Raw genomic sequence first — 57,346 nt, 5'->3', positions numbered from 1 at the left:
GCGCTGCTTTGCGGCCAAGATGGGCAACATGCGCAGCCGCGATGAAGGCGCCGCCTCCTGCCGCAATGTCCATTCCGCCTGCAAAAAGCTCGCGCCCCAGCACCGGCATCTCGTCAAGTCCGGTGAAGATGAGGTCGCAGTAAACCCGTCCGATGCTGAGCACCGCGGAAGCTGTGCACGTCGATGCCGTCATGACCGACCCAGGAACGTCTCTGTCCGGGCATCGAAGAGGTAAAGGCTACCGGGCGGCGCCGTGCAGGTGAGCAAGGTTCCGACTTCCGGTATCCGTTTATCACGCACGGTGGCGATGACAGGCGTCTCGGCAACGTCAAGATGGACCAGCGTTTCCGGTCCGAGCGGCTCGACGGCCGTGACCGTGCCGCTCAGGCTGATCCGGGCACCCGGATTGCCTTGATCGGCCGTCAGGTCGTGCGGTCTAATTCCGATCAGGATGTCGCCACCGCTTCCCGCTTCGATGGTATCGCCGCTGCGTCGTCCACCGATGAGGTTCATGGATGGGCTACCAATGAATTTCGCAGTGAACACATCGACCGGTTTCTCGTAGAGTTCGGAAGGCGTGCCGACCTGCAGGATGCGACCGTCCTTCATCACGACAATCCGATCGGCCATCGTCATGGCCTCGATCTGGTCGTGGGTCACGTAGACGGTCGTTGTCTTCAGCCGCTGGTGCAGCCGCTTGATCTCGATACGCATCTGGGCGCGAAGCTGAGCATCGAGGTTCGAAAGCGGCTCGTCAAACAGGAAGGCGGACGGATCCCGGACCATAGCCCGCCCGATGGCCACACGCTGACGCTGGCCACCCGAAAGGGCTGCCGGCCTGCGATCGAGAAAGGCCTCAAGACCCAGGATACGGCCAGCCTCCTCAATCCGCGCATCTTTTTCGGCTTTGCTCATCTTCGATGTGTAAAGGCCAAAGCCGATATTCTTGCGGACGCTCAGGTGCGGATAGATCGCGTAGTTCTGGAACACCATGGCGATATTGCGCTGCTTCGGCTCGCGTTCATTGACGACCTCGTTGCCGATCTTCAGCGTGCCGGCGGAAATCTCTTCAAGGCCGGCGATCATGCGCAAGGTTGTCGATTTTCCGCAGCCAGAGGGGCCGACGAAGACGACGAATTCCCCGTCGGCGATCGACAGGTCGATCCCTTTGACCGCCTCCACTTTGCCGTAGCGCTTTACCAGCTTTTCAAGCTCGATCTTTGCCATCAGCGGGCTCCTGTCAGTGCCGTGAATTTCTGTTGCAGTTCAGCGGCGGCGGCGGATTGCCGTGCCGTGAACGCGTCAGCCTGCGCCTCCAAGGCCGCAAGCTGCTCGCGGTAGCTCGAAAGTGCAGACTGCATCGGTTCCGGTGCCGGCCCGCCAAAGCGGCTGCGCACAGCAACAAAATGCTCAGGCGATACGATTTCCTGGAACGCCTGGAGATCGATCGACGGTGTCCGCCCGACGGCCTGGGCGAAAGCCGCACGGAATGGTTCGAAGCCATGGTTGGGAAGGTCGCCTCCGGCTGCAACGACACTCCTGGCCGTTGCCGCTGCGATCTCATGGGCTTCGCGGAAGGACAGGCCTTCGATGCGCACCAGCGAATCGGCAAGTTCGGTGATGGTGATGCAGGAGCGACGAATGTTCTGGTCCACCCGTTGCGGGTCGATGCTAATCTGGCCGATCAGTGACGCCATCAAGTCAAGCACCCGTGACGCCGATGCGAAGGCCTCGTAGCCCATGCCCTGCGTTTCACCCTCGCTGTCGTTCATGTCGGTGAACGGCGTGTTGTGAACGACATCCAGCATGGCCCGGGCACGCCCGAAGGTCTGACTGGCCAGATGGCGCAGATGTTCGATCGGCACCGGATTGCGCTTTTGCGGCATGATCGAGGAGATCTGTACCAGCGCGTTCGGCACATAGATCTGGCCGACCTCAAAACTCGTCCAGACCTGGAAATCCTGGATGAGCCGACCCAGATGCAGGAACATCAGCTCGATGGCGGAATACGTCGATGTGATATAATCGGCTGCGGCGATGCAGGAATAGGAATTGCGCTGTGCGGCGGAAAAGCCGAGCAATTGCGCCACCCGGGCACGGTCGATGGGAAAGCCGGATGTCGTAATCGCGGCAGCCCCCATCGACGATAGATCGACGATCTTGCGGGCCTCGCCAAACCGCTCGATGTCGCGGATCAGAATTTCGATTGCCGCGGATAGATAATGACCGAAAGTCGTCGGCTGTGCCGGCTGGCCATGGGTGTAGGCGACAATCAACGTCTCTTTTTGGGCGTCGGCCACATCGATCATGACGGAAAGAAGTGCGCGCGCCTTGACCATCAGCGCATCGATCCGCTCCTTCAAGCCAAGCTTGAACAGGGTATGATCGATATCGTTGCGCGACCGCGCGGTATGCAGCCGTCCGGCAACATCCACCCCGACGCGGGCCTTCAGTTCCTTTTCGATCAAGAAGAAGAAGTCTTCGACCTCGCCGGTGTAAGTGAGGGCAGCGGGGTCGATGTCTCTGTCGATCGCGTCGAGGGCACCGGCGATTTTGCCGGCGATGTCGGTGCCGAGAATGCCGGTCTCGACGAGCATCACGAGATGGGCCCGGTCGATTTTGCGAAAGGCATCGACATGGTGGCTCTTGGCGCCATCGAAAAGCGGACGAAGCACCGTTTCCTTATAGACCGGATCAGGGAACCGGCTGGTGTCGGACAGGCGGGGGTTGATGTCAGTCATGCCATTATCCTTTCAGGCCTGCCAGCATCACACCGCGGACGATGTAGCGCTGCAGAATCAGGAAGACGAGAAGGGTGGGAAGAGTGGCGATCGCAGCCCCAGTCATGATCATTTCCCACTGGATGGATTGCTCCACGGCAAAACTCGAAAGTCCGACCGGCAGCGTATACAGTTCCTTGCTGGTGGTGACGATCAGCGGCCAGAAGAACGCCGTCCAGTTTCCGAGGAACGTGAAGATGGCAAGCGCCGAGAGTGCCGGCGTCACAAGCGGCATCGCAACCTTCCACCAGATCTGGAACTCGTTCAGTCCATCGACCCGTGCAGCCTCAATGAAGTCGTTCGGCACCGTTTCAAAAAACTGCTTCATCAGGAACGTGCCGAAAGCCGTCATCATGCCGGGGAACATGATGCCCCAGTAGCTGTCCAGCCAACCGAGCTGGCTCGACATCAGGTACCAGGGGATGACCAGCATTTCGGTCGGGATCATCAGCGTCGACAGGATTGCGATGAAAACGAACTGACGGCCGCGAAACTGGAATTTTGCAAGCGTGTAGCCCACGAGACTGTCGAAGAAGCAGTTCGACAGTGTGACGACAACCGCGACCACCGTCGAATTGAAGAACCAGCGGATGAACCGACCGTCCGCCAGCACGCTTATGTAGTTGGCAAGCGTCGGAGCCGCCGGAATGAGCCGCAGGTCATAGACCTGATCGGCGGTCTTCAGCGATGTCGAGAACATGAAGGCGATCGGCGAGATCATGATAAGGCCGCCGATAAAAAGGAGGGTCCAGGCAATGATGCGGCCGGGGCGGATATTGGCGCGGTGAAGAACTGGCGTTTCGCTCATTTCTTTTCCCTCAGGATGAACAGCTGCAGGAGGGAGACAATCAAGAGGATTGTGAACAGCACCACCGTCTGTGCCGCCGCATACCCCATGGCATAAGTGTTGAATGCCGTCTGGTAGATCATCAGCACCAGAGGCTTGGTCGATCCGAGCGGGCCGCCGGGATCGTTGGTGGTCATGTTGTAGACCTGATCGAAAATGCGCAGGAAGCCGATGGAGGAAAACACCACGAGGAAGACGGTCGTGGGTTTGAGGAGCGGCAGCGTGATCTTGCGTAGGATCGCAAGCTCCCCAAGGCCGTCGATGCGCGCAGCCTCGTAGAAGGTGGAGGGAATGGCGCGCAGGCCCGCCATGAAGATGATGATCTGGAAACCGAGACCTGCCCAGATGGACGTCACCATCACGGAAAAAAGCGCCTGGTCGGTCGAGCGGATGAAGGGCTGCTGCGGAATGCCGACCATGCCAAGGATATCATTGATCACGCCGATCGGCGGCGGCTGATAGAACCAGCGCCATACCCAAGCCATCGCCGCAGCCGTGGTGAGAAATGGCAGGAAATACAGCGCCCGGATGAAATTGTGCATGAAGCGGACACGGTCGAGGAAATAGGCGATCGCAAAGGCGAGCGTCAGACTGATCGGCGTGCCCACGATCAGATAGGTAAAGGTATTCTTGAACACCTTCCAGAACTGCGGGTCCTTGAATAGCTTGATGTAATTGGCAAAACCCACCAGTTTTGCCGGACGCAGCAGATCCCAGTTCGTGAAGGACAGATAGAAGGCCTGTGCCGTCGGATAAAAACGGATCACGGCATAGAAGAGGATCGGGAGAGCCAGAAAACCCCACACCCACAAAAGACGCTTTGTCTGCATGGAAAAGCGGTCGCCGAAAGCCCCGCCGGGACGGCCCTGCACCGTCCCCTGCTGTTCGTTCATCGCCATGACCCGCTCCCGATCTTACGGCTTGGCCGCGTCGATGATCTCCTGCTCCGCCTCTGCGGCCTGCTTCAGGGATGCTTCAACAGGCTGTTTCTCCAGAAGAATGCGATTGACCATGTCGATCGCATTCTGGCGCTGGGCAGCCTCGTCCTTGAACATCGTGGTATGGGCGTAGTCGAGGCCCTTGAGGAAGGGCCCGTAGATCGGATCCTTGAGATTGGCCTCCGTCAGAGCTGCGGAGCGTCTGGCCGGCAGCTCACCCACAGTCTTCAGCCAGATATCCATGGCCTCCGGCGACGAGATATAGGTCAGGAATTTCTTCGCGGCTTCGAGTTTCGGCCCGGTGGTCTTGGCACTGATGCCGTTGGCAAAATAGCTGGCATAGTTTGACCGGACGCCTTCGGCATTCGCCGGAAGTTCCGTGACGCCCCACTCGAAATCCTTGATGGTCTTGAACGAGCCCAGCCGGAATGTCCCGTCAATGGTCATTCCCGCCTTGCCGCCGCGAAAGGCTGCCTGGCCTTCGTCCATGAAACCGGCCTGACCGATCTTTTTCTCCAGCTGCAAGCTCGTGTAGAAATTCAGTGCCTTCAGGCCCGCGGCACTGTCATAGGCAACCTTCGAATCGCCGTCCGTATAGGGCGCTCCGCCGAACTGCCGGATCAAGACTTCACGCCACCACTGGTGATCCTGCCCCCCCATGTCCAGCGTCGATCCTTCGACCATAATGTTGCCTGACGCATCGTGCTTGGCGATCTTTTGCGCAGCAGCCACGAATTCGTCGAGCGTCTTCGGTGGATTGTTCGGGTCAAGACCGGCTTCCGTGAACAGCTTCTTGTTATAGAAAAGCGCCAGCGAACGCACGGCTGTCGGCAGGCCGTAATAATCATTCCCACGCTTCATCGCCGATACAATGGGGAAGAACTCGCTCTCGATCTTGTCATGCGGGAAAGTGTCCTTCGGAAGCGGCTGCAGAATGCCGCCCGTCGTAAACTTGTCGAGCCAGCCGTAGAACAACTGCATCACGTCAGGCCCCTTCCCCGACATGTTCGCGGCGATCACCCGCGTCTGATAGTCTGCATAGGGGAAAGTAACCTGTTTGACCGTGATGTCGGGGTTGGCTTTCTGGAATTCGGCGATCAGCTGGTCCATCGCCTTGACACGCGTCTCGTAGACGTACTGCCAGTATTCGATTTCGACCGCCTGGGCGGCATTGAATGCGAATGTGCTGAATCCGGCGACGAGACCGGCGAACAAAGTTGCCTTGCGCATGTGAACCTCCAGTTTCCCCGCCGGCTTTGCGGTCTGGGGAGATTGTTCCCTATGTCCTCCACGCGGGGGCGTGGCGCGAACTTATCCACACCAGGTTTCCTCACCCTGGCCACGGCGGCGTGCTTGATCCAAGCCGTCGTTCATGCGCTACGGTCTCCTGACACAGGCGTGATGTCAATAAGATAATTTACTTGAATTATTGTATTGCCGCCCTTGGGTTTCGGCGGCTATGAATTCAGAGCGAGGATATAACGATGACGATGCATCCAACCGGCAGCCACCCCGTGGCCATTGGAAAGAACCCCGAGCGTAGCCGCGAGCATAACCGGCGTGTGGTTCTGGACATCGTTCGTCAGCACGAAAGCCTCGGCCGTGCGCATATTGCCAAGCAAACCCAGCTGACACAGCAGGCCGTCGCGAACATCGTCGATGAACTGGTCGGCGAAGGACTGCTGATCGAAATGGGCCGTTTGCGCAGCGGACGCGGGCAGCCTCCGGTCCAGTTCGCTGTCAATCCGGATGGCGGCGTCACCATTGGCGTCGAGATTGCCGCCGATCACATCGTGACCCTTGCCCTGGATCTGTCCGGCCGGCTGCGTGCGCAACGATTTGTCCCTCTGACCGCCAGAACGCCTGACAACATTCTGAAAACCTTTGCGGACGAGTTTGAAGCGATCAGAACCTCTGTCGGATTAAAGCTTCTTGGGACCGGTGTTGTTCTGCCCGGTCCTTTCGAGATCGACGGCATGACATCCGTCGGCCCGACGACGCTGCCCGAATGGGCAGGCCACTATACCGCCCAGGCCCTCAGCGATGCGTGCGGCCATACGGTCATCGTTGAAAACGACGCCACGGCGGCCGCAGTCGGTGAGCGGCTTTTCGGGAGTGGATTGTCGATTTCCAACTTCTGCATGCTCTACTTCGGCGTTGGCCTCGGCCTTGGCATCATGCAGGAAGGCGCCCCCTATCGCGGCGCCTTCGGCAATGCAGGCGAGATCGGTCATGTGACCGTTGTGCCGAGGGGAAGGCCTTGCCCCTCCTGCGGCCAACTCGGCTGCCTGGAAGGCTATGTCTCGACCTATGCGCTGAAACAAAAACTCATCGCAGCCGGGATTGCTGACACCGGCTTCGAAGACCTCGAACGACTGCATGCGCAAGCCCATCCCACCATCGTTGAATGGGTCGAGGACGCTGCCGCCTATCTTGCGCCGATGGTGGCGATGCTGGAAAATATCCTTGATCCGCAAACGGTCATTCTGGGCGGCGCATTGCCCGATGCACTCATCGATGACGTGATCGCCCGTCTCGCCCCCCTCCCCACATCTGTCGCAAGCCGGAGAGCCCGTGACCTGCCGCGTGTCATGCGCGGCAAGACCGGACAACTGACCGCGGCTCTTGGCGCTGCCGCGCTGCCGCTTTTCGACATGGTAACGCCGAAGCTCGAACTGTCGCTTCGGACCTCAAGTGACGTTCACACATGATATTCTGAGGAGATTTGCATGCTGACCGCCCGCGAACGCATAGAACGTCAGATGAACGATCCGGCGCTGGTGCGCCTTCATCGAAAGCTCAGCCGGCTCTCATCGACTGTCACGATGATGAACACCGGCGCCCATCCGGATGACGAGCAGAGCGGGATGCTTGCCTTCATGCGTCTCGGCCTGGGCATACGGGTGATCATCGCCTGCTCGACACGGGGCGAAGGCGGTCAGAATGCCTTGGGGCCCGAGCGGTTGGGAGCGCTCGGCGTGCTGCGCACACGCGAACTCGAGGAGGCCGCGCGCGTCCTTGATGCGGACGTCCTCTGGCTTGGGCATGGCCCGGACGATCCCGTCCACGATTTCGGCTTTTCCAAGGATGGCAACGCCACCTTCGGCCGATGGGGCGAGCAGCGTATCGTGGAGCGGCTCGTGCGCGCCTATCGCATGGAACGCCCCGATATCGTCGTACCGACCTTCCTCGATGTGCCGGGTCAGCACGGTCATCATCGTGCGATGACGCGCGCAGCCGAAACGGCGATCTCCCTCGCCGCCGACCCATCGGCTTTCCCCGAGCACTTCAGCCAGGGACTAACGCCCTGGACGGTCGCGAAATACTATCTGCCGGCATGGTCGGGCGGTGGCGACACCTACGACGACGAGGTGCCTCCGCCGGATGCCACGGTCACACTGCGCGCCGTTGACCGCGACCCGGCAACCGGCGTGGAATTCGACCGGATTGGAGAATGGTCGAGATATTATCACGCCTCGCAGGGCATGGGACATTGGCCGCAAAACCCCAAGACGAACTGGCCGCTGCATTTGAAACTGGCCGCTGAGCGGGTCGAAACGGAAACGTCCATCTTGGACAACATTCCGGCATCCCTTTCCACACTGGCCGAATGGGACGCGCTGTCCTCGACAATCGCCAATGCGCTGCTGACAGCAGATGCTGCCATCAGAGCAGCAATCGCAGCTTTCCCGGATCGCAAGACGATCGCGCGTCACCTGGTCGAGGCGGCAGAGCAACTGGACCTGGTCTCCACCTCGGCACCGCAGGCTTTCCAGGCACTGCACCGACACAGGATCACGCGCAAGCAGCGGCAGATCGATGCTGCGCTTCTGGAGGTGGCCGAGATTTTCGAGCGAGCCTATGCCAGTCCTTCCAGCATCGCGCCCGGCGGTTCAGCCGTTCTGAGCGTCACGCTCGGGCGGGGCGCTGCAGAGGCTGCGGTCGACGTGGTCCCGATCCTGCCGGAAGGGGTGACCTTTATCACGCAGCACGGGAATCACGATCAGTCCATTGTCCTAGAGGCTGCCTCGGAGATGCCGCTGTCGAACCTCTATTTGCCGTCCTGGTCGTCTATGGGCGGCAACGGCCATGCCCATGTTGGGATTTCTGCGTCAATCGGAGGACGCACGGTTTCCGGCAGCTTCGATCTTGAGGAACCCTTTTCCATCTCACCGGCGCAATCGCTGACGATGTCGCCGGAAACCCTGCTGGTTCCATTTCAGAGTGACCAGACCGAATGGTCAATCAAGGCAAGCATTGACGGTATTCAGGCCCCCCTCTCCTTTCGAGTGCCGCCGGGCCTTAGCCTCAAGGCCGGCGACGACGGTTGGACGGTTTCGGCCACGAAACCGCTGAAGCCGGGCCTCACCGAGATCCTGCCACAGCTTGGCGGCCTAGAGGCCTTCTGGGTCACGCCTATCGCGTTCCGCCATATTGGTCGAACAAGCTTTCGACAATCGGCGGCACTGAGCATCCTGTCCCTTGATCTGAAATTACCGCAGGGAGCACGCGTCGGATATGTGGGCGGCGGTGCGGACCGCATCGGTCTGTGGCTATCGCGTATGGGTCTTCAGGTCACCGAGATGGACGCCGCGGCGTTGGCGGGCGACCTTTCACGCTTCACGACAATCGTCGTCGGCATTTTTGCTTTCGGCATTCGCAAAGATCTTGCGGCGGCAACCGCTCGTCTGCATCGTTTCGTTGAGGAAGGCGGACATCTGGTCACCCTCTATCACCGTCCAAGCGACGGCTGGCATCCGCAGGAGACTCCTCCACGGCACATCGAGATCGGATCGCCGTCGCTGCGTTTCCGTGTCACCGACCCTGTGGCGGAAGTCACAGTGCTTGCACCCGAGCATCCATTGCTCGCCGGCCCAAACAGCATCGGGTCCCAGGATTGGCAGGGCTGGAACAAGGAGCGCGGGCTTTATTTTGCGGCCCGCTGGGACGATGCCTACGAGCCGCTGCTGGCCATGCATGACACTGACGAGCAGCCTTTGAAAGGTGGATTGCTCTCGGCGGTAATCGGTCGCGGACGCCATACTCATACAAGCCTTGTGCTCCATCACCAGATGGACAAACTCGTGCCGGGCGCCTTCCGCCTCATGGCAAACCTCGTGCAGCCCGCATGACCGCCGAGCGGTCGCTCGACGATGCGCGCGAGCAGGCTGCCAATGCCCGTATCGCCGTCGGCTGGCTGCTCATCGACATGACGCTGGTGTCCGGCGGCATGACGGCCTTGGTCAAGGCCCAAGGAGCGACCTATCCCGCTTTTCAACTTGTCTTCATCCGCGCGATGATCGGCCTCCTGTTCATCCTGCCGCTCATCTGGCACCACCGCGCCGAGATGACGCGTATCCGTCACCCGTGGCGCAACATCGTGCGGATTTCCTGCAACGCCGTAGCGCTGACCAGCAATTTTCTGGCGATTACCCTGTTACCGCTCACAACGGTCAACGCCGTCGGCTTTTCACGCCCGCTGGTGACGATGGCGATGGCCGTCATCATGCTGAATGAGAGGGTGAGTCGTATCCGCTGGGTCGGCGCGGGGCTGGCTTTTACCGGAGTGTTGCTTATCGTCGCACCCGGAACATCGGGCTTCGACGTGAACATTCTGGTCGTTCTGGTGACGGTTGTGTTCGGATCGCTGGCGATCATTCAGACGCGAGCCCTGCGCGACGAAAACACCACAGTGATGATGGTCTTCTACACGGTCGGTCTTGCCGTTATCACCGCCGTGCCGGCTATCGTCACATGGCAACCTGTCTTGCCGCTGGACTGGCTGCCGCTCCTCGGGATCGGCCTGCTGGCCCAGCTTGGCCAATATTGCTTTCTGCGCGCCTACCGCATGGCCGATGCCAGCATTCTGGCGCCGGTCGGTTATCTGTCGATTGTTTTCGTCACCGCTGTTGGCTACGTCTTTTTCGATGAGGTGCCACAGTGGCGTGTGGTGATCGGCGTCATCATGATCATCGCCTCTCTGCAGGGTGCAGCCTTGCTGGAGCGAAGGCGTGCCCGCGGACGTTAGTGCTCTGATCCTGCCCCTCCACTCATAGTGCCCGCTTGCCACCGATATAAGCTGGGCCGTTTGTCACAATCGGTCTGGGCCTCCCTTTCCGACCGATAGCTACCACACCATCCCCGCCAGCGCTTCGCTGACGGACGAAGCATCACCGAGTGCAGCCACGATGCCGTGCATTTCGTCGCTTTTGATCCCGCCCCAGCGCAGGCAACCGGTAAACTTGGAACGCTTTTCCTCTTCCGTCAGCGGGCAGGCGATCGATCCCCTCGCGTGAAGCCGCTCGGCGTGCAGCATGCGGCCGTCCTGCAGCGTGATGGAAACCTTGTGTGGCAGACGCTCGACACCGCGCTCTTCCTCGGCACTGTAGGCGTCCATGGCAATCTTTGCCATGTGCGTGCGCACTGCAGATCTCGACACCGCATCCGGGGTGAAGTCGGAAAGCGATAGCCTGCCCTGCAAAAGAGCAACCGCGAGGCAGTACTGCATCGAAAAGCGCGCCTGCATCTCGTCGGCCGGGTCTGGATAGGCGAGATTATCGCGGGCGGACCGGCCCACTTTCGTCTCGATGCGGATGACCTCGTCAAGCGAGAAGCCGTGCTCAGTCTGAAGGTCGAGGGCGGCATCGATCGCCCGATGCGTGGAGGCGCAGCAGGGATGCAGCTTGGTCACCAGCCCCCGGGTTTCGATGACATGCGCTCCATCCAGGGGCAGACCCGCCCAGCCGGCAGCCTGATCGCCACCGAACAGGTCGAGAAAGCCCTGGGGTCGCTCCAGAATATCCAGCCGGCCGGTCAGCCCGGCGCGGCTGAGGAGTGCCGCCTCGATCGCATTGCGGGCAGCCATGCCGGCATGAAAGGGTTTTGCGGCCGTTCCGAACTGCCCTTTGGGGCCGGCGGCCATGCTGGCTGCCAGGCTCATGGCCTGCGCGACGCGATCCGCACCGAGCCCCATCAGGCAGGCAACCCCGGCCGCGGCCCCGATGCAGCCCACCGTCGAGGTGCCGTGCCAGCCCCTGTTGTAGTGGGAGGGATTGACCCCGAAGCCAACCGAGGTCTGCGCCTCGAGGCCGACAAGATAGGCCGCAACGAGCTGATAGCCTGAGATCGACGCATCGCCCGTTGCGACCGCCAGGAGCGCCGGCACGAGCACGGCGGAGGCATGGGCGCGGGCCGGATGGAAGTTGTCATCGAAATCGAGGCAATGCGCCGCCGTGGCATTGACCAGCGCGGCAAGCGGGGGCGATCCGCGGCCGCCGGTCACGAGTGGCGATGCTCCCTCTGCGCCGATGTCCCCGGCAAAGGCTCGTGCCACCGCCTGCGGCGCGGCGTCCACGGCGCCGGCCAGCATGCAGCCCAACGTATCCGTGATCGCATCGCGTGCCCGCGCCAGCGCGACGGGGGAAAACGTGTTGCGCGACGCCACCTGCGCTGCGATCAACTCGAGAACCGTTGCCATTCCATCCAACCCCTGCAAGTCTCTGTTTCGGGCCGCATTGATGGGCAGCGATGCCCGACAGCGCAATCTTATGCAGATTGCGGGTGGTGCTATTCAGTTTGAGGAAGCAGGCATGCGGCAGAACAACGACATAACGATCAGCGTCAAGCACATCCAGACCTATGATGCGATTGCCGCAACCGGCTCCACCATCGCGGCTGCGGCAGACCTCGGCATTTCGCAATCCAATGCCAGCCGTCTTCTGCACCAGCTGGAAGTCTATCTCGGCGTGCGCCTCTTCGAGCGCGATAAGAACCGGCTGTCGATGACCCGCGAGGGCCTGCAGCTCGGCCCGGAAATCCGCGCGATCTCGGACCGGCTGACGGCGCTGAAGGTGACGGCCCGCGAACTGGAACAGGGGCGTTCGCTGGAGATTCCGCTCCGGCTCGCCTTTCCCGCCAGCCTTTCGGTGACGCTGGTGCCGCGCCTGATCAAACGGTTTCTTACGGACAACGGTCCGGTGCGAATCGAGATCGCCTCCGGCAATTATCTGGCGATCGAGCGTATGGTGGCGGATGGCCAGGCGGATCTGGGTTTCACCCGGCTGCCCTCTCCCACGGCCGGCCTGCGCGAGGAACATGTCATGCGGTCGCGCAACATCTGCGTGATGCACCGGGATCATCCGCTTGCCGGACAGCAGGCCCTGACGGTGCCGGAGTTGAAATCGCATGATCTCATCCTGCTGAACCGCGAGCGGCCCGTGCGCCACGAACTGGAAGCGCTGTTCTACCGGCAGGGGCTGCGCCAGCGGCCGGCCATCGAGGCCCATTCGGTCGGCTGCGCCTGCGCGCTTGCGGCGGAGGGACTGGGCATCGCCATCGTCAGCGCGCTGCTGGCGCGGGAATATGCCACGCTGCCGCTTGCCTTCGTGCCGCTGGAGCCGGCGCTTGGCGTCGACTATGCCATCGTCAGTTCGGACCGGCAGCCACTGCCGAAATCGGCGGCACCCCTGTTGCAGTATCTGCGCGAATGGGCATGAGAGGCAGAGGCCGCTTGACGGCATGGCATGAAGGTCCCCACGCTCCATGATCAATTTCCGACAGCTCGAAGTGCTGAAAACCCTGCTGGCCACCGGCTCGACGATTGCCACCGCCAGGAGCATGGGACTGAGCCAGTCCGGCGTCAGCCGTCTTCTCCAGCAGCTGGAAACGGATCTGTCGCTCCGTCTGTTCGAACGCGACAAGGGCCGGCTGATCCCGACGCCGGAAGCGCATATTCTGGCCCGCGATGCCGAGACCATTCTTCTCGGGCTGAACCGTTTTTCCGGATTGGCGGAGGATCTGCGCAGCGGCGCCAAGGGGCCGGAAGTCGTGCGCCTTGGCCTGCCGAGCAGCATGTGGGAAAATTTCGCACCCGCCATGCTGGTCGATTATGCCCGCGACTATCCCACGGTTCGCATCGAAACCTTCTTTGAGACGACCTCGAACATCGCCCGGCTGGTGGAGCAGAAGGTCATCGATTTCGGCTTCCTCCGCCATGAGGACCAGGTGCCGCCCGGCATCGACATGGAGATCGTGGCAACGGGCACCGGCGTCTGCGTGATACCGCAGGATCATCCGCTCGCCAGCCTCCTGGAGATCACGCCAAAGGATCTGCGCGGCGTGCCGCTGATCCTGATCGGACGCCAGAGGCCGACCCGCATGCTGCTCGATCAGACCTTCCAGCGCGCCGGCGTGAAGCAGAACGTCAAGATCGAGACGCATACCAACAGTTCGGCCTGCGCCTATGTGGCGCACGGGCTTGGGGTGGCGATCCTCAGCAGTTTCTTCGCCAACCTCTATCGCCATCTTCCCATCGTGCAACGGCCCTTCGTGCCGGTGACGACCCAGGATTTCGCACTGGCGACGCCTTCCGGCACCTCCTCCTCTCTGGCTGCCAAGGCGCTGATGGAAACGCTGAAGCGCCAGATCGCCATTTCGCAGCAACAGACTCCCGCGACCTGAAGCACCGCGTCCGCAGATTGCCGCGAGGGGCGGTCAGACTGCCCGGAATCCGCATCAACATATGACAAAAGCGCATAATATTGCGCCATTTTTCATCAACCTTCATAGTCTCAGCATAAACAGCCGGTGACTTTGTCAGATCCGGCCCCGCCAATCGCGTTCAGGGGAACCGATGATACGTTTCATACTTCACCGCCTGCTGATGGCGGTCCCTACGCTTGTGATCGTCGCTGTCACGGTCTTCGCACTGATCCGCTTTATTCCGGGCGATCCGGCCGCCCTGATGCTGGGCGACATGGCAACACCGGACCAGATAGCCGCGATGCGCAGCGATCTCGGGCTCGACAAGTCCATGCCGCAGCAGTTCCTCGTCTGGAGCGGCAATGTGCTGAGCGGCGATTTCGGCCATTCGATCGTCAGCAAGGAAGCGGTCCTGCCGCTCGTTCTGTCGCGTTTCATGGTATCGGCCGAAATCGTGGTGGTCGCCGTCATCCTCGCAAGCCTGATCGCGGTTCCCGCCGGCGTGATTGCCGCATGGCGGCAGAACAGCGTCACAGACCTTGCCCTTGTCGGCACGGCAACGGTGCTGTTGTCCATCCCCACCTTCTGGCTCGGCCTGCTGCTGCTCTTGTTCTTCGGCCTGAAACTGGGCTGGCTGCCGGTGCTCGGCTATGTCTCGATCGGCGACAACATCGTGGGCGGACTGCTCTATCTGGTTCTGCCGATCATGACGCTGGTCATCCACGAATCCGGCGTGCTGATCCGCATGGCACGCGCCTCCACGCTGGAGGTGCTGCGCCTGGACTACATTACCCATGCCCGCGCCAAGGGCCTCTCGGAACAGGCAGTGCTGTGGAAGCACGCCTTCAAGAATGCCTTCGGCCCGACCTGGACGATGATCGGCCTGATCCTCGGCAACCTGCTCGGCGGCATCGCCGTCATCGAAACGGTCTTCACCATCCCGGGTCTTGGCCGGCTGATGGTCGACAGCATCTTCCAGCGGGACTACCCGGTCATTCAGGGCTGCCTGCTGCTGGTCGCGCTCTCCTACGTGGTCGTCAACCTGATCGTCGACCTGCTTTATCCCCTCTTCGATCCGCGTGTGGTGGCCGAATGAAGTTCTTGTCTCTCAACGGCCTGATCGGCGGCATCCTGATTGCCGCTCTCCTGATCGTCGCAGCCACCAGCCTGTTCTGGACACCCTTCGATCCGATGAAGCTCAGCTTCACCGCACGCCTCGCAGCCCCCGGGGCCCAGCATCTTCTCGGCACCGACGAGTTCGGGCGTGATGTGCTGAGCCGCCTGATGATCGGCGCCCAGGCCAGCGTGTGGATCGGCGGCCTGACGGTCAGCTTCGCGGTCATCGCCGGCACCCTGATCGGCCTGATCAGCGGCTATGCCCGTGGCGTCATCGATGGCGTCATCATGGCCATCAACAATGCGCTTCTCGCCTTTCCCGGCATCCTGCTGGCGCTGGGCCTGCTCGCCGTGTTCGGCGCCAACCAGTACGGCATCATCTTCGCGCTCGGCATTGCCTACACGCCCTCCATGGCGCGTGTGGTGCGCGGCGCCGTGCTGTCGCTGCGCGAGCGGGAGTTCATCGAGGCCTCACGGGTGATGGGCAACGGCGAGATCTACACCATGCTGCGGCATATCCTGCCCAACTGCCTGGCGCCGATCACCGTTCTCGCCACCTCCATGTTCGGCTGGGCCATCCTGTCGGAAAGCGCACTCAGCTTCCTCGGCCTCGGCGTGCCGCCGCCGGCACCGACCTGGGGCAACATGCTGGCGGCCGGCCGGCCCTTCCTCGAACAGGCGGTCTGGCTCGGGCTGTTTCCCGGCCTGTGCATCGCGCTCACCCTGCTCGGCATCAATCTGCTCGGCGATGCGCTGCGCGACAAGCTCGATCCCCGCATGAGAGGTTTGAAATGACACAGGAAAAGCTTCTCAGCGTCAAAAATCTCTCGCTCGAGATCGCCCGCCGCAACGCCACCGTCGTCAACGATGTCAGCTTCGACGTGGCGCCCGGCGAGATCTTCGGCATCGTCGGCGAAAGCGGCTCGGGCAAATCCCTGGCGACACGGGCACTCGTCTCGCTGCTGCCGCCGGTGATCCACAAGACGGCGGGGGAGATCATCTTCAAGGGCCGTGACGTGACCGCCATGAGCGACAAGGATCTGCGCAGCATGCGCGGCGCCGAAATCGGTCTCGTCTTCCAGGAACCAATGACTTCGCTCAATCCGTCCATGACCATCGGGCGGCAGCTGGAGGAAGGTCTTGCCCTGCATAGCCGGGCGACGCCGGACGAGCGACGCACCAAGATCCTCGCCATGCTGCACCGTGTCGGTATCCGCGATCCGGAAGGGGCGCTGACCGCCTATCCACACGAGTTTTCCGGCGGCATGCGCCAGCGCATCATGCTCGCTTCCGTCATGCTCCTGAAGCCGGCCCTGCTGATCGCCGACGAACCGACCACGGCGCTCGATGCCGTCGTGCAGCGCGACGTCATGGAACTGATGGTGGAACTGACGCAGGCGGAAGGAACCGCGGTGGTTCTGATCAGCCATGACCTGCCGATGGTGGCCCGCTACACAAGCCGCATCGTCGTCATGGAAAAGGGCCGGATCGTCGAAGCCGGCAGCACCGAGGACATCCTCGAACGGCCGCAGCACCCTTATACCCGCAAGCTGCTCTCCTCTCTGCCGATCCGCGGTGCGGCGCGGACGATCGGGACCGCCTCGGCGCCGGTTGTCTCGGCGCGCAACATCGTGGTGGACTATCCTGGCCGCAAGTCGCTTCTCAAGAAGGGGGCGCCCAAGCGGGCCCTGCATGGGGTCTCCATCGACATTCATGCTGGCGAAGTGGTGGCGCTGGTCGGTGGCTCCGGCTCCGGCAAGACCACGCTCGGACGCACCATTGCCGGCCTCGTGCGGGAAAGCGGCGGCGAGATCCTGTTCGAAGGCCGGCGGCGGGATGCCGACTGGCAGGACTATCGCCGCAACTGCCAGATGGTGTTTCAGGATCCCTATTCGTCGCTCGACCCGCGCATGACGATCCTAGCGCTGGTAGAGGAGGCGCTGCGTCTGGTGCCCGGCATCGACAGGGCCGCCAAGAGGAAGCGAGCCTATGAGACGCTGGAGGAGGTCGGGCTCGGCGCCGACTATGCGCTGCGCTATCCGCACGAACTGTCCGGTGGCCAGCGGCAGCGCGTGGCGATTGCACGCGCGATTGCCCGTCGTCCCCGCTTCCTCATCGCCGACGAGCCGGTCTCGGCGCTTGACGTCACCGTTCGCGCCCAGGTGCTGACGCTCTTTTCCGACCTGCAGAAACGCTACGGCTTTTCCTGCCTGTTCATCAGTCATGACCTCGGCGTGGTCGAACAGGTGGCGGACCGGGTGGTGGTGATGCAGGACGGGCGCATCATCGAGGAAGGCGACCGCGACACGATCTTCGACACCCCGAAACAGGCTTACACCCGTCGCCTGCTCTCGGCCATTCCCGCACTCGATCTCAACGAGACCGGCGGCGTCCGCCTGAAGTGGCGCCTGGAGACCTGACCATGACCGATACCACAACCATCGAGAACACCGCCGTGGCCGAACGGCTGAATGTGGTCTGCGACGCGCACCCCTTCGTCACGCGCTTTGCCATCCGCAATCTTGTCACCGGCGAAACCTTCGAGCGTGGCGCGGACGAAGAGACCCCGTCCGCCAGCACCCGCAAGACATCGATCATGATGGCGGCGCTGAAAGCCGTCCGCGATGGCAGGCTCGATCTGGATGAGCGCATTACCTATGAGGCGCGCTTCGCCGAAGAGGTGGCAAGCGGCATGTTCCGCTACCTGACGCCGGGCATCGTGATTTCGCTGCGCGATGCCATCACCGGCATGATGGTGCTCTCCGACAATGTCTGCACCAAGATGGTGTTCGAACGCCTGACGCTGGAGGAAGTGAACGCCTACTGCCAGGCGATCGGAATGAGCGGTACGCATCACCGTTTTCTCATCCCGCCGCTTGCCCTGTCGCCCGATCACGCCCTGAAATCGGTGACCACCACCACTGCGCGCGACCAGATGCTGCTGCTTGAGTGGATCCTCGACGCGCAGACCTCGGCTGCCGCAGCCGAACGGCTCGGCGTGACGCCAGAGCTTGCGGCCTATGCCCTGCAGACGCTGAAAAACCAGATCCTGCGCTACGCCATTCCGTCGCGCCTGCCCTTCGGCACCGTGGTCGCGCACAAGGGCGGCACCGGCAAGCGCGGACGAATGAATGCCGGCATCGTCTACCGCGACGGAAAGCCCTTCTACATCATCGCCGCCTTCACCGACGCGGTGCCCCAGGAAATGGCGGATGGAACACCGGGCTACACGCTGTCGCTCGAAACCATCGGCCGCCTGTCCCGCATCTGCTGGGACGGCTTTCACGCCTGACATTTCCGGAACAACGAACAACAGAGAGGGTAGAACACATGAAAAGCTTACTTCTGGCCGGCACCATTCTGATGGCGCTGACCTCGGCCTCCGTCGCCCGCGACATTGTCATTGCCCAGAGTTCGGACCTGCGCAGCAACAATCCCGGCGTCAACCGTGACGGCAATACCGACGGCGTGATCCTTCACATCGTCGAGGGGCTGGTGGGCTATGCCAACAATGGCGAAGTGAAGCCGCTGCTGGCTGAAAGCATTGCCATGTCCGCCGATGGCCTGACCTACACCTTCAAGCTGCGCCCGGACGTGAAATTCCACAATGGCAAGGCCCTCACCGCCGACGAGGTTGTCTGGAACTGGAACCGCTACATGGATCCGGCCACCAAATGGACCTGCATCAAGGACTTCGATGGCAGCGGCACCGTGAAGGTGACCGGCATCCAGGCAACCGATGCCACGACGGTGGTGATGACGCTGGAAAAGCCTTCTGCCGTCTTCCTCGGCCTGATGTCCCGCCCGGAATGCGGCTATACCGGCATCATTGCGCGGGAATCGCTGGCGGCCGACGGTTCGTTCGACAAGCCGATCGGCACCGGCCCCTTCCAGTGGGACGCATGGAAGAAGGGCGAATACATCCACCTCAGCAAGTTTGCCGGTTATGTCTCGCCGGCCAATGACGGCAAGCCGGATGGCATGGTGGGCTCCAAACGGCCACTGGCGGATGGCATCAAGTTCATGGTCATTCCGGATGCCTCCACGGTGAAGGCCGGCCTGCAATCGGGCGTGCTCGACACGGCGGAAATTTCTCCCGATCTCATCCCGGAATTCGAAAAGAGCGAAAAGACCAAGGTCATCATCTCCCAGAACAACGGCAAGAACCTGTTCTACATCCAGACCCGTGATCCGGTGCTCGGCAAGCCGGGCGTTCGCCGCGCCATGGCCATGGCGCTCGATCTCGACGAACTGGTGGCCGCCGCGTCGAACGGAACCGGCAAGCCGAACGGCTCGATGGTCTCGTCGGACTCGGTCTATTTCAGCGACATCCAGAAGAAACGCCTGCCGCATGATCTGGCCGCCGCGAAGAAGGAACTGGCGGCCTCCGGCTACAAGGGCGAACCGATCAGCATCATCGCCAACAAGCGCGGCAATGTCCCGAGCTTCCCCGCTGCCGTCATCGCCCAGGCGATGCTGCAGCAGATTGGCCTCAACGTGCAGATCGAGGTGCTGGACTATGCCACGCAGGTGGACCGCCGCCGCTCGGGCAACTACCAGATCATCTCGCAATCGGTGGCCCCGCGTCTCGATCCCGCGCTGATGTACAGCTTCTACACCGGCGACAAGGACAAGAACGCCTCCCTGATGTGGGACAATCCGAAGGCGATCGCGCTGATGAAGGCCGCCTACACGGAAATCGACGGCAAGAAGCGGCAGGCGATCTTCGACGAGTTCCATGAACTCATGCTGCAGGATATGCCGGGCATCTTCCTCTACGACATGATCGATGTCTGGGGTGCGGCCAAGTCGCTGAAGGGACAGCCCGTCTGGCAGTCCAATGCGCGGCTCTGGGAAGTCTCCTTCGACAAGTAAGCCTGTCTAAAAATGAGGGTGCCGCAACCGTCAGGCGGCACCCATCCGCCTGTCCGGATGGCCAACAGCCTGCTTTCCCCGCTCCCCGCCATCCCGTCTCCCCAAGGATGCATCATGCCCGACATGCCCGCCCTCCACGCGCTGACCCGATCCATCGACAGCCTTGCACCCGACATCGTGACGCTCAGCGACCGGATCTGGGATTTTGCCGAGCTGAAATTCCAGGAGTTCCGCTCCGTCGACCTGTTGATCGGGGCGCTCAGACAGAACGGCTTTTCGGTGCGCCAGGACATTGCCGGCATGAAGACCGCCTTCATCGGCGAATTCGGCGAGGGCAAGCCGGTCATCGCCTTTCTCGGTGAATATGATGCACTGGCGGGCATGAGCCAGGAGCCGGATGTGGACTATCCGGCGGAGCAGACACCCGGCGCCAGCGGCCATGGCTGCGGCCACAATCTTCTCGGCTGCGGATCGCTTCTTGCCGCCGTCGCGCTGGCGCGGCATCTCGCCGAACACAAGCTGCCGGGAACCGTGCGCTACTACGGCTGCCCCGGCGAGGAAGGGGGCTCGGGCAAGACCTTCATGGCGCGCGCGGGCGCATTTGCCGATGTCGATGCCGCGCTCACCTGGCATCCGGCACCCTTCAACGGGGTGCGCTCGACCAACAATCTCGCCGTTCTCGAATATTACTACCGGTTCAAGGGCACGGCCGCCCACGCCGCCAATGCAGCCCATCTCGGTCGTTCCGCGCTTGATGCCGTCGAACTGATGAATGTCGGCGTCAACTTCCTGCGCGAGCACATGCCGCAGGATTGCCGGGTGCACTATGCCATCACCGATGCCGGCGGACGGGCGGCCAATGTCGTGCAGGCCAGGGCCGAGGTCCTCTATCTGGTGCGTGCTCCCGAAATGTCGCAGGCGCTGGCGCTTGCCGAGCGGGTCAACCAGGTGGCGCAGGGTGCCGCCATGATGACCGGAACGGAAGTCGAGATCGTGTTTGACACGGCCGCCACCAACCTGCTGCCGAATCTGGCGCTGGAAGCGGCGATCCACGCCAATCTGGTATCGCTTGGTCCCGTTCCCTTCGATGAGGCCGATCTCGATTTTGCCCGCAGGATCCAGGCAACCTTCACGCGTGAAGCCATCAGGAGCAGTCTCCGGCTCTACCAGATCGACCGCGACGTCTTCTCCAACGAGAAGATTGACGGATCAACCCCGCTGCATCTCGGCCTGCGCGACTTCGAGGGTCGCTCGCATTTCCGCGCCGGCTCCACCGATGTCGGCGACGTCAGCCGGGTGACCCCGACCGCGCAGTGCTGGGCTCCGACCTGGGCCATCGGCACCAATCCGCATACCTGGCAGGTCGTGGCGCAGGGCCGCAGCCCCGGCGCCCACAAGGCCATGATCCACGCCGCCAAGGCACTGGCGACCACCGGCCTCGATCTGCTGACCTCGCCGGCTCTGCTGGCAAAGGTCCAGGCGGAATGGTCCGAAAAGATCAGCCGGGAACCCTATGTCTGCCCGATCCCAGACCACATCCAGCCGGATGTCGGATGATGATAGGCGATTTTGGCGCGGGATGTTCTGGAGATCTGCATCCCGCGTGCCGCCCTTAAAAACTAGCCTCATTTTCAGGTGCGGCAGTGTTCTGCTGGCCGAAGGCGACCCCGGCAGATAGGTGGTTCGAAGCTCTTGAAGGGGTGCATGGGGTCTGCCCCTGCCACATGGCCTGTCAGATGGATCGAGAAGAACCTGCGGCGCCATCGCTCTGGCCCGATTGCGCGCGAAGGCTCGTTCGATCTATCAGGGTGTCGCGGGCTTTCGACGCAAGATCATGCCGCCATGGTGCAAGGTGTTGGCATCGACGAAATCGCCGTCGGCGGTAAAGCCCGTATCGTCCCAGTACTCGATATGCGTCCCGTCGACTTCATAGCGGCCTTCATAGGCTCGTTCGCGCTGACCGCGCGCTTCGACATAGCGTCCGTTCGGCAGAAGTTCGTGGTGGACACGGTTGTCGTCGGTGACCCACATGCCGGCGTAGGGATGGTTCGGCTGCAAATTTGTTTCCTGTGCTTCTACGGATTGAAACGAAAGGGTGGCTGTGACGAGTGCTGCAAATGCCGGTCGCATGGTCTGGCTCCTTTAGGCGTTGCTGTTGTCGGTCTGGTGAGGGCGCGAATACGCGCGCGGTGCCGGTTTGGCAGACGCGCAGGTTTGCCGAACCGCAGCATCGGTCATGGGGAACGCGGGGCGTTGTTATCCACGACCTGTTGATAGGCAACAAGATCCAGGAAGGCTTCCGCATTGACGACGAGGCCGTCCTTCATCTTGAGAATCCAGACGAACTGGTTGCGGTAAGGTGCGCCGGACGTCGTCGTCGCCGTCCCGTCGAAGCGGATCACGACGGTGTCGCCATCGGCAAAGATGTCGTGCACCTGCGGCATGATCGGCGTCGCAAGGCGGCTGGTCAGGGGACGAGAGGCCTGTTCGACGAAATCAGTCTGGTTGCGATAGGTGCCGGCCACCGGGCCCGAGCCATGAATTGTCCAGACGACGTCGGGGGCGAGGAGTTCCGCAAAGACATAGGTGCCTCCACGCCATTTTTGGAAGGCCGCATCGACGATCGCCTTGTTCCTTTGCTCGACCGCGGCGCTGTCGGCAGCCTGCACCTGCGTTGCCGTGGTGTTGGCGATGGCTGGACCCGGCAGGGCGAGCGACAGCAATGCCAATGTGATCAGAGCCATATGGCTCGCGCCGGCGACCCGCGGGCGTGTCGGAAGAATGGTCATGGTATCGGTCCTTCTGTTGCTGAGGGCTTGGCGGGGCCTATCGACGAGTGATGAAACCGGATGCACCGTCGACAGGACGCGCGTTTGAACGGTCAGTCACGGCGTTCGACCGCCGCACCGCCGAAGATCAGTTGCTGGACAAGGGGACGTTGCGTGAAGCGGGCGGGAAAGACGGGGACTGGCGCGCTGATCCGGTCCAGACGATCCAGTTGCTCCGGGGTCAGCGCCAGATCCAGAGCCTTGAGATTGTCCTCGGCCTGGGCAAGCGTGCGCGCGCCTAAGATGGGGGAGACGACGGCCGGGTTGGCCAGCGTCCAGGCAAGCGCCACACGCGACGGCGTGGAATCGGCCTCTTCCGCGACGGTTCGAACCTCGTTCGCTATGTCGATCGCACGCCGGTTCAGATGCCCCGACGACGCTATCACCCCCTTGCGGGTGGCGGACACGGCTGCCTCTTGCGAATCCTCGACATCGGCAAGGGAATACTTGCCTGTGAGCACGCCTCCGCCGAGCGGCGACCATGGAAGCACGCCGAGACCCAGAGCCGCTGCTGCCGGCAAAAGCTCATGCTCGACGGTCCTCTCGACGAGGCTGTACTCGATCTGTAGTGCCACGAATGGAGACCAGCCACGATTGTCGGCGAGGGTCTGCATCTGTGCAACGCGCCATGCAGGTGTGTTGCATATGCCGAGATAGAGCACTTTCCCGGAACGAACGAGGTCATCGAGTGCCCTCATCACCTCTTCAGGCCGGGTCGTCATGTCCCATGCGTGAAGATAAAGAAGGTCGATGCGATCCGTGTCGAGCTGCTTCAGGCTCTGCTCGACGGAGCGAACCATGTTCAGGCGGTGGTTGCCGCCCGAGTTCGGGTTGCCCGGATCGCGTGCCATGGTAAATTTGGTCGCAAGAACGATCCGCTCGCGCTTGTCGGCGATGAAGGTTCCAAGCAGGCGTTCGGCACCGCCATCGGTGTAGTTGACCGCCGTGTCGAGGAAGTTGCCGCCTCGATCGACATAAAGATCGAAAATGCGGCGCGCCTCGTTGCCGTCGGCACCCCAACCCCATTCGGAACCGAAGGTCATCGTTCCCAGGCTTAACGGTGAAACGCGCAAGCCCGACCGTCCAAGAAGTTTATAATCATCAAGCGCCATGTCAGCTCTCTCCTGGTTGCGAAAACCAAGGTAGGCGGCTCGATAAGATCAAACAACTTGCCCAATGATGACCATGCTGTTAAATCAATTTAACCAATGGCGATCGATCTGAACGGCATTTCTGTTTTCCTGGCAATCGCGGAAGCGCGCAGCTTTCGTGTGGCCGCGGAGAATCTGGGCGTCACGCGGCCAGCAATCAGCCAGGCCATCCGTCGTCTCGAAGATCGGCTCGGCGTGGCGCTCGTGCGTCGCACGACGCGCAGCGTCAGCCTCACGGAGGCCGGCGAACGACTGTACCAGCGGGTGGCGCCGGCGATCTCCGAAGTTGGCCTGGCGCTCGACGCGACGACGGACCGCCACAGCGCGCCGAGCGGACTGTTGAGGCTTGCGGTGTCATCCATCGCCGAGCAGTTCATCTCCGGTCCGCTTCTGGCTCGTTTCGCGGATGCCTTTCCCGCCATTCAGATCGACGTAACAGTTACAGACGAGGAATTCGACATTGTCGCGGAAGGCTATGACGCTGGGGTACGTCTGGGCGAAGTCATCGATCAGGATATGATTGCCGTTCCGGTTTCGGGCGACCAGCGCCAAGGCGCCTTCGCCGCGCCGTCCTATATTGAACGTTTCGGCACGCCGGAACATCCTTCTGAACTCTCCGCGCATCGCTGCATAGGCTGGCGCCCAACACCAGCCAGCGCGCCCTATCGTTGGGAATTCGGCCAGCATGGACGCGACTTCGATGTGGCTGTAGACCCGCAAATCACCACCAATGACATGTGGCTTATGATCCGAACAGCCTGTGCCGGAGGCGGCATCACCTTCGGAATGGACGACACTTTCCAACCCTACGTCGAATCCGGCCAGTTGGTGCCTCTCCTTCAGGACTATTGCCCTCCGTTTGCTGGTTTTTTTCTTTATTACCCAAGTCGGCGCAACCTCGCTCCGAAGCTCCGGGCACTCATCGAACATGTGAAGCGCTGGCGATAGCGCCCATCGTGACATCGCTGTGTCTTACCTGGCTCACCTCTCCCCGAATTGACATTCGTTTGCTACCTTGCAATTATCGTTAGGTAGCAAACAAATGAGTTCTCAATGCGGGATCAGGCGGACACCAAAAATCTCTCTGTGGGCGACTGGTCCAAGCGGTGCTATTTCGCCGGTCGGGCTCTCATGGACGAGCGGCTGCGACCCTTCGATCTAGGGTCCACGCAGTGGTATGTCCTCTGGTATCTTGTCAACAACGGCCCGTCCGTCCAACGCGACCTCGGTCGCGCTCTGGAACTCGAACGCGCCACCTTGAGCGGAATCATCGCAACGCTCGTCCGCAAGGATCTGGTTGTGCAGACCGCGGATGGCGGCGATCAGCGACAACGTCTGCTGACGCTGACGGCGACGGGAGAGGCCCTATGGCGACGGCTACCTGATCTTTCTTTCATTCACGACGCTGCTTTCGGCGGAATTAACGAGGCTGATCTGGCAACGACCATACGTGTCCTCCAAGCAGCGACAGAAAGACTGCAGACCCTGTTGAGAAAGGATTGAGCGGATGACCGTACTGATTACCGGGGCCACCGGGCTTGTGGGTGAGCGACTTGTCCCGCGGCTGGCCGAGACCGGCTTTGCCTGCCGCGTCCTGCTTCGGCCAGGCAAGGATTGCCCCGCGGGCGCAACAGGCGTTACGGGCGACATCCTCGACCCTTCGAGCTTGGCGAAAGCCGTCACGAAGATTTCTGCTATCGTGCATCTTGCGGCCGTCTTCCGCACGCAGGACACCGACCTCATCTGGAAAAGCAATTTCGATGGGACGCGCAACCTGATCACCGCCGTGAAGGCCCATGCTCCCGATGCGCGCTTCATTATGTCGAGCACCAGCCATGTCTACAACAGGGACAATCCGCATCCGGGACGGGAAGATGATCCGGTCGATCCACAACACGCCTACCCCGCAAGCAAGGTTGCAGCAGAACGGGAGCTGCGTGAAAGCGGGTTGAATTGGTCGATCCTTCGCTTCCCCTTCGTCTATGGCGAGGGTGACGGACATCTCCAATCTCTTCCTAAGCACGTCAGCACTTGGCATCCGGCGCAACGCATGAGCACGATCCACCATCGTGATATCGCACAAGCAATCACGCTGGCGCTCAAGGGGGATCTCGATCGGCACATCGTCAATTTGGCCGACGAGGCGCCCTCCTCCATCTATGAACTTGCCGGTTTAGTCGGTTCCACATTGCCACAGAATTCCGAGCCTCTCGCGAATCCCTGGTACCTGCATGTCGATGCGTCCCTCGCCCGCAGCCTGGGTTTTCGTCCCAGTATCAGGACCGTTTACCAGGCCTGGCAGGAAGGGCTTTCCTAGAGTCTGTCAGATTTAAATTGAACCATAACCTGCATGTCTAAAATAGTTTGAGCACTCCTGCGGACTGAACGCCTTGAGGAGTTCTCCTATTCGTCTTCATGTTGTTTCGACGGCTCTCTCGTCCGCCTTTCTGACGAGCGTCTTGAGCTTGGCGAACATCATCTCGATGGGATTGAGGTCTGGACTGTATGGCGGCAGGAAAAAGATATGTGCGCCGACATCTCGGATCGCGTCTCGGGCTCGTTTTCCTTTGTGGCTCCCGAGATTGTCGAGGATGACGATATCGCCAGCCTTGAGAGTTGGACCAGGCTTTGCTGGACCCATGCGGTAAAGGCGATGCCATTGATCGGGCCATCGAGGACGAAGGGGGCAACGATGCTGTCGCGGCGCAGGCCGGCCAGAAACGTCAGCGTCTTCCAATGACCATGAGGGACTTTTGCGATGAGTGGCTCGCCGCGCTGACACCAGCCGCGGGTGCGCGTCATGTTGGTCTTGAAAGGACTCGAACGGTCGACCCGCGACTTAATGCGCTAAGCAATTGAATATAAATCGCTTCGTGCAAGCCGAACGTGGGCTGTAGCGTAACGTCGAATTATGGAACCTGTATAAGAGCGCAGGCATCTGGTGACTGCCTCTGCCAGCATGGCCCGACGCAAACGGCCGAGAAATGCTGCCTGTCCATCCGCGGGTTGGCGCATCCTGTATGCCCTTTGATCGAAGCCATAATCTTGTCACCGACAGCCGAGGACGGGGAAGCCGACCTGATCTCTGCGAGAACGGCTTTGGTCGTTGCCTCCGCCCGCCGGGCGTAAATGCATACGGGCGGACTTCAATTATGGCGGCTTTCATGTCGCGATTGGCATCGTCGAAGGTCAGCTCCACCTGGAACAGGCGCATATTGCCTCTTTGATCCCATAACCATGACATTCCGACAGTCCTTCAGTCGCGTCTCTGGTGCCCGTATAGATCCCTGAACATCCCCCAAAACGTTTTGGTATTGACTCCCAAAACGTTTTGGGAGATGTTTCCGTCATCTCGGGAGGAGATATGGCCAATCTGAAGCAACTTGCCCAGTCGCTGGGGCTTTCAATCACCACGGTGTCGCGCGCATTGGATGGGTATGCCGATGTGTCGGCGGCCACCCGAGAACGTGTGCGACAGGCGGCAGATCAGGCTGGTTACCGTCCCAATGCATCGGCCCGCCGATTGCGCAAGCAGCGCGCCGAACTGGTGGCCGTGACGTTGCCGAGCGAACCGGGTCATATCGGCCCTGCCCATTTCCTCGAAATGCTCTCCGGCTGTGCAGAGCACCTCGCCGCTGCCGGCCTCAATCTTGTCATTGCACCGGTTCCGAGCGGCGAAAGCGAGCTGGACATGTGCCGACGTTTCGTGGACGGGCAGAGGGTGGACGCCATGCTTCTGGTGCGGACCAAGCGCCAGGACGAACGCGTCGAATTTCTGCAGTCTCGCGGCATCCCTTTCGTCACCAATGGCCGCACGGAATCGTCTACCCCGCATCCCTTCATCGATGGCGATGGTCTGTCCGGCTTTCGTCGGGCGACGCTGCGCTTTTATGAGGCAGGCCATCGGCGTATCGGCCATATCGCCGGCCCTCAGACGTATTTTTTTGCGCATGAACGCAAGAAAGGCTGGCAGTCGGCGATGCAGGATTGCGACCTGCCGGCAGATCTTTGCGTCGAACAGTCTCCCACCGAACAGGGTGGCTACGAGGCAGCGCTGACGATCTTGAACCGGACCGATCGGCCGACCGCGCTGGTCTGCGCCACCGATGAAATGGCGATCGGTGCACTGCGGGCGCTGCGCGAGGTCGATGGAGGGGACGTGATCAGCCTTGTCGGCCATGACGACCTGCCGATCGGGTCTTTCACCAGCCCGGCGCTTTCGACGATGCGCATGACCGGCGGCAATCTAGGGCGCAGCTTTGCATCGCTGCTGCTGAGAGCCATTGCCGGCGAACCGGCTGACACTCTGCAGGAACTGCATGCGATCGAATTTGTCGATCGCGACAGCCATCGCCGCCCATTTGGCGAAATGAACAAAAATCACAACTGACGACACAAGGAGGAGAAAAATGAGGAACCTGTTGTCACTCGCAATCCTGGCCTCGGCGGCCATCGGCATCACTGTGCCGGCCGCAGCCCAGACCGTTTTCCTGTCCACCCAGCTACGCCCGATCGAGGAAGCAACGGCCGTGCGCGAGGAATTGCTGAGCGGTCTCGACAAGCCGGCCGACTATGTCGTCGAAGAACCACCTCAGTTTGCCGTGCGCATGGAGGCCGAACGGCAGGCGGGCAAACACACGATCAGTCTCGTCGGCGCCCTGCATGGTGAATTGTCGCCGCTCGCCGACAGGCAGGCGCTTGAACCGCTCGACGATCTCGCCAAGAAGCTCGCCGGTGCCGGCATGCCACAAGCGCTGCTAGATCTGGGCAAGCTCGGCAAGACCGAACAGCAATATATTCCCTGGATGCAGGCCACTTATGTGATGGCCGCCAATAAGGACGCGCTGCAATACCTGCCCGAAGGCGCAGACATCAACAAGCTCGACTACGATCAGTTGATCGCTTGGGGCAAGAAGATGCAGGAAGCGACCGGAGCGCCCCAGATCGGCTTTCCGGCCGGACCGAAGGGGCTGATGGCCCGCTATTTCCAGGGTTACTTCTACCCGTCCTTCACAGGGGGCGTGGTGCGCACCTTCAGGAATGCAGATGCCGCAGCCGGCTGGGCCAAGCTGAAGGAACTCTGGACCGTCGTCGCGCCGACCTCGACCAATTACGATTTCATGCAGGAGCCGCTGGCTGCGGGTGAAGTCATGGTTGCCTGGGATCACGTCGCCCGCCTGAAGAACGCTATCTCCGCATCTCCGGACCAGTATGTCGTCTTCCCGGCACCGGCCGGTCCGAAGGGACGCGGCTACATGCCGGTCGTCGCAGGTCTTGCCATTCCCAAGGGTGCGCCCGACAAGGCCGGTGCCACGGCGATCATCGAGCATCTCGCAACCCAGGAAGTGCAGTTGAAGACCGCATCGCTGGTCGGCTTCTTCCCGACGCTCAATGTGAAGCTGCCGCCGGATCTCGATCCGGGGGTGGCGTTGCTGGCAGGCGCCGTCACCGCGACCCAAAGCGCTCCGGACGCGGTGATTTCGCTGCTGCCAGTCGGGCTTGGCGACAAAGGCGGCGAGTTTAACAAGGTCTATATGGATGCCTTCCAGCGCATCATCCTGAAGAACGAGCCGATTGATGCTGTCCTCAAGGCGCAGGGTGAAGCCATGACCAAGTTGACGGCCGACACCAAGGCAGCGTGCTGGGCACCCGATGCGAAAAGCGACGGCCCCTGCCCCGTCGAATAAAGAGAGCCTCCCAGCTGATGGTGACCGAACGAGAATGTCCGGTCACACATCGCTGCGTCGATCGAACGGTTCCCACCGGCTGACCGCCGCGGCCTTTCTAGATGATGTCCAATCCAAATGACCGAGGTCTGCTTTTGAGAAGCGAGAGCCGATGACCCAAAACCGATCCTGGATCCCTTATCTGCTGATCCTGCCCACCGTGGTTTTTCTAGGCCTGCTGTTCGTCGTTCCGCTCGTACAGACGCTGTGGCTTGCGGTGTCCGACAATGGTGTGCCGTCGCTTGCCAACATGCAGACGATGGTGAGCGATATCAATTTCGGCAGTTCCATCCTGAACACCTTCCTGCTGACGCTCGCCGTCGTGCCGATCCAGATCGTCATGGCGCTGGCGATGGGCACGATGGTGTCGAAGGTCAATGGCGGCCGCGAAACCATCCTGTGGATCTGGACGATACCGCTCGGCATTTCCGACCTTGCCGCCGGCATGGTCTGGCTGTCCATTCTGCAGAATACCGGTTATCTCAATACGTTGCTGTTCAGCATGGGCCTCATCGAGCGGCAGACGGCCTGGCTGACCTATCAAACGCCTGTCGCACTGTTTGTCGGCATCGCCATCGCCGAAATCTGGCGCGGCACCGCGATCGTGATGATCATCATCGTCGCCGGTCTCAACCAGGTGCCGAAGGAGTTCAAGGAAGCAGCCGAAATCTTCGGCGCAAGCCCATGGACACGGTTCACGCGGATAACCTTGCCGCTAATCCGCCCTGCCCTGCAGTCGGCACTGATCCTGCGCACGGTGCTGGCCTTCGAGGTGTTCGCCGTCGTCTACGCGCTGGGCGGACGCAATTTCCCGGTCCTCGTCGGTGAAGCCTACAATTGGCAGAACCAGAACCAGAATTACAGCGTGGCCGCCGCCTATGCGGTGCTGATCATGGTCATCTCGCTGGCCGCCACCCTGTTCTATCTCAAGGTCATCAAGGTTGATCCGGAGCGCCTGCCATGAGCACAGCCAGCAATACCGGCTTCATTTCCGCCCGCCGGTTCCTTCTGTGGAGCGGCATCGTGGCGCTCTGCGCCTGGGTTCTCGTGCCGATCTATCTGGTCGCGCTCGGCGCACTGGGCGGTCGCACCGGCGTCTATCAGTGGCCGAAGTCAATCCTGCCGACCAATGTGTCGCTGCAGCCCTTCATCCTTTTCCTGCAGACGGAAGGTGTGTTTCAGTCGTTCCTGAACTCGCTCGGGGCTGCCGGCATCACGGTTGCGTTGTCGATCCTGCTCGGTGCACCGGCAGGTTACGCGCTGGCACGGTATGATTTTCGCGGCAAGGACAGTTTCCGGCTTCTCGTCCTGCTTACCCGCGCCTTTCCGCTTGCGATCCTGGCGTTGCCGCTGACCGTCTCGTTCATCCGTCTCGGTCTCTATGACACGGTCGTCGGCGTTGGCCTCATCCACACCGTGCTCGCGCTGCCATTCGCGGCTCTCGTGACACAGGGCATCTTCCTCGGCGTTCCACGGGAATTGGAAGAAGCCGCCTGGGTGTTCGGATGCACCCGTATCCAGGCCTTCTTCAAAGTTGTTGCACCCCTTGCGCTGCCGGGCCTGGTGGCAACCGCTGTGTTTGCCTTCGTCATCTCGTGGAACGAGGTGTTTGCGGCCTCGGTGCTGACCGTGCGTCACCGCACGCTAACCGCCTATCTGCTGACGGTGCTGTCGGAAAGCCCGATGCATTACCGCTTTGCCGGTGGCCTGCTGCTCATCCTTCCTTCTGTTGTCTTCATCTTCGCGGTCAGGCGTTACCTCTTCGCGATCTGGGGCATCTCCTCCAAGTAACGGAAAAAATCATGGCCAACATTGTCATCGACAATATCCGCAAGAGTTTTGGCGCCTTTCAGGCCCTCAAGGAAGTCTCGCTGACGATAAACGACGGGGAGTTCGTCTCACTGCTCGGCCCGTCCGGCTGCGGCAAGACCACGCTTCTGCGCATTATAGCCGGCCTGGAGACCGCCACGTCAGGTGACATCAGCATCGGTGGCCGCTCGGTCATCGGACTGCCCCCGAAAGACCGCGGGCTGGCCATGGTGTTCCAGAACTACGCGGTATTCCCGCACATGACGGTCTATGAAAACGTCGCCTTCGGCCTGCGCATGCAGAAGGCCGATGACGCACGCGTTAGGAAACAGGTCGAGAAGGCGGCAGGCCTGCTGCATATCGAACCCTATCTCGACCGGTATCCGAACAAGCTGTCGGGTGGCCAGCGCCAGCGCGTCGCCGTTGCGCGTGCGCTCGCTGTGGAACCGGGCGTACTCTTGATGGACGAACCGCTGTCCAACCTCGACGCGCTGTTGCGCCTTGAAATGCGCACGGAACTCAAAACCGTCTTGCAGGCAGCGGGCACCACCACGATCTATGTCACTCACGACCAGACCGAGGCCATGGGTCTTTCAGACCGCATCGCCGTCGTGCATGACGGACGTATCGAACAGCTCGCCACACCGGTGGAAGTCTACAATCATCCTGCAACCCGCTTTGTCGGCGGCTTCATCGGCAACCCGCCGATGAATTTCATCACAATGCCGGTGCTCGACGGACAGGTCACGCTCGGCAGCGAGCGCCTTTCCGTTCCAGCCAGCAGCGGCGACATCGTGCTCGGCCTGCGCGGCGAGACAGTCGAACGGGCACCGACCGGCCAAGGTCTGGAAATGCAGGTCCGTGTGGCCGAGCCAATGGGATCGCATCTGCTTCTGACCGGCAGCATTCTCGGTCAGCCGGCGCGCGTCATCCTGCCCGCCACCGAAACCGTCCGAAATGGCGAAACGATCGGCCTCACCCTCGACGCCAAGCGCGTCACCTGGTTGTCGCCTGTGGATGGCGTTTCCTATCCGGCTGCAGCCTGAAAGATCTGGAGTTTTTCGAATGACCAAGCACTTTGACGAGGCCAAGCGTATCCTTGCCGCCAATGATCGTGGTGGATACACCGTCCCGACCGACAGGCTCTACCCCTTCCAATGGAACTGGGATTCGGCCTTCGTCGCCATGGGCTTTGCCACCTACGACATCGACCGTGCCTATCGCGAACTGGAACGCCTGATCGAAGGCCAGTGGGCTGATGGAATGATCCCGCATATCGTCTTCCATCAGCCGAGTGACACCTATTTTCCAGGCCCCGGTGTCTGGCGCACCCGTCACACGATTCCGACATCGGGAATAAGCCAGCCACCGGTCTTCGGCATGGCCCTGCGAGTTGTCCACGAAGCCGCAGAAAAAGCCGGCGTGGAGAATGGCCGCGCTCGCACCATTGCGCTCTTTGAAGCGGCGCTGAAATGGCACCGCTGGTGGTATGCGGCCCGGGATCCTGAAGGTACCGGCCTCGTCGCCCTGCTGCATCCGTGGGAAAGCGGCAGCGACAACTCGCCGGCCTGGGATATTGCACTTGCCCGCGTCCCGACGACGACCGACACCGCGGTCGTGCGCAAGGATACCGGACATGTCAACGCCGATATGCGCCCCCGCGACGAGGATTACCGCCGCTTCATCCATCTGGTCGATACCTATGCCGCCTGCGGCTGGGATCCGGCGAAGCAGTGGGAAAAGGCGCCGTTCAAGGTGGCCGAAGTGCAGACAACCGCGATCCTCCTGAAGGCCGGTGAAGACCTCGAACATCTGGCCCATATGCTCGATCTCGACCAGGCCGCACAGGAACTTTCCATCTATAACGACCGCTCCCGCCGCGCCCTCATGGCACAGTGGCGACCGGAGCTTTCCCGTTTCGTCTCGCGTGACCTGATCTCCGGCGCCGATATCGAGGCGCCGACCCAGGCCGGTTTCATTCCCTTGCTCGCACTCGATCTGGATGCCGGCATGGGCGGCGCCGCTGCAGCCGAAATGCGGCTCTGGTCGAACGACATGAAGGTCGCATTTCCGACCACCAAGCCGTTCGTCGAAAGTTTCGAGCCTAAGCGCTACTGGCGTGGCCCCTCCTGGGCGATCATCAACTGGCTGCTGATCGACGGACTGGCCCGCAATGGCCAGACAGAGATGGCAGAGGCCCTGCGCTCAAACACAGTCGCTGCCATCGAAACAGAAGGTTTTGCCGAATATTTCGATCCAATCACCGGCGAGGGATGTGGCGGTCTCGGCTTCTCCTGGACCGGTGCGGCCTATCTCTGGCTGGCAGCATGAGAGCACTCACCGTCGCGGAGTAATGACGGTCGAGCTTCCGATAGATGGTGGATCGGGAAGCCGAAGTCCCCGCACTTATAAGGCAGACATCGCCCATGTCGTGGAATGATCAGACCGTTCGATCCCTGTTGCGCCGGATGTTCGATGCTGCCGTCGAAAGTGCGGCCCCATCCACGGCCGTATTGCGCAACCTGCCGCCGAAGCCAGCCGGCAGATGCATCGTCGTCGGTGCCGGAAAGGCATCGGCTGCCATGGCGGCAGCACTCGATGCCGCTTGGCCCGATGTCGATGTTTCCGGTATCGTCGTGACACGCTACGGACACGCGGTCCCGGCAGGGCGCATTCGCATTATCGAAGCGTCGCATCCGGTACCGGACGACATGAGCCTGAAGGCAGGCCGCGTCATCCTGGAGGCGGTGCAGGGGCTTTCGGAAAACGATCTCGTCATCGCCATGATCTCCGGCGGGGGGTCAGCCCTGCTCGTGGCTCCGGCAGGAGACATGACGCTGTCGGACAAGCAGGCCGTGAACAAGGCCTTGCTCAAGAGTGGCGCCACCATTCGCGAGATGAACGCCGTGCGCAAACATCTGTCGCTGATCAAGGGCGGACGTCTGGCGATGGCGGCGCGGCCGGCGCGCGTTTTGACGCTGGTGATCTCGGACGTACCGGGCGACGACCCGTCCGACATCGCCTCCGGGCCCACGGTCGCCGACGAATCGACCATCGAGATGGTCCGCGAAATCGTGCAACGGCGCCAAATCCAGTTGCCGGCGCGCGCGCAGGCCGTGCTTGAAATGGGTCATGAAACCCCGAAGCGTGAAGAACTCTCCAGCAATGTCCGGGTTATTGCCGCCCCCTCCCTGGCCTTGGCTGCTGCCGCACGTGTCGCAGACGATGCCGGTGTCAGCACTCTGATCCTGGGCGACGCACTGGAAGGTGAGGCCCGTGAAATGGGCACGGTCATGGCGGGTATCGCGCTTTCCGCTCGAACCCAAGGAAAACCTGTTCGTGGACCAGCTGTCATCTTGTCCGGCGGAGAGGCAACCGTATCAATCGGAGCCGCTCAGCCCGGGCGTGGTGGACGCAACACCGAATTCCTGCTCGGCCTTGCCGTGGCACTTGCAGCCAATGACGGTATATGGGCGCTCGCAGGCGATACAGATGGCATAGACGGTACGGAAGACGCAGCCGGCGCGATTGTATCGCCATGCACTTTGACGAGGTCTCAGCAAGCCGGTCTTGATGCGAAGCTATTCCTATCCTCGCACGACAGCTACTCGTTCTTCGAAGGGATTGGCGATCTGATCAAAACCGGCCCTACCCTCACCAACGTCAATGATTTCCGGGCGATATTCGTCCGTTGAAGTTGGAGACTATGACGCCTTCAGCCGGAAAAGGCATTCGTCGCTATCGTGACGAGACATATCGCGGCGAAGTCAAAGTTACGATCCATTTCTCACAGCCCTGATCGGCGCATTCAACCAGATGAGGCCGGAAAGGCCCAATGCTGCTTCGACCGGCAGCATGAATGCGCTCATCCTTGGTGGAACAGATCCGGCAAGCGGCTGCTCCTACCCCTAAGTCGAAACCTATGCCGGGGGCCAGGGCGGCCTTCCAGGCAAGGCCGGCGCCGATGTGGCTCGATCGAGGGAGCGATAGAGGTCCTTGCAACACCACCTCGATCCCGAACAACTGGTCTGGTGGGGCCCATCGCCATTCCGACTATTTGGGCTCAGGTGCAAAACGGCCGACCGGGACATTCATAGGTTCGATAGCGCCACCGCGAAGGCCCACCGCTGTTCCGCTGGCAGAAAAGGAGGGCGGATTTTGAAGCGATCGGTCGATCAAGAGGCGGCATACCGACAAAATCCATGCGGTTGTCGACGGTTGCGGCAATCCAGCCGCGTTGCGAATAACGTCTGGGCAACGCGCTGATGCACCCATTGCCATCCCGCTCCTTATAAATCTGCCGCCAACACGTCTCTGCGCCGCAGATACGGCTTACGACAGCGGTGCCTTGCGCAGCTTCCTGACAACGCGCGGCATGGAACAGTCATTCCTGACAATCAAAACGAAGGGGATACGACCGTTCGAACCGATCGCCTACCGAAGACGCTATAGCATTGAGCGAATACTCTGCGGTCTCAAGGACTGGAGAGGTGTCGCGACGCGATACGACAAGCTTATGATAAACTTCGCAGCAACCTGCTACATCGCAGCTATCGTCACATGGTGGATCAATTGATCCTGGAGCCTCAAGCACGCGTTATGACTGACGCACGCAATGACCCGCCGGCTCTGAATCCAACTCTGCAACGGAGCGAAGGCGGCTTTCGATAAGAAGACCGCTGTTATCCAGGATCGGATGGGCGACCGAGACGATGTGGGCATTGATCCGCTTGAGATCGCGCAGGATGTCCAGATGCAGCGAACTCGTCTGAAGGCTTTCCAGCTTCCCGTCACGCAGTCGTTCGATATGGCGCTCGGCGGATTCCTTTTCCATACGACGCACCTCGACTTTCACTTCCATCATCTGGCGGGCAAGGCGGAAGTCGCGCGTGACGAAAATGGTCTGCGCGATGCGCACATTATCAAGCGTCAACTCAAACAGCGTGCGCAGCTCGCGGTGACCGTCTTCGGAGAATCTGAGGCCGAGCGTCGCCTTCTTTGTGACCTGCGCCAGCAGACCCTTTTCGATGATATCGCCGATATGTTCGAGATTGATCGCGTAGTCGATGATATCGATGGAACGACGGCTGTCTTCCGGGGAGAGACCCATGCGGCCGAGTTTGGAGAGATAGACCTTGACCTCTTGCTGAAGCCTGTCCACACGCGCTTCCAATGGCGGGATGTCCATCAGCTTGGCCAGATTGTCCCGCTCGAAGGAATCGGACGCGCGCATCAGCATGCGCTCGATGAGGTCGCCGATGCCTAAAACCTCGCGCGTGGCACTGGCGAGAGCCACGGTCGGCGTCGACAGTTCGTGGATGTCGAGATATTTCGGCCCGGTGTCTTCCTGCGCATCGTCGGGAACCAGTTGCTGCATCAGGCGGGCAAGCAGGCGCGAGAATGGCCAGGCGACGAGGGCAAGTCCGATGTTGAACGCCAGATGCGCATCGACCGGCAGATTGGCCGGTCCAAACGGCAGCGTCATGAGGAGATCAGCACCGAAGCCCGCCAGCGGCAAGGCCACCAGGCAACCGATGGCCCGCACGATCAGATTTCCAAGCGTCACCCGCCTGGCCGCCGCCGCCCCCCGTAAAGAGGCCATGACGGGCGGAATGGCGCCGCCAAGGTTTGCCCCGAGAACAAGGGCGATGATCAATCCGGGTGACAGGATGCCTGCCGATGCCAGGGAGAGGATCAGGACGATGGCCGCAAGGCTGGAGGACGAAATAAAGGCAATGACCGCCGAAAAAATCATGGCCACCGGCCAGGCATTGTCCAGCAAACCGATAAAGGCGGCCAGTGCCGCAGATGCCCGCATCGGTTCCGTCGCGCTGCTGAGCAGGTGCAGCGACAAAAGCATCAGCCCGATGCCGACCAGCGCCAATCCAGCCCCCTTTCGCGCTGTCGAGCCACCGCGATAGAACACCAGGCCGGTTCCGATGATCAGAGGCGACAGCCATGCGACGCCCGCTGCAACGATCCAGGCCGTAACGGCTGTTCCGACATTGGCGCCTAGCAGAACAAGCTGGGCCATGCGCGGCTGGACCAGTTCACGCTCGACGAAAGAAGCCACCATCAGCGCGGTTGCGGTGGAACTCTGCAGGGCCACCGTTGCCACGAAGCCCGAGGCAAAGGAGCGCAGGCTGCCCCGCGTGCCGCTCGCAAGGCCGGTTCGCAACTGGGCTCCGAAGGCCCGCGTCACGCCGTCCTTGACCTGTGCAAGGCCGAACAGCAGCAAGGCAACCGCGCCGAACAGGTTGATCATGACGATTGTGGATGCCATCGGTGTGTCTTCCGTTCCGTTTACACCCTATGCCCGCAGACAAGGAGGCCGCTCATCCGGCGCGACCCCTGCCCTTTCCATCCAGCGCCGAAGACAATGCAGAAAGACATACAGGAACGCGGCCATAGTCTCCGGTGAACCTGAGGGGCTGTGGGCCAAGAGACGACCGGTCAGCAGGTGGTAGATGGCCAACCGCTCGGCGGAAATGAACGGAAGTGCCAAGGCACCGGCCTGCCGCAAGCAGTACCAGTCCGTCACCAGATCCATCATCGAGGTTGCTTTCAAGGCCTCCATGGTCAGGCCGAAGCGGGCGCATTCGTCTTCGAGAAGGCCCATGTTGCGACAGGAGATGGCCGAAAGGGGTTCCTCGCCCTCCCGCCTCTCCCCGGCCAGCATCAGCAGGCCGATCTCGGCAAGATTGGACGTGGCGACATATTCGACGATTTCCGGTGGCCATTCCCTTGGAAAATATCGGTGCGTGACCAGTGCCCTCGTATGGGCAAAAAGGAAGTCGCCGTAGGAGGGCGTGTCAAAGGCAGGATCGGGCACCTCCCCCTTGAACGCGCTTTCCAGACGATAGAGCGCCATCAGGCGCGGATCGAGCGGGAGGTGCGAAAGCCCCACGGTCTCCACGTCCGGCAGGCTTCTGCCGGGTTGCACGACCTTGAAGGCCGGGGGAAACGCAACGAGAGAAGGAACGGCGATGTTGACCAGTTCGCAGCCGTCAAGGTGACGGCGCGTCGTTCCCTCCACATGCAGATGCCCGCTGAAGTGAACCCTCATGCCGGTTCCCAGCAAAGTATCGGCAACCGCTCCGACCGGCGTGCGCCGCACGACATTGGTGTTGCCGAAGAGCGCCGCCTCCGATCCGGTCGTGTCGTCGAAGGGGTCGATCACCGGATAATGGGAAAACGACAGGACGGTCTTGCCGAGTATTCTGGCCCGTGCATGAACATCCCTGATCCAGTCGATCAGGAAGGGTTTCAGACGCAGAACCGCATTCCATCCGGCGGCCGTGCTGTCGATGAACGTCTCATCGTCACAGGGATCATGATAGCCGTCGCGCGGCTCGAACACATTGGCATCGATCATCAAAAGCCAGAGCCCCTCTGCGGGCTCGACGAGGTATGACGCATCCATCAGACTGAAGGTCGAACGGCCATCCGCCGAGGAAACCAGATATTGCCGATCCTCAATGCTGTCGGAGCGGCCAAACGGGCTTTCCCAATGGAGGTATTCGGGTTGCGCGAAAAGACCGAAGTCGGCGATCGGCAACAGGCCAAGCGGGTACCCTTCGCAGTACATCCGCGCGCTGAGGCAGGCCTGCGGGTTCGACCCCGCCACCTTCGCATCGCTGGTGACGATAACGGAACTGCCGGATCCGCTAAGAAACCCCTTTGAATGATGCCTGCCATTGGCCGCGAAGACATCATGATTTCCGGGGATCGCATAAAATGACAGCCGGTGTTTCCGGCGATACTCCTGCAGCAGACGCCCAACGGCATCCGTCGTCTGTCTTTGGCCGTCGTCGGTATAATCGCCGAGAAGCACGACGTGGCGAATGCCGCGGCCCGCGATCTCGTCCAATGCGGCGGGAAGAGCCTGAAAGCTTTCGTTGAAAACGCGCGTCGACGCACGCGTTTCAGCCCAGCTGCGCACGGCAAGCCGCTGTCCATTCACCTCTACACCGTCACAACCATAATCGCCTTCGAGATCATGGTAATGAGCATCGGCAATGACGGCGACCGCGGGCAGATCACGATGTCGCATCGGCCGCCTTCCTGGCCTCGACGAGATCGATCCAGTCGGACGCCCGCCTTGCCGCCTCGTAGAGCATGGGCTTGGGCGTTTCGAACCACTCGTCCTCACGCAATTCCCGCTTGTCGCGGATATGCGCGATTGCCGCGTCCAGCGTTGGAAACAGGTCCGGCTGCTGCTTGTGCAGAAACAGTCCAACCAGCGAAACGGAACGGCTGCGTCCGCTGCGACAATTGACCAGAACATTGCCGCCGTCCTTGAACGGATAGGTTTCACGCCGGGGAAGCGTCTGGTTCAAGGCGCCCTGCAGGATGTAGTAGCCACCGAGCATCATGGTATCGGGGCTGCCGCCGCCATCGATCATGCCGAGCTTGTAATAGCGTATATCGGAATAACCGCTCGCGCACAGTGCGCCGTCTTCGGCAAGGCTTGGACTGCGCACGAAGTTGATGTCGAGATTGATGGCACAGTTCACGACGATCGTAATGCCGTGTTCCTTCAAAAGATCCAGATCGCGTGCACCTTCAAGCCCGCCGATATAGAGCGCCGAATTGTGCGGGGCGAGCCCTTGCGTGATCAGGCTGATAGCCGGTCGCGAATATACCGGGGCTTTCATGCTGTTCATTCCCTGTCAAAATTACCAATCCTTCGGAACTCCCACCCTTTCAGAAGGGTGGGTTCCTTCATGCCGGCAGCCGGTTCGACTGTCCGTTCAATCTCAGGCGGCGTTCGAATGCGTCCTGACTGCCGTCGTCGCGGTTATCAATTTGCCCGTCTTCGGATCGAAGACCATCATGTTGCGCGCGGCAAATTCCAGCCAAACCTTGCGGTTCGGCCAGCTTTCGACAAAGCGCGGAATGAGCGCGGTCATCGGTGTGCCGTTGGCCGAGAGCGAGAGGATGGTCTGCGAGCCGGTCGGCTGGACGACATCGACGTCTGCGGCAAGGCCCTGGTCCAGGGCAGCCTCATGCAGATTGAAATGCTCCGGCCGGATCGCGCAGGTCACAGGCCCGGCGTCACGGGCGATGACCTGTTCGAGCAAGACCTCAATCCCGTGAAGCTTCAGTATGCTCCTGCCGCCTCTTTGCTCGAGAATGCCTTCAAAGACGTTGATCCGTGGATCGCCGATGAATTCGGCCACAAACAGGTTGGCCGGTTCATGGTAGATTTCGTAGGGGCTGCCGATCTGCTGGATGACGCCATCCTTCATCACCACGATGATATCGGACATGGTCAGCGCCTCGACCTGGTCATGCGTCACGTAGACCGTGGTCGCGCCAAGATCCCGCGACAGGCGCTTCAGTTCCGTTCGCATTTCCGTTCTCAATACCGCATCGAGATTGGACAGCGGCTCGTCCATCAGCAGGATGGAATTGCGCGCAGCGATCAATCTCGCAACGGCCACACGCTGTTGCTGGCCGCCGGACAGTTCCGATGGGAAACGCGAGCCATACTGTTCCAGCTGCACCTTCTTCAGCGCCTCGGCCAGCCGTGCGTCAATCTCGTCCTTCGGACGTTTTGCCTGATGCAGCGCCAGCGTGATGTTCTTGTCGACCTTCATGTTCGGCCAGAGCGCATAGCTCTGGAAGATGAAGCCGAGACCGCGCTTTTCCGGCGGCACGAAGCTGCTGTCGCGTCCGGAATAAACCGTTTTTCCCGCAAGCGTCAGTTCGCCGCCGGAGGGCTGTTCGAGCCCCGCAATGATGCGCAGCGTCGTCGTCTTGCCGCAACCGGATGGCCCGAGCAGCGTCACGAATTTCCCTTTCGGGATTTCCAGATCAAGCGGCGGAATGGCCAAGTGAGAGCCGTAATATTTGGTGATGCCTTTCAAGGACACTTCGTTCATCAGATTTCCTCCCCAAGCTTTCCGGGTTGTCACGACAACCCGGCGCTCTGGTTTTCCTCAGTTGCTGGTCTCGACCACCCAGAAATCGTTGACTTCGGCGACATGGTCGCGCTGATATTCAGCCGATCCGAAAATCTTGCGCACTTTCGGCCAGTTCTCTCCGTCCTTGGGCAAAGGCACATCCGTGCGCGGCGAAAATGTACCGACCTTGAAATAGGCGGCCATGCCCTGCAGCTTCTTAAGGCTTTCGCCGTCGCGGTAAGGCTTTTCAAGCTTGGTATCGGGGGTCAGATCCTTTGACCCCATCTGGAAGGCAATGAACAGTTTGGCTGCATTGGGATGCGTTGCCTGGCCGGCAATCGCCACATAGGTCGAATAGGCAAATACACCGGCCGGATCGATGTCATAGAGAACGGCATTGGCATAATCGTCGCTGCCGTTCTTGTTGATGTAATGCATGCTGGAGAAGGTGATCGGCGGCTTTGCCTGTCCCTTCAGACCGGAGGCCGTCGCAAGCTTTGAGCCGGAATCGTAGATGACAAGGTCATTCTTCAGGAGGCGGTGCAGGAATTCATAGCCGGCATTTTCGATGCCGTCGGACAGGACGAGCGGCTTTCCGGCATATTTTTCGTAGGATTTGGCAAAATCATCGGCGTGCTCGACGATCGAGGTCAAAAGTGCCAGCGATGTGAGGGAGCCAAGCGGGCTCTTCATCGCAAAACGCTTTTTCCAGGCGGGTTCCGTCAATTGCCACACATTGGTAACCGGCGGTGCGTCCTTGTAGGTGTCGGCATTGTACATGAGCACCGTGGCTTCGATCACCTGCGTCAAGAGCGGTTCGCGCAACTCGGTCGGGATCTTGTCCTCCAAGTAACGCGGCACGTAATTGACGATGCGGTGATTGGGCAGGAGGTCGTAGAACATCTGCGCGGTACCGGCAGTGTTGACAACATCTGCGGCAAAGATGCCCGCCTGCTGCTCTCGCACCACCTTTTCGATCGTCTTTTCCGAGCCGAGATCATAGGCGGTGACCTTGATCTCCGGATAAAGCTTCATGAAATCCTCGGCCAGCGCATTGACGGAAGAGGAGGAGGAATAAATGGTGACCTCCCCTTCGGCCTTGGCCTTCTTGACGACGTCCTCCCAGTTTTCTTCCTTCGGCTGGTGCGCACCAAGCTCTGCCGTCTTCAGCCAGGCATCGAATGCAGCATCGTCAGAATAGGCTGCGGTGCCGATAAGGCATGCAACTGTGGCAATCACCACCCGTTTCGTGAACAGTCCCATGTGAATTCTTCCTCCCTGTTGCAAAGGTTGCCTCCTCAAGCAAACCCCATCTTCGTATTGCGGAAAACCAGCCGGAACAGGATGTTGCAGCCCACGACCAATGCAACGAGCAGCAGCGTTGCCGCTCCGATCAACTGGGGAACATCATCCGTCTGATAGGTATAGATCACGCTTGCAAGGACCGCCGTGGAGGGCGTGACAAGCAGGATGATCAAAGATAGCTCGCGCATCGTGCCGATGAAGCTCAACAGCATGCCGGAGACCAGTCCCGAGGCGGCAAGAGGTGCCACGATGTGGCGAACACGGCTGATCCAGCCTATGCCCTGCACGCGTGCGGACTCTTCGAGGGACTTGTCGATCTGCAGCATCGCGGCAATGCCGGTGCGCGATGTGTAGGGCAGGTTCTTGACCGCTGCGATCAGAACCAGCAAGGCAAATGTCCCGTAAAGTGCCGGGATCGGCCCGACCGGTCGCGAGAACATGCCGATATAGATGGCGCCAAATGCCACCGCCGGAAAGATGTAAGGCAGGAAGGCTGCCAGCTCCAGCGCCCGCGACGACAGGCTTCCGCGTGTCTTCACCACCACGTAACCGATGAGGAAGCCGAGAATGCCGGTGGCAAGAGCCGTGAAGAATGCCAGGCGAAGGCTGTTCCAGGCGGCATTCAGGATCTGCGGGTTCTGGAAGACACCCGCATACAGCGCGTTGACGCCGCCGCGTGCACCAATCCAGTAATGCAGTGTGAGATTGGACAGATCGTAATTTCCCGCCGTGCGCGACAGGGACTGCAGGACCAGCAGACCGAGCGGCAGGACGACGGTCAAGCACATGAGCGCCACGACAAAGGCGAAGACCAGCCACCGGGCACGGCCGAGATCGATTTCGCGCCGGCGAAATCCCTTGCCGGACATGGTCACGAAGCTCTTGCGCACGCCGATCATGCGCTGATTGATCCAGATGAAGAGAATGGCCATCAGCACCAGCACGAGTGCCAAAAGATAGCCATCTCCGACATTGCGCGACCCGATCGCAGCGTAGATCTGCGTAGGCAGCACGAAATAACGGATGGGCATGCCGAGCACGGCGGGCGTTCCAAACGACCCGATCACGCGGATGAAGGTCATGACAACGGCCGAGCCGACGGCTGGAAGAACAAGCGGCGCGGTGATCGACACGAACTGCCGCAGCCGGGACATGCCGGCAATGGCGCCCGCCTCTTCAAGCTGGCTGTCGACCGTGGCAAGCGAGCCGGAAATGATCAGGAAGCCGTAGACATAATAATGCAGGGACAGGCAGATGATGATGGGAATGCCGCCAAAGGCGATCCAATCGGGGGGCTGCACGCCGAAAAGATAGGCAAAGACGCCGGACGCTCCCCCCACCCGGTCATTCTTGAAAAAGGTGACCCAGGCAAGCGCCATCACCCAGGATGGCAGCATATAAGGCAGCACGACCGCCGTGTTGACGAACTCGCGATAGGGTACGTTGGTGCGCACAACGATCCAGGCAAGCAGGGCGCCCAGCGCCAGGCAAATGATCGTTGCCCCGAACGCCGTCACCAGCGAGTTCATGAACGGCTTGTAGAACAGTGCCCAGGAAAGCCGGCTGCCAAAGACACGCTCGTAGTGGAAAAGCGTCAGTTCTCCCGGCTGCCGCCCGGGCAGATAGGCAGAATCATAAGGCTGGACAGTAATTGTCTCCCGGACCAGCTGGAACAGCGGCACGATGACGAGGAGCCCAAGCAGGATGGCAAGTCCCAGGGCAATCAGCCGCTCCGGCGCCGAGACGAAATGCGCCACACGGCGCATCCAGCGCTGGCTATCGCGACTGGCTGTTTCTGAAATTAGGGTCACTCTGTCTCTCCTCCCAGACGGCGCTCCAAGCCGTTCATTCTGCAGATCGCGATTTTGGCGCGATCCCCCCACTTCAGGCAGCGTGGTTCCTCTCGCGCCTGTCCAGCGGTTCAGCCAGCACGATGCCGACCGCGTCGCTAACGCCATCGGCAATTGCGGGCGCGCTTGCAAGAACTGCTGCGCCCGCCTGCAAAGACCCAATTTCAAAGAAAGGGCAGACGCGTCCGCCCGCTTCGGCCACCAGCAGCAGGCCCGGCACGCAATCCCAGGAATTCATGTGCAGTTCGACATAGGCATCCGACCGGCCATCCGCGACATAGGCGAGCGCCATGGCACCGGACCCTGCCCGTCGCACGTTGGCGCCCTTATCCAGAAGCCGCGTCATTGCTTCAAGATATCGGGTGTTCGGGATGCGGGTCGACCAGCCCAGCTCGACGGATGCCATGTCAAAGCGGGTCGTCCGGGCGGCCGAAATCGGCTGACCGTTGCGGGTCGCCCCCTCGCCAGCCCGGCAAAAATACAGCTCGTCCAGTGCCGGATTATAGATCGCCGCAAGCTTTGCGACATTTTCCTCCACATAGCCGATGGAAATGCAGAAATGCGGAATGCCGCGGGCAAAATTGGCAGTCCCGTCAATCGGATCGACCACCCAGACCCGCTCACGGATGTCCCCGCCGCCCTCCTCGCCAAAGAAGCTGTCTTCCGGAAAGGCTGCCGCAATGCGCTGACGGATATGCGCTTCGGAGGCCGCGTCGGTTTCCGTGAGGTAATCCTGCGGTCCCTTCATCGAAAAATCAGCCGCCTTGCCATTCTCAAAGCCTTCAAGGACCAGGGCTCCGGCAGAGAGAATGACATCACGGCACAATTGCGCGCGGCCATCCAGATCGTTTGCATAGGTCATTGATGCAGGCATGCGCATTCCTCTCCCTTGAACACGTGTGCAACATTGCACACGTGTTCATCGAGCGCAAGCACGTATTTGCTGACTGAATTGAAAACCCGCTACAGACTGGAGATGGTCAGCGTCGGACGGTGTTGCGTTCGATCAGCGTCACAGGGATATTGGTGATGACGGATTGACCAAGCTCATGATCGAGCGCCTCCAGAACGGACTGCGTCAGGATTTCAAACGACTGAGCGATCGTCGTCAGTTCGTAGCTTCGCCAGGAGGCCTGCGGGATGTCGTCAAAGCCGATGACGGACAGATCTTCCGGCACGCGGCGCCCCATGTCGTTTCGAGCGCCATCGAGAAAGCCGATGGCCATGATATCGGTTACGCAAAACGCTCCATCAATCTGTCGGTCAGACAGAAGCTCCCGGGCCGCCTTCAGTCCCGTCTCATAGGTTGTCGGGCCATCATGCCAGACGACGATATCCGTGCCGGCGGCGGTCATGACGTCGGAAAAAGCCTCGCACCGGCGCAACTGGGTCGGCGTTCCGGATGCACTTGTCACGACGGCGACCTTTCGACATCCCGCCGCCTTCAGGCGTTCTGCCGCAAGCGTTGCGCCGGCAATGTCGTCGCTGAGGATGATGTCGGTGTCGGACCGGGCGAGCTGTCTGTTGATGACGATGAGCTTGACGCCATTGGCAAGACATTCATCCACGATGGACATTGGTGGCTCGCCCGACAGGACGACAATCGCGCGGGCCCGAAACTCGAAAATCAGTTCGATGAGAGGTGCAATGTCACTTCGTGCATCCGCAGCATTCAGAAGCAAGCATTGCAGGCCGCGCCGCAACAACCCGATGCTGAGCATATCCAACTGCTTTGCCATGAAGGGCAAGGAAAGGTTCGCCCCAACCACGCCAACGAGATTGGACGAGGAATTATTGAGGCCCTGAGCGAGTCTGTTGACGCGATAGCCCAGTTCCTGAGCGGCCTGAAGCACCTTGCGACGCACTTCAGGCGAGACGCTGGCGCCTTCCGTGAATGTCCGGGACACGGCAGAACGCGAAACGCCTGCTCTTTGAGCGACGTCGACGGACGTGACAAAGGCCTTGACCATGGTAATCCAATGGGAAAAGAGGGTGTACGGCGTTCATCGCAGTACGATACTTTTCCGATCCTTACAATCTGGGCATGCGAGGAAGAACCTCGAAGTCCAAGCCTCACTGTTCGTCACTCGAGCCGAAAGATCGCCGGACACCACCTGAGCGCGGCCAGCGACATGCGGCCCTCTATAGCATCAATCGCGGCCAAAATCTGCTGATCGCCAGCCACGCTGCATAAATGGGTCAAGAAGACGAAGTCGACAGCAGCGAGCGAGCAAGTCCACCTTCGCGTTGCTGACGCGGTTGATCAGATCGCAAGACACGTTCGCATCAGAATTTTGTCGCGAAGTTCACCCAGACCGCGTCGCCTTGAGCGCGATTTTCCGCGTAGACGTCGTGCTGCCACGAGGCGCTGAGCTGCAGCTCCGGATTGAAGCTGTAGGTCAGCGAAGGGCCGATGGCGAAACCTTCGCCGCGATGGCCATCCGCAGCAGTCGTTGGCCCCTTGTCGTCGGTAAACTGCTTGATGAAGTAGCCGACGGCTCCGGCGCGGATCTTGCCGAAATTCCAGCCGGCGGCGTAGTCCAGCACGAATTCGTTGCCGCTCCTGTAGTCCGTCGCGGTGTTTTCCGTGTTGAAGATCACGCGTGCCGAGGCTGCCAATTCCAGTCCTTCCGGATCCGAATAATGATAGCCCAGGGTCGGTTGAATGGACCAATGGTTCAAGCCCGTATTGGCCAGCGCGTTTTGATCGTAGGGGCCCGTCGGTATGCCGATGTCGAGGCCGAGCACGAAAGTCTGGTTCCTGTCCGGATGCCAGGCGAGGCCAATTGTGGTCGTGGCGTCACCGATATTGAAGGCGTCGTCGGAGCCGAAGGCGGTATCGAGATCCAGTCGAATCACCGGCAGGACGAGTTGCCCCCAGAGTTGCGCTTCGCCGATCTTGATATCCGAGACATACATGAAGCGCATGGTTTCGACGGCAGCCTTGACGCTAAAATCGATCGGGATCTCGTTTCCATGGCCGTCATTGGTGCGGTCGGCAGTGAAATAGCTGGTTTGAGACAGGAAATAGAACCCCTCATAGGGTGGTATCGCGCCCGCATAAAATTGCGATGCGCCGGGTGCGTATTGGCTGTTGCCGTTCTCCGCCGCGAAGGCGGGCACAGCCATACAGGCCAAAGCGGCCACGAACATGCTCTTGCAGATCTTCAATTCGTCCTCCTCATGATCCCGACGCCAGCCGGCAAGCTGGCTGTCCGTGTTCCCTCCAGGAGATCGCCGCGCCGTCCGGCCGAATGACGATTGGAACGGTCTGTGGCGCCGACCAAGCTCATGGCGACAAATGCGCAGCAACGATGACGTCAGAGCGTTTAATATCCGCTCATGGCGCTTCAGGCCGGATAGTGTCTGATGATCTCCCCGCTCTTGGGTACGGCAGGAACTTGGCATTTGTAAAATTTTGATTGGGAATATTATGTATTCACGGCCGTAATGCCTGAAGATCCTGAGGCCCCTGCCCCCGAGCATCGAGACTGCTTGCGGCAGACTTCAGCTTTTCGCGAACCCAGGTCAGGGCCGGATCTCGGGAGCGATAGTTGTCCCACTGCACCGATTGTTCAAGCAGCGGCAAGGCGAGCGGCGGTTCAACCATGGAAAGCCCCCCGGTCTTGATCATCTCGGTGGCGAGGCTTTTCTGGACCAGTGCCAGACGGTTGCCGCCGCGCACAAGCACCGACAAGGTGGAAAAGGCGAATGTCGTGACCTCCACCCGAATGGCGAGACCGATTTCCCGGCACGCGCGCTCGGCAAAACTTTCTCCGCCATTGGGCGGCCGCATCACCACATGGCCTGATGTTTCGAACTGCTCTTTCGTCATCCTCTCTCCCTTTGCAAAACGGCTGGAAGAATCCGTGACGCAGCAGATTTCATCGGCAAACAGAATGTCCGAGGGATGCTGGGTGGAACAGAACACTGACGGAGCGATCAGAAGATCCGCTTCGCCCTTTTCCAGAAGCAGATGAGGGAAGTTCTGCTGCGGCTTGAAGTCGAACTGAAGGCCCGGTGCTTCCGCCGCAGCGATCGCCAGGAAAATCGGCACAAGCGTGTGAAGCGAATAATCGGAAACCACCATTCCGATCACACGCCGTGAATCCGCGGGATCGAATGACGGCGTCGAAACGACAGCGCCGTCGATGCGCACGATGATGTCGCGCAAGGGCTGCTCGAGGGAGACGGCAAGCGGCGAAAGTTCCATGGTTCGCCCGACCTGGATCAGCAGCGGATCGTCGAAATATTCGCGCAGCCGACCTAGCGCATTGCTCATCGCCGATTGGGTGATGAACATCTCATGGGCCGCACGGCTGACATTGCGCAGGCGGATCAGCGCGTCGAGCGCAACCAGCAAATTGAGATCCAGATTTTTGAAACGCATGGGCTCCTCCACCTATTCACCATATCAATAGAAAACATTGAAACAACCAATTTCATAAACGTTTTGATTTTCGTTAAGCCTTGGCCAGGGAGGAGCCATGGGTCGGCCGCACACGCGCGCCGCCTCAGGTTGCCGCCTGTCGCGCCGAAGCGGTCGGCGCCAGAGCGTAGAGGAGGCGTCATGTTCAAATATTTCCCCACCAATTATGTCTGGAATCTGTCCGTCGATCTGTCGATCGAGATGGGCGCGCGGATCGGGGAGATCGAGGAGATGTGCGCCCCCCCTGCAGGAGGCCGCCAAGGCTCCGGATGCGGCGGGAGTCATGGCCTTTCGCCAGACCTGGGTGACCATTGGCGATAAGCTGATCTCGCTTGCAGACGAGGATGAGGCGAGAGGCCGCACGCTGTCTGCCGGCGACAAGCTCATTCGCGCGGCAAATTATCTGCTGACGGCCGAGCGGTTGCAGGCACATGGTTCTGAAGGACGCGTGGCGCTTTATCGTCGCTTCCTGGACACGTTCAAAAAGGGGCTGCGCCTGTCGGGCTCCTTCTGTCGTCGCGTCGAGATCCCCTATGAGGGAACGTATCTGTCGGCCCTTTATGTGTCGGCTGAGGGCGTGAGCGGACCGCAGCCTTTGCTGGTTCAGGTCAACGGCCTCGACAGCACCAAGGAAATGAAATTCCTCGTCGGGCTGCCCCAGTTGTTGGCAAAGCGCGGCGTGGCCTCGCTGGTCGTCGATCAGCCGGGAACCGGTGAGGCGTTGCGCCTGCAGGGCCTGACGGCCCGCTTCGATAGCGAACATTGGGCAAGCCGCGTGGTGGACTGGCTTGAGACCCTGCCCGAGGTCGATCCCAGGCGGATCGGCATGGAAGGCGTTTCGCTGGGCGGTTATTACTGCCCCCGCGCGGTCGCGTTCGAGCCGCGCTTTGCCTGCGGCGTTGTCTGGGGCGCCAATCACGACTGGCGCGACGTGCAGAAGAAGCGCCTCGCCCGCGAAGGCAATTTTCCGGTGCCGCATTACTGGGCGCATGTCCAGTGGGTGTGGGGCGCCAAGGACTTAGGCGAGTTCATGGCAATTGCCGAAAATGTCCATCTCGACGGCGTGCTCGACCGGATCCGCGTCCCCTTCCTCGTCACCCATGGCGAGAAGGACAGCCAGGTCCCGCTGCACTGGGCTGAGGCGACCTATGACCAGCTGGTCAACAGTCCCGGGCGCGAATTGAAGATCTTCGATGCCCGCACCGGCGGCGTCCAGCATTCGAGCTTCGACAACTCGGCCAATGCTGGCGCTTACATTGCCGACTGGGTGGCGGAAGTTCTCGGCGGGCGCACTGCTCAGGGAGATGCGGCATGACCGTCAAGACGATGATGTTCGGACGTCGCGCTGCGGGCCAGACCATCGCCGAAAACCGCCGCCACATGAAGGACGTGCATGGCCGGCTGGTCCTCGATTACATTGCAGCGGATCCGCAGAGCGGGCCGCGCAGATACACGCAAAATCACGGATTGGACGGCGTCTTCCCGGACGACGAGGCAGCACCGTTTTCCCTGCGCCTCTGCCTCGATTTCGTGACCCAGATCTGGTTTGAGGATCTTCAATCGCTGAAGGCCTCGCGGGAAACGCCGTTCTACAACGAGCACCTTCGCCCCGACGAGTCGCGCTTTGTCGATGTGGCCCATGTCATCGGGCAGCCATTTGCCGAAGAACCCGTCGGCGCGCCTGTACCGGAGACAGCCGAGATCAAGCTGTTCGTCGTCCGGCCGCGTGGAGCGGATGCGATAGACCTCGTCGACAGGCTCACTGCAGTAGGCGCCCGCTATGCCGGCTATTGTCGCAACACGGCGATCACCCCAGGGCCGATTGCCGCCGTGGACGAATTCTGGACTGACGGCGAAGACGCGGCGCGCCTTCTTCTTAATCACTGTCGCCAAGCGCTCGACGCCGAAGCGCCGGAAGCCGGGGCGCCGCAAGCCAAGCGCTCTGCCGCCTATCTCATCGCCCGCGAATACAGACTGTTTGCCGGCCGCTGAGGCGCCGGTCGAAGGGAGGATTACCATGAACATCATCGGACCGGACTATCTGGTTTTCGGCGTGGACGATGTCGCCGCCGCCGCCGATTATCTGCGTGATTTCGGCTTGCAACCCGTTGATGTCGATCACACGGGCGGCCTGTTTGCCGCACTCGACGGCACCGGCATCATCATTCGCCACAAGGCCGATCCGTCTCTGCCGGCGCCGCTCCCGACCGCCAATCTTCTGCGCCAGCAGGTTTACGGTGTCCGCTCCGCGGAAGATCTGGATGCCATTGAGGCGGAGCTCTCCCGGGATCGGCGTGTGACGCGTCTCGCCGACGGCTCCATCGAGACCCGCGACGCCCATGGCTTCGAGCTCAAGTTCCAGGTCACGATCCGCCGCGAGCTCAGCATGCCGGCCGAGAAAATCAATGCACCAGGCGCGCCGGCCCAGCGCAAACCAGACGAGATCGGCGTGTGGGAGGAAATGCCGGCTGCGCCGCGCACGCTCAGCCATGTCGTTTTGTTCGTGCCCGATATCGAAGTCGCCGCGGAGTTCTGTTGCAACCGCCTGGGCTTCGTGATCACCGATGTGCTGAAAGGTGCGGGACCGTTCCTCAGGCCGAAAGCCAATGACGATCATCACACGCTGTTCTTCATCCGCACGCCCGAATACATGAAGGGCTGCGAGCACCTCGCCTTCCATATGGGCGGGCCGACCGAACTGATGGCTGCGGGCACGCGCTTCGTCAAGAAGGGCTATCAGAGCTTCTGGGGTCCGGGTCGCCACAAGTTCGGCTCGAACTGGTTCTGGTATTTCAACAGCCCGCTCGGCTGTCATTTTGAGTATGACGCCGACATGGACAAGCATGACAACAGCTGGGTGGCGCGCGAGGCGCCCATGAACGCTGAAAACTCGCAGATCGTGCTGTTTGAAATGCGCGAAAAATGGGCGCCCGGCGGCCCGCCTCCCGGTGTGAAAGGCTAAGACGATGTCGGCCGCGGCTGCGCATCTTGTGCGTCTCTGCCAGGCCGGCGATATCGGCGAGGGCGAAGCGAAGGGCTTTGGTCCGGTGGGAGGATATCGCCGGAAAATCATCGTTCTGCGCAAGGCGGGACAGCTTCATGCCTGGCTGGATGCCTGCCCGCACTATCCGCAGGGCACGCCGATGGCCTGGCGGTCCAACGCCTATCTGAATGGCGACGGCACACACATCGCCTGCCATTCGCATGGGGCGCTGTTTGATATGGAATCGGGAGAATGCGTCTTGGGTCCCCTGCCTGGGTCAGGGACTGGCACGTGTGGAGTTGAAGGTCAGCGAGCAGGGCGAGGTTTTCGCTGCTCTGGCCGCGGAGGAGGAAGAACTATGAATGCAGGCATCAGGAAAGCCTTGATCATCGGCGGCGGATTTGCCGGTATGACGGCGGCGGCGCGACTGGCGCGCCAAGGAATCGAGGTTGATCTTCTCGAAGTCGATCCGGGTTGGCGATCTTACGGGGCCGGCATCAGCCTGCATGGTTCGACGCTTCGGGTCCTGAACGAACTCGGCCTCATCGACCGCTTCATGGAAGAAGGTTTCGCCTCTGATGGCGTGGAGATGCGTGGTCCCGACGACCGCATTCTCGTGACGCTGCCGACGCCGCGCGTGGCCGGTCCCGAGATCGCCGGCGGCGGCGGCATCATGCGGCCGGCGCTCGCCAGGATCCTGCAGGAGGCGGTCCGCGCGGCGGGCGTCAATGTCCATCTGGGGACAACCTTTTCGACCATCGAAAACCGCAAGGACGGCGTCTGGGTCTCATTCGGCGATGGCGAGCCGCAGCGTTACGATCTGGCCGTGGGCGCGGATGGTCTTTATTCCAGCGTTCGCGCCAAACTGTTTCCGAACGCGCCGAAGCCCCGGTTCATTGGACAATCGGTCTGGCGGGCTGTGCTGCCAAGGCCTGCAGAGATCAAAACGGTTACAATGTGGATGGGACCCAATCTGAAAGTCGGCATGAACGGCGTCTCGCCTGATTTGGCCTATCTGTTTTTGACCGAAGACAAGGAAGTCAATGACTTCGTGGCTCCTGAACGCTTCGTGGAGACGCTAAGGGCGCTTTTGCGAAAGTTTCCTTCGCCCATCATCCAGGCCGTTGCCGATCAGCTGTCCGAAGAGCACCACGTCATCTACCGGCCGCTCGAACAGATGCTGATGCCGCGCCCCTGGCGTGACGGACGCGTGGCGCTGATCGGTGACGCCGTGCATGCGACGACGCCGCATCTTGCCGCAGGCGCCTGTATCGGAATCGAGGACGCCATGGTGCTGGCCGAGGAAGTTGCAGGCGCATCGACGGTGGAAGAGGCGCTTGCCGCCTTCGAGGCACGGCGCTGGGAGCGGTGTCGCATGGTCGTCGAGAATTCGGGACGCCTGGCGGATATCGAGATCCATGGCGGCAGCCGCGACGAGCACGCCGCCATCATGCGCCAATCCATGAAAACACTCGCGGAGACGATCTGACCACGCGGACGCATACCAAGGGAGAGGGACCGCGTCCGCGATGAGCGGCGGCGGATCGGGAGGAGTGAAAATGGCAGGACAGAAATATGGCGCGGGCGGCACGGCCGCGCTGGTGGCGGCGCATTGCGCCGGCATGCTCGATCTTATCGCATTGCCGGTCTGGGTCGGCGCACTCGTGGAAAGATCGGGTTTCAGCCCGCAACAGGCAGGCGCTGTTGTGACCCTGTTCCTTCTCGGCGCGGTGGCGGCCAGCCTGTGTGTGGCGCCGCGGATCAACCGGATCAATCAGAAACTGGCTGCAACCGTCGGCTATGGGGTCGCAGCACTCGCCTTTTTGGCCGCTTCGACGCAGACAGGCTTCACGGAGCTGGCGGGGCTTCATCTCGTGGCCGGTTTGTCGATTGGCGTAGCGCTCTCGATGGTGCACGGCGCGATCGGGAAATCGGCCAATCCCCATCGCCTCTTTGCGCTGGCGGGGATTGCGATCGGTCTTCTGGGCATCGTCCTCCTCGGTGCCTTGCCGCAATTGATGATCGCCTTTGGTGGCGCCGCACTCTTTCGCACATTCGGTGCTGTCATGGCCACCGCCTGCCTGTTCTGCGCTACCCTGTTCGTCAATCCTGAGCCCGGCGAAGCGCACGCATCGCCGCCGCTTGGCCGCGCTGTCTGGTTCACGGTCTTCGGCATCAGTGTCATGACGTTCAACCAGTCGATGGTCTTTTCCTTCGTGGAAGTGATCGGCAAACTGCGCGGCTTTCCCGCCGAAGGGGTGCTGGGCGTGCTGATTGCGCTTGGCGTCGTCAATTTTGTTTTCCCTTCGCCCCTCGCCACAATCCTGCAGAAAAGGCTTGCTGCGGAGCGTGTGGTGCAGATCGGTCCTGCCGTTCAGGCTGTGTTTGCCGTCATCGTCACGAGCGCCACCGCTTTTACCCTTTGGGCGCCGGTGGCGGCGTCTTTCGTCGCCATCCAGATCTTCACCCACACCTTCGCCTTCGGTCTGCTCGCACGCCTTGATCCGACCGGACGGGCCGTGGCGGCCACACCGGCGATGCTGATGATCGGCGCAGCACTTGGCCCGATCGCCGGCGGCGCGCTGGGGCAGAATCTCGGTTTCGGCGCGCTCGGGGCAGCGGCAGTGGTCGTGGCGCTGGTTTCCATTGCCTTCTTCACCAAAGCGAGGTCCGCATGACACCTTTTCCCCCCATTACCCGGGTGATCACCGGCCATGACGAGACCGGTCGGTCGGTCATCGCGGGTGCCGGGCCGTTGCCGACTGTGGTCGAGCTGGACGCCATACCGGGCACGGTGTTTCACGAAGTCTGGGCGACCACCGGTGCGCCCGTCATCGTCGGTAATGGCGACGACCCCACGCTCGGGCCGCTCGTGCTGCCGCCGCCGCCCCACGGAACCCGTTTCCGCTTTGTCGACATTCCGCCGGACACGGAAGAATTCCTGGCGCATGGCGCGGCAAAGATGGGCGCGGCCTTCTGTGAGATCGGCGACGAAGCCGCCTCGACGGGCACCGAGGAATCTCCGCATCCGCTGATGCATCGGACCCAGTCCATCGACTACGGCGTGGTCATCGCAGGCGAAATGACCCTGGTGCTCGACAAGGGCGAGACGGTGCTGAAGCCGGGTTCCGTCGTCATCCAGCGCGGTACCAATCATGCCTGGGCCAATCGCTCCGGCCAGATGTGCCGGATGCTGTTCGTGCTCATCGACGGAATTTATGAGCGTGAGATCGCAAAGGCCTTATCCGGCCGCTGATGGCAGTTTGATCGTTGGGAGAGAAAAATGAAGCTTGCGACCTATAAAGACGGCAGCCGCGATGGCCAGCTATGGATGGTCTCCAGAGATCTTGCCGTGGCCGCCCCTGCGGTCGGCATCGCCTCGACAATGCTGGAGGCGATCGAGACATGGGATGCAGCGTTTCCGCGACTGCAGGCTCTCTACGAACGCCTGAACGCGCGCGAGGAAGCCTTCGCCACCCGCTTTGAAGCAGAACGCTGCATGGCCCCCCTGCCCCGCGCACCGCAATGGCTCGACGCTTCGGCCTTTCTCAACCATGGCCGTCTGATGGACAAGGCGTTCAACAATCCGTCCAATCCCGATTTCGAGACGATCCCGCTTGTCTATCAAGGCGCAAGCGACGACCTGCGCGGCCCCGTGGATGACGTCGAATTTCTGGACGACAGCCTGTCGATCGATATGGAGGGCGAGTTCGGCGTCGTCGTCTCTGACGTTCCCATGGGGATCAGCTCGGAACAGGCAGTCTCGCATATCCGGCTTCTGGTGCAGATCAACGACTGGTCGCTGCGCAAGCTCGGGCCGCGGGAAATGAGGGCGGGCTTCGGTTGGCTGCAGGCCAAGCCTTCCACTTCCTTTGCTCCGCTTGCCATCACGCCGGATGAAATTGCCCCCTTCTGGGACGACGCACGCGTGAAACTGCCGTTGCATGCGGCAATCAATGGCCGCGAGGTCGGGCGCGCAAACGGCGCGGAAATGCATTTTTCCTTCGGCGACATCATTGCCCATAGCGCGCGTACAAGACGGCTGTCAGCCGGCTCCATTATTGGTTCGGGGACGGTATCGAACGCCGATCGCGCCGCAGGCTCCTCCTGCATTTCGGAAATCCGCGTGATCGAACTTCTCGATCAGGGCAGCTCCGTCACGCCCTTCCTCACCTGGAACGACCAGGTGCGCATGGAGGCGCGGCTTCCCGATGGCTCCGCCCCGTTCGGCGTCCTCGATCAGCGGGTGGTGAGGGCCTGATGCGCGTTCTCTTGACCGGTGCCGGCGGCTTTCTGGGCTCAGGGCTCGCAGAGCGTCTGGCGCGCGGCATGCCGTCCTTGAGCAGCCTGACGCTGACCGACCGCCAGTCCAGCTTCTCTGGCAAAGAGATCGCCGGTGCTGAGGTAAAGCCCGGCGACTTGACCGACACGGTTTTTCTCGACGAGTTGTTCGAGCCCGGCTTCGATCTTGTCTTTCACCTTGCCAGCCTGCCCGGCGGCCAGGCCGAGGGCGAACCTGAGCGCGGCCGCAGGATCAACCTCGCGACGCCGCTCGAGCTTGCATGGCGCACAGCCGCGCGCCGCCCTGGCGCACGCTTCGTCTTTGCCTCCTCGATCGCCGTGTATGGCGAGATCGCCGCAGAGATCGTGTCCGAATCGACGCCAGCCGCACCGGGCCTTTCCTATGGCGCCCACAAGCTGATGACGGAGATCTTCTTGAGCGATCTTGCCCGCCGCCGGGACCTGTCGGCGGTGAGCCTGCGCTTTCCGGCCCTCGTGGCGCGCCCACCAACCGAAAGCGGGCATGGCTCGGCCTTCATGAGCCAGATGTTTCACAAGATCCGCGCGGGCGAAGAGTTTGCAAGTCCGGTTCCGGCTTCGGCGCGGTGCTGGTGGATGTCGCGGTCCGCAGCGATCGATGCGCTTCTGCACGCCGCCTTTCTGCCTGCGGATGCGCCCACAATGCTTTTGGCCCCGGCGCTCTCAGCCACCATGGCGGAGATGGCAGAGGCCATCGAGACCGTGACAGGACCAAAAAGCTCGATCCGCTGGGGCGAGGACGCGCGGCTGACCCGCATTTTCGGCTCGATGCCACAGATCGACGTGTCGCTGGCGCACAGCCTTGGTTTTGCCGGCGACGGCGACCTAGAAACATTGGCCCGCGCGGCCCTATCCGGAGCATGACCATGAAGATCATCGATCTGTCCGTCGCTATCGACAACGACACGCCCGCCGACCCGCCGGGGCTCGGGCCGAAAATCGTGTATTCCGATCATCAGGCCGGCGCCGAAGAGGTGATGCGTTTCTTCCCCGGCCTCAAC

50 protein-coding genes and 3 pseudogenes (2 of these 53 only partly in view) are annotated in these 57,346 nt (G+C 61.1%); 32 read left to right on the top strand and 21 right to left on the bottom strand.

Going from position 1 to position 57,346, the window contains the following annotated elements; all coding sequences use genetic code 11:
* The 6 genes in view from ACEXP3_RS21635 to ACEXP3_RS21610 are tightly spaced (at most 15 nt apart) and all read right to left on the bottom strand, a layout consistent with a single transcriptional unit that may run on beyond the window.
* Positions 1-193, bottom strand: the beginning of a protein-coding gene (locus ACEXP3_RS21635; protein WP_377299272.1) for a carbohydrate kinase family protein. Its footprint begins 716 nt before the window's first position; 193 of the gene's 909 nt are visible here — the first part of the coding sequence; it begins with the start codon at positions 191-193; the stop codon falls past the left edge of the window.
* Positions 190-1,227 (bottom strand): ABC transporter ATP-binding protein, encoded by a 1,038-nt coding sequence (locus tag ACEXP3_RS21630; RefSeq protein ID WP_377299270.1) that lies wholly within the window; start codon positions 1,225-1,227, stop codon positions 190-192. Before ACEXP3_RS21630 ends, ACEXP3_RS21635 begins: the two co-directional genes overlap by 4 nt.
* A complete protein-coding gene (gene argH / locus ACEXP3_RS21625; RefSeq protein ID WP_377299268.1) occupies positions 1,227-2,741 on the bottom strand; it encodes an argininosuccinate lyase in 1,515 nt (504 codons plus the stop codon). The genes ACEXP3_RS21630 and argH overlap by 1 nt, the downstream gene beginning before the upstream one ends.
* Positions 2,742-2,745: 4 nt before the next feature.
* Positions 2,746-3,588, bottom strand: coding sequence for a carbohydrate ABC transporter permease (locus ACEXP3_RS21620; RefSeq protein WP_377299266.1), 843 nt, complete (start codon positions 3,586-3,588; stop codon positions 2,746-2,748).
* Positions 3,585-4,526 (bottom strand): carbohydrate ABC transporter permease, encoded by a 942-nt coding sequence (locus ACEXP3_RS21615; RefSeq protein WP_377299264.1) that lies wholly within the window; start codon positions 4,524-4,526, stop codon positions 3,585-3,587. The genes ACEXP3_RS21620 and ACEXP3_RS21615 overlap by 4 nt, the downstream gene beginning before the upstream one ends.
* A gap of 15 nt (positions 4,527-4,541) precedes the next feature.
* Positions 4,542-5,795 carry a sugar ABC transporter substrate-binding protein gene (locus ACEXP3_RS21610; RefSeq protein ID WP_377299262.1) on the bottom strand — a complete coding sequence of 418 codons (1,254 nt, stop codon included), beginning with the start codon at positions 5,793-5,795 and terminating at the stop codon, positions 4,542-4,544.
* Positions 5,796-6,049: 254 nt separating this feature from the next.
* On the opposite strand from ACEXP3_RS21610, the gene ACEXP3_RS21605 reads away from it, so the two are divergent.
* The 3 genes from ACEXP3_RS21605 to ACEXP3_RS21595 are packed head-to-tail and all read left to right on the top strand — an operon-like array spanning position 6,050 to position 10,593.
* Positions 6,050-7,276 (top strand): ROK family protein, encoded by a 1,227-nt coding sequence (locus ACEXP3_RS21605; protein WP_377299260.1) that lies wholly within the window; start codon positions 6,050-6,052, stop codon positions 7,274-7,276.
* Positions 7,277-7,294: 18 nt separating this feature from the next.
* Complete coding sequence (locus ACEXP3_RS21600; protein WP_377299258.1) at positions 7,295-9,697, top strand: PIG-L family deacetylase; 2,403 nt, start codon at positions 7,295-7,297, stop codon at positions 9,695-9,697.
* A complete protein-coding gene (locus ACEXP3_RS21595) occupies positions 9,694-10,593 on the top strand; it encodes a DMT family transporter (RefSeq protein WP_377299256.1) in 900 nt (299 codons plus the stop codon). The genes ACEXP3_RS21600 and ACEXP3_RS21595 overlap by 4 nt, the downstream gene beginning before the upstream one ends.
* A 99-nt stretch (positions 10,594-10,692) precedes the next feature.
* Here the strand turns inward: ACEXP3_RS21595 and ACEXP3_RS21590 are convergent, their stop codons facing one another.
* Positions 10,693-12,042 carry an MmgE/PrpD family protein gene (locus ACEXP3_RS21590; RefSeq protein ID WP_377299254.1) on the bottom strand — a complete coding sequence of 450 codons (1,350 nt, stop codon included), beginning with the start codon at positions 12,040-12,042 and terminating at the stop codon, positions 10,693-10,695.
* A 112-nt stretch (positions 12,043-12,154) separates the two neighbouring features.
* Between ACEXP3_RS21590 and ACEXP3_RS21585 the strand changes: the two genes are divergently transcribed.
* From ACEXP3_RS21585 to ACEXP3_RS21550, 8 genes are all read left to right on the top strand, one after another.
* Positions 12,155-13,060, top strand: coding sequence for a LysR family transcriptional regulator (locus ACEXP3_RS21585; protein WP_377299252.1), 906 nt, complete (start codon positions 12,155-12,157; stop codon positions 13,058-13,060).
* A gap of 49 nt (positions 13,061-13,109) precedes the next feature.
* The gene (locus tag ACEXP3_RS21580; RefSeq protein WP_377299316.1) at positions 13,110-14,024 is read left to right on the top strand and encodes a LysR family transcriptional regulator; all 915 of its coding nucleotides are present in this window, start codon (positions 13,110-13,112) and stop codon (positions 14,022-14,024) included.
* A 172-nt stretch (positions 14,025-14,196) separates the two neighbouring features.
* Complete coding sequence (locus ACEXP3_RS21575; protein ID WP_377299250.1) at positions 14,197-15,141, top strand: ABC transporter permease; 945 nt, start codon at positions 14,197-14,199, stop codon at positions 15,139-15,141.
* Complete coding sequence (locus ACEXP3_RS21570) at positions 15,138-15,956, top strand: ABC transporter permease (RefSeq protein WP_377299248.1); 819 nt, start codon at positions 15,138-15,140, stop codon at positions 15,954-15,956. Before ACEXP3_RS21575 ends, ACEXP3_RS21570 begins: the two co-directional genes overlap by 4 nt.
* Entirely contained in the window at positions 15,953-17,581 is a 1,629-nt protein-coding gene (locus ACEXP3_RS21565; protein WP_377299246.1) for an ABC transporter ATP-binding protein, read from the top strand. Before ACEXP3_RS21570 ends, ACEXP3_RS21565 begins: the two co-directional genes overlap by 4 nt.
* A 2-nt stretch (positions 17,582-17,583) precedes the next feature.
* Positions 17,584-18,453, top strand: a complete 870-nt coding sequence (locus ACEXP3_RS21560) for a serine hydrolase (RefSeq protein WP_142881201.1) — start codon at positions 17,584-17,586, stop codon at positions 18,451-18,453.
* A 38-nt stretch (positions 18,454-18,491) separates the two neighbouring features.
* Complete coding sequence (locus ACEXP3_RS21555; protein ID WP_377299243.1) at positions 18,492-20,036, top strand: ABC transporter substrate-binding protein; 1,545 nt, start codon at positions 18,492-18,494, stop codon at positions 20,034-20,036.
* A 114-nt stretch (positions 20,037-20,150) separates the two neighbouring features.
* Entirely contained in the window at positions 20,151-21,593 is a 1,443-nt protein-coding gene (locus tag ACEXP3_RS21550) for a M20 family metallopeptidase (protein ID WP_377299241.1), read from the top strand.
* A gap of 246 nt (positions 21,594-21,839) precedes the next feature.
* Here ACEXP3_RS21550 and ACEXP3_RS21545 read toward each other — a convergent pair whose 3' ends face one another.
* The 3 genes from ACEXP3_RS21545 to ACEXP3_RS21535 form a co-directional block, all read right to left on the bottom strand.
* Positions 21,840-22,166 carry an Atu4866 domain-containing protein gene (locus ACEXP3_RS21545; protein WP_377299239.1) on the bottom strand — a complete coding sequence of 109 codons (327 nt, stop codon included), beginning with the start codon at positions 22,164-22,166 and terminating at the stop codon, positions 21,840-21,842.
* A gap of 104 nt (positions 22,167-22,270) precedes the next feature.
* Positions 22,271-22,825 carry a nuclear transport factor 2 family protein gene (locus ACEXP3_RS21540; protein WP_377299237.1) on the bottom strand — a complete coding sequence of 185 codons (555 nt, stop codon included), beginning with the start codon at positions 22,823-22,825 and terminating at the stop codon, positions 22,271-22,273.
* A 92-nt stretch (positions 22,826-22,917) separates the two neighbouring features.
* The gene (locus ACEXP3_RS21535) at positions 22,918-23,976 is read right to left on the bottom strand and encodes an aldo/keto reductase (protein WP_377299235.1); all 1,059 of its coding nucleotides are present in this window, start codon (positions 23,974-23,976) and stop codon (positions 22,918-22,920) included.
* Positions 23,977-24,072: 96 nt separating this feature from the next.
* On the opposite strand from ACEXP3_RS21535, the gene ACEXP3_RS21530 reads away from it, so the two are divergent.
* From ACEXP3_RS21530 to ACEXP3_RS21520, 3 genes are all read left to right on the top strand, one after another.
* On the top strand, positions 24,073-24,963 hold the full coding sequence (locus tag ACEXP3_RS21530) for a LysR family transcriptional regulator (RefSeq protein WP_377299233.1): 891 nt from the start codon (positions 24,073-24,075) through the stop codon (positions 24,961-24,963).
* A gap of 105 nt (positions 24,964-25,068) precedes the next feature.
* Positions 25,069-25,518, top strand: a complete 450-nt coding sequence (locus ACEXP3_RS21525; RefSeq protein WP_377299231.1) for a MarR family winged helix-turn-helix transcriptional regulator — start codon at positions 25,069-25,071, stop codon at positions 25,516-25,518.
* A 4-nt stretch (positions 25,519-25,522) separates the two neighbouring features.
* Entirely contained in the window at positions 25,523-26,332 is an 810-nt protein-coding gene (locus ACEXP3_RS21520; RefSeq protein ID WP_377299229.1) for an NAD-dependent epimerase/dehydratase family protein, read from the top strand.
* A gap of 12 nt (positions 26,333-26,344) precedes the next feature.
* Here ACEXP3_RS21520 and ACEXP3_RS21515 read toward each other — a convergent pair.
* A pseudogene (locus ACEXP3_RS21515) lies at positions 26,345-26,823 on the bottom strand (IS630 family transposase); the annotation flags it as partial.
* A gap of 556 nt (positions 26,824-27,379) precedes the next feature.
* Between ACEXP3_RS21515 and ACEXP3_RS21510 the strand changes: the two are divergent.
* The 8 genes from ACEXP3_RS21510 to ACEXP3_RS21475 all read left to right on the top strand — a co-directional run bounded on the left by ACEXP3_RS21510 (position 27,380) and on the right by ACEXP3_RS21475 (position 36,126).
* Positions 27,380-28,405 (top strand): LacI family DNA-binding transcriptional regulator, encoded by a 1,026-nt coding sequence (locus tag ACEXP3_RS21510; protein WP_377299227.1) that lies wholly within the window; start codon positions 27,380-27,382, stop codon positions 28,403-28,405.
* Between the two features lie 19 nt (positions 28,406-28,424).
* Positions 28,425-29,702, top strand: a complete 1,278-nt coding sequence (locus tag ACEXP3_RS21505) for an ABC transporter substrate-binding protein (protein ID WP_377299225.1) — start codon at positions 28,425-28,427, stop codon at positions 29,700-29,702.
* Positions 29,703-29,853: 151 nt separating this feature from the next.
* The gene (locus ACEXP3_RS21500; protein ID WP_377299223.1) at positions 29,854-30,705 is read left to right on the top strand and encodes a carbohydrate ABC transporter permease; all 852 of its coding nucleotides are present in this window, start codon (positions 29,854-29,856) and stop codon (positions 30,703-30,705) included.
* Entirely contained in the window at positions 30,702-31,532 is an 831-nt protein-coding gene (locus tag ACEXP3_RS21495; RefSeq protein WP_377299221.1) for a carbohydrate ABC transporter permease, read from the top strand. Before ACEXP3_RS21500 ends, ACEXP3_RS21495 begins: the two co-directional genes overlap by 4 nt.
* Before the next feature lie 11 nt (positions 31,533-31,543).
* Complete coding sequence (locus ACEXP3_RS21490) at positions 31,544-32,596, top strand: ABC transporter ATP-binding protein (protein WP_377299219.1); 1,053 nt, start codon at positions 31,544-31,546, stop codon at positions 32,594-32,596.
* A gap of 19 nt (positions 32,597-32,615) precedes the next feature.
* Complete coding sequence (locus ACEXP3_RS21485; RefSeq protein WP_377299217.1) at positions 32,616-33,881, top strand: MGH1-like glycoside hydrolase domain-containing protein; 1,266 nt, start codon at positions 32,616-32,618, stop codon at positions 33,879-33,881.
* A 95-nt stretch (positions 33,882-33,976) separates the two neighbouring features.
* Entirely contained in the window at positions 33,977-35,245 is a 1,269-nt protein-coding gene (locus ACEXP3_RS21480) for a glycerate kinase type-2 family protein (RefSeq protein ID WP_377299215.1), read from the top strand.
* A 479-nt stretch (positions 35,246-35,724) separates the two neighbouring features.
* The gene (locus tag ACEXP3_RS21475; RefSeq protein ID WP_377299314.1) at positions 35,725-36,126 is read left to right on the top strand and encodes a transposase; all 402 of its coding nucleotides are present in this window, start codon (positions 35,725-35,727) and stop codon (positions 36,124-36,126) included.
* 21 nt (positions 36,127-36,147) lie between these two features.
* Here ACEXP3_RS21475 and ACEXP3_RS21470 read toward each other — a convergent pair whose 3' ends face one another.
* From ACEXP3_RS21470 to ACEXP3_RS21425, 10 genes are all read right to left on the bottom strand, one after another.
* Positions 36,148-37,833: a Na/Pi cotransporter family protein gene (locus ACEXP3_RS21470; protein WP_377299213.1), complete on the bottom strand. Its 1,686-nt coding sequence runs from the start codon at positions 37,831-37,833 to the stop codon at positions 36,148-36,150.
* A gap of 27 nt (positions 37,834-37,860) precedes the next feature.
* Positions 37,861-39,603, bottom strand: a complete 1,743-nt coding sequence (locus ACEXP3_RS21465; protein ID WP_377299211.1) for a metallophosphoesterase — start codon at positions 39,601-39,603, stop codon at positions 37,861-37,863.
* Positions 39,590-40,207 (bottom strand): dual specificity protein phosphatase family protein, encoded by a 618-nt coding sequence (locus ACEXP3_RS21460; protein ID WP_377299209.1) that lies wholly within the window; start codon positions 40,205-40,207, stop codon positions 39,590-39,592. The genes ACEXP3_RS21465 and ACEXP3_RS21460 overlap by 14 nt, the downstream gene beginning before the upstream one ends.
* Before the next feature lie 102 nt (positions 40,208-40,309).
* A complete protein-coding gene (locus ACEXP3_RS21455; RefSeq protein WP_377299207.1) occupies positions 40,310-41,437 on the bottom strand; it encodes an ABC transporter ATP-binding protein in 1,128 nt (375 codons plus the stop codon).
* A gap of 57 nt (positions 41,438-41,494) precedes the next feature.
* Positions 41,495-42,721, bottom strand: coding sequence for an ABC transporter substrate-binding protein (locus ACEXP3_RS21450; RefSeq protein ID WP_377299205.1), 1,227 nt, complete (start codon positions 42,719-42,721; stop codon positions 41,495-41,497).
* Between the two features lie 35 nt (positions 42,722-42,756).
* Positions 42,757-44,574 carry an ABC transporter permease gene (locus ACEXP3_RS21445; protein WP_377299203.1) on the bottom strand — a complete coding sequence of 606 codons (1,818 nt, stop codon included), beginning with the start codon at positions 44,572-44,574 and terminating at the stop codon, positions 42,757-42,759.
* Positions 44,575-44,647: 73 nt separating this feature from the next.
* On the bottom strand, positions 44,648-45,493 hold the full coding sequence (locus ACEXP3_RS21440; RefSeq protein WP_377299201.1) for an inositol monophosphatase family protein: 846 nt from the start codon (positions 45,491-45,493) through the stop codon (positions 44,648-44,650).
* 100 nt (positions 45,494-45,593) lie between these two features.
* Positions 45,594-46,583 (bottom strand): LacI family DNA-binding transcriptional regulator, encoded by a 990-nt coding sequence (locus tag ACEXP3_RS21435; RefSeq protein ID WP_377299199.1) that lies wholly within the window; start codon positions 46,581-46,583, stop codon positions 45,594-45,596.
* Positions 46,584-46,899: 316 nt separating this feature from the next.
* Positions 46,900-47,784, bottom strand: coding sequence for a SphA family protein (locus tag ACEXP3_RS21430; RefSeq protein ID WP_377299197.1), 885 nt, complete (start codon positions 47,782-47,784; stop codon positions 46,900-46,902).
* A 268-nt stretch (positions 47,785-48,052) separates the two neighbouring features.
* Positions 48,053-49,003, bottom strand: coding sequence for a LysR substrate-binding domain-containing protein (locus ACEXP3_RS21425; protein WP_377299195.1), 951 nt, complete (start codon positions 49,001-49,003; stop codon positions 48,053-48,055).
* A 180-nt stretch (positions 49,004-49,183) separates the two neighbouring features.
* Between ACEXP3_RS21425 and ACEXP3_RS21420 the strand changes: the two are divergent.
* From ACEXP3_RS21420 to ACEXP3_RS21375, 10 genes and pseudogenes are all read left to right on the top strand, one after another.
* Positions 49,184-50,357 (top strand): annotated as a pseudogene (locus ACEXP3_RS21420) (alpha/beta hydrolase family protein).
* The gene (locus tag ACEXP3_RS21415) at positions 50,354-51,034 is read left to right on the top strand and encodes an EthD domain-containing protein (RefSeq protein ID WP_377299193.1); all 681 of its coding nucleotides are present in this window, start codon (positions 50,354-50,356) and stop codon (positions 51,032-51,034) included. The pseudogene ACEXP3_RS21420 and the gene ACEXP3_RS21415 overlap by 4 nt, the downstream one beginning before the upstream one ends.
* 25 nt (positions 51,035-51,059) lie before the next feature.
* Positions 51,060-52,004: a VOC family protein gene (locus tag ACEXP3_RS21410; protein WP_377299191.1), complete on the top strand. Its 945-nt coding sequence runs from the start codon at positions 51,060-51,062 to the stop codon at positions 52,002-52,004.
* Between the two features lie 4 nt (positions 52,005-52,008).
* Positions 52,009-52,239, top strand: a pseudogene (locus ACEXP3_RS21405) (Rieske (2Fe-2S) protein); the annotation flags it as partial.
* A gap of 144 nt (positions 52,240-52,383) precedes the next feature.
* On the top strand, positions 52,384-53,514 hold the full coding sequence (locus tag ACEXP3_RS21400) for an FAD-dependent oxidoreductase (RefSeq protein WP_377299312.1): 1,131 nt from the start codon (positions 52,384-52,386) through the stop codon (positions 53,512-53,514).
* A 70-nt stretch (positions 53,515-53,584) separates the two neighbouring features.
* The gene (locus ACEXP3_RS21395; RefSeq protein WP_377299189.1) at positions 53,585-54,703 is read left to right on the top strand and encodes an MFS transporter; all 1,119 of its coding nucleotides are present in this window, start codon (positions 53,585-53,587) and stop codon (positions 54,701-54,703) included.
* On the top strand, positions 54,700-55,281 hold the full coding sequence (locus ACEXP3_RS21390; protein WP_377299187.1) for a cupin domain-containing protein: 582 nt from the start codon (positions 54,700-54,702) through the stop codon (positions 55,279-55,281). The genes ACEXP3_RS21395 and ACEXP3_RS21390 overlap by 4 nt, the downstream gene beginning before the upstream one ends.
* A gap of 27 nt (positions 55,282-55,308) precedes the next feature.
* The gene (locus ACEXP3_RS21385) at positions 55,309-56,286 is read left to right on the top strand and encodes a fumarylacetoacetate hydrolase family protein (RefSeq protein WP_377299185.1); all 978 of its coding nucleotides are present in this window, start codon (positions 55,309-55,311) and stop codon (positions 56,284-56,286) included.
* Entirely contained in the window at positions 56,286-57,209 is a 924-nt protein-coding gene (locus tag ACEXP3_RS21380; RefSeq protein ID WP_377299183.1) for an NAD-dependent epimerase/dehydratase family protein, read from the top strand. Before ACEXP3_RS21385 ends, ACEXP3_RS21380 begins: the two co-directional genes overlap by 1 nt.
* A protein-coding gene (locus ACEXP3_RS21375; protein ID WP_377299181.1) for a cyclase family protein crosses the window boundary here: on the top strand, positions 57,206-57,346 show its beginning. 639 nt of this gene lie beyond the right edge of the window; 141 of the gene's 780 nt are visible here — the first part of the coding sequence; it begins with the start codon at positions 57,206-57,208; its stop codon lies beyond the right edge, outside the window. Before ACEXP3_RS21380 ends, ACEXP3_RS21375 begins: the two co-directional genes overlap by 4 nt.

Source organism: Neorhizobium fuzhouense (genome assembly GCF_042611105.1).
Taxonomy (GTDB): Bacteria; Pseudomonadota; Alphaproteobacteria; order Rhizobiales; family Rhizobiaceae; genus Neorhizobium; species Neorhizobium galegae_A.
The sequence above is the reverse complement of the archived record's forward strand: the minus strand, read 5'-3'. Positions and strand labels throughout refer to the sequence as shown.

What these genes read in the sequence shown, in the direction of transcription:
- ACEXP3_RS21615 (WP_377299264.1), bottom strand. Translation starts at nt 4,526, where the DNA reads ATGGCGATGAACGAACAGCAGGGGACGGTGCAGGGCCGTCCCGGCGGG.
- ACEXP3_RS21450 (WP_377299205.1), bottom strand. Translation starts at nt 42,721, where the DNA reads ATGGGACTGTTCACGAAACGGGTGGTGATTGCCACAGTTGCATGCCTT.
- ACEXP3_RS21470 (WP_377299213.1), bottom strand. Translation starts at nt 37,833, where the DNA reads ATGGCATCCACAATCGTCATGATCAACCTGTTCGGCGCGGTTGCCTTG.
- ACEXP3_RS21480 (WP_377299215.1), top strand. Translation starts at nt 33,977, where the DNA reads ATGTCGTGGAATGATCAGACCGTTCGATCCCTGTTGCGCCGGATGTTC.
- ACEXP3_RS21575 (WP_377299250.1), top strand. Translation starts at nt 14,197, where the DNA reads ATGATACGTTTCATACTTCACCGCCTGCTGATGGCGGTCCCTACGCTT.
- ACEXP3_RS21510 (WP_377299227.1), top strand. Translation starts at nt 27,380, where the DNA reads ATGGCCAATCTGAAGCAACTTGCCCAGTCGCTGGGGCTTTCAATCACC.
- ACEXP3_RS21545 (WP_377299239.1), bottom strand. Translation starts at nt 22,166, where the DNA reads ATGCGACCGGCATTTGCAGCACTCGTCACAGCCACCCTTTCGTTTCAA.
- ACEXP3_RS21560 (WP_142881201.1), top strand. Translation starts at nt 17,584, where the DNA reads ATGACCGATACCACAACCATCGAGAACACCGCCGTGGCCGAACGGCTG.
- ACEXP3_RS21540 (WP_377299237.1), bottom strand. Translation starts at nt 22,825, where the DNA reads ATGACCATTCTTCCGACACGCCCGCGGGTCGCCGGCGCGAGCCATATG.
- ACEXP3_RS21550 (WP_377299241.1), top strand. Translation starts at nt 20,151, where the DNA reads ATGCCCGACATGCCCGCCCTCCACGCGCTGACCCGATCCATCGACAGC.
- ACEXP3_RS21520 (WP_377299229.1), top strand. Translation starts at nt 25,523, where the DNA reads ATGACCGTACTGATTACCGGGGCCACCGGGCTTGTGGGTGAGCGACTT.
- argH (WP_377299268.1), bottom strand. Translation starts at nt 2,741, where the DNA reads ATGACTGACATCAACCCCCGCCTGTCCGACACCAGCCGGTTCCCTGAT.
- ACEXP3_RS21495 (WP_377299221.1), top strand. Translation starts at nt 30,702, where the DNA reads ATGAGCACAGCCAGCAATACCGGCTTCATTTCCGCCCGCCGGTTCCTT.
- ACEXP3_RS21565 (WP_377299246.1), top strand. Translation starts at nt 15,953, where the DNA reads ATGACACAGGAAAAGCTTCTCAGCGTCAAAAATCTCTCGCTCGAGATC.
- ACEXP3_RS21395 (WP_377299189.1), top strand. Translation starts at nt 53,585, where the DNA reads ATGGCAGGACAGAAATATGGCGCGGGCGGCACGGCCGCGCTGGTGGCG.
- ACEXP3_RS21630 (WP_377299270.1), bottom strand. Translation starts at nt 1,227, where the DNA reads ATGGCAAAGATCGAGCTTGAAAAGCTGGTAAAGCGCTACGGCAAAGTG.
- ACEXP3_RS21440 (WP_377299201.1), bottom strand. Translation starts at nt 45,493, where the DNA reads ATGCGCATGCCTGCATCAATGACCTATGCAAACGATCTGGATGGCCGC.
- ACEXP3_RS21595 (WP_377299256.1), top strand. Translation starts at nt 9,694, where the DNA reads ATGACCGCCGAGCGGTCGCTCGACGATGCGCGCGAGCAGGCTGCCAAT.
- ACEXP3_RS21585 (WP_377299252.1), top strand. Translation starts at nt 12,155, where the DNA reads ATGCGGCAGAACAACGACATAACGATCAGCGTCAAGCACATCCAGACC.
- ACEXP3_RS21485 (WP_377299217.1), top strand. Translation starts at nt 32,616, where the DNA reads ATGACCAAGCACTTTGACGAGGCCAAGCGTATCCTTGCCGCCAATGAT.
- ACEXP3_RS21415 (WP_377299193.1), top strand. Translation starts at nt 50,354, where the DNA reads ATGACCGTCAAGACGATGATGTTCGGACGTCGCGCTGCGGGCCAGACC.
- ACEXP3_RS21465 (WP_377299211.1), bottom strand. Translation starts at nt 39,603, where the DNA reads ATGCGACATCGTGATCTGCCCGCGGTCGCCGTCATTGCCGATGCTCAT.
- ACEXP3_RS21455 (WP_377299207.1), bottom strand. Translation starts at nt 41,437, where the DNA reads ATGAACGAAGTGTCCTTGAAAGGCATCACCAAATATTACGGCTCTCAC.
- ACEXP3_RS21400 (WP_377299312.1), top strand. Translation starts at nt 52,384, where the DNA reads ATGAATGCAGGCATCAGGAAAGCCTTGATCATCGGCGGCGGATTTGCC.
- ACEXP3_RS21410 (WP_377299191.1), top strand. Translation starts at nt 51,060, where the DNA reads ATGAACATCATCGGACCGGACTATCTGGTTTTCGGCGTGGACGATGTC.
- ACEXP3_RS21505 (WP_377299225.1), top strand. Translation starts at nt 28,425, where the DNA reads ATGAGGAACCTGTTGTCACTCGCAATCCTGGCCTCGGCGGCCATCGGC.
- ACEXP3_RS21530 (WP_377299233.1), top strand. Translation starts at nt 24,073, where the DNA reads ATGGCGATCGATCTGAACGGCATTTCTGTTTTCCTGGCAATCGCGGAA.
- ACEXP3_RS21605 (WP_377299260.1), top strand. Translation starts at nt 6,050, where the DNA reads ATGACGATGCATCCAACCGGCAGCCACCCCGTGGCCATTGGAAAGAAC.
- ACEXP3_RS21385 (WP_377299185.1), top strand. Translation starts at nt 55,309, where the DNA reads ATGAAGCTTGCGACCTATAAAGACGGCAGCCGCGATGGCCAGCTATGG.
- ACEXP3_RS21555 (WP_377299243.1), top strand. Translation starts at nt 18,492, where the DNA reads ATGAAAAGCTTACTTCTGGCCGGCACCATTCTGATGGCGCTGACCTCG.
- ACEXP3_RS21600 (WP_377299258.1), top strand. Translation starts at nt 7,295, where the DNA reads ATGCTGACCGCCCGCGAACGCATAGAACGTCAGATGAACGATCCGGCG.
- ACEXP3_RS21390 (WP_377299187.1), top strand. Translation starts at nt 54,700, where the DNA reads ATGACACCTTTTCCCCCCATTACCCGGGTGATCACCGGCCATGACGAG.
- ACEXP3_RS21425 (WP_377299195.1), bottom strand. Translation starts at nt 49,003, where the DNA reads ATGCGTTTCAAAAATCTGGATCTCAATTTGCTGGTTGCGCTCGACGCG.
- ACEXP3_RS21380 (WP_377299183.1), top strand. Translation starts at nt 56,286, where the DNA reads ATGCGCGTTCTCTTGACCGGTGCCGGCGGCTTTCTGGGCTCAGGGCTC.
- ACEXP3_RS21610 (WP_377299262.1), bottom strand. Translation starts at nt 5,795, where the DNA reads ATGCGCAAGGCAACTTTGTTCGCCGGTCTCGTCGCCGGATTCAGCACA.
- ACEXP3_RS21525 (WP_377299231.1), top strand. Translation starts at nt 25,069, where the DNA reads ATGCGGGATCAGGCGGACACCAAAAATCTCTCTGTGGGCGACTGGTCC.
- ACEXP3_RS21620 (WP_377299266.1), bottom strand. Translation starts at nt 3,588, where the DNA reads ATGAGCGAAACGCCAGTTCTTCACCGCGCCAATATCCGCCCCGGCCGC.
- ACEXP3_RS21490 (WP_377299219.1), top strand. Translation starts at nt 31,544, where the DNA reads ATGGCCAACATTGTCATCGACAATATCCGCAAGAGTTTTGGCGCCTTT.
- ACEXP3_RS21590 (WP_377299254.1), bottom strand. Translation starts at nt 12,042, where the DNA reads ATGGCAACGGTTCTCGAGTTGATCGCAGCGCAGGTGGCGTCGCGCAAC.
- ACEXP3_RS21435 (WP_377299199.1), bottom strand. Translation starts at nt 46,583, where the DNA reads ATGGTCAAGGCCTTTGTCACGTCCGTCGACGTCGCTCAAAGAGCAGGC.
- ACEXP3_RS21460 (WP_377299209.1), bottom strand. Translation starts at nt 40,207, where the DNA reads ATGAAAGCCCCGGTATATTCGCGACCGGCTATCAGCCTGATCACGCAA.
- ACEXP3_RS21500 (WP_377299223.1), top strand. Translation starts at nt 29,854, where the DNA reads ATGACCCAAAACCGATCCTGGATCCCTTATCTGCTGATCCTGCCCACC.
- ACEXP3_RS21535 (WP_377299235.1), bottom strand. Translation starts at nt 23,976, where the DNA reads ATGGCGCTTGATGATTATAAACTTCTTGGACGGTCGGGCTTGCGCGTT.
- ACEXP3_RS21570 (WP_377299248.1), top strand. Translation starts at nt 15,138, where the DNA reads ATGAAGTTCTTGTCTCTCAACGGCCTGATCGGCGGCATCCTGATTGCC.